Origin of the sequence: Nocardia implantans (genome assembly GCF_035544775.1) — a bacterium.
In the GTDB taxonomy this organism is placed as follows: Bacteria; Actinomycetota; Actinomycetes; order Mycobacteriales; family Mycobacteriaceae; genus Nocardia; species Nocardia implantans.
This window is the reverse complement of record NZ_JAYKYQ010000021.1, coordinates 1-57671: the sequence shown is the minus strand read 5'-3', so window position 1 is coordinate 57671 and position 57671 is coordinate 1. Positions and strand designations below refer to the sequence as shown.

At 66.4% G+C, this 57671-nt stretch carries 50 protein-coding genes and 1 tRNA gene (1 of these 51 running past the window's edge); 24 read left to right on the top strand and 27 right to left on the bottom strand.

Going from position 1 to position 57671, the window contains the following annotated elements; translation table 11 throughout:
- On the top strand, positions 1-1917 hold the 3' portion of the coding sequence (gene fusA, locus U3653_RS32210) for an elongation factor G (RefSeq protein ID WP_195083235.1). Its footprint begins 186 nt before the window's first position; the window shows 1917 of its 2103 coding nt (coding positions 187-2103); its start codon lies off the left edge, out of view; its stop codon occupies positions 1915-1917.
- A 98-nt stretch (positions 1918-2015) separates the two neighbouring features.
- A complete protein-coding gene (gene tuf / locus U3653_RS32205) occupies positions 2016-3206 on the top strand; it encodes an elongation factor Tu (RefSeq protein WP_039801922.1) in 1191 nt (396 codons plus the stop codon).
- Positions 3207-3272: 66 nt separating this feature from the next.
- On the opposite strand, the gene U3653_RS32200 is transcribed toward tuf, so the two are convergent.
- Entirely contained in the window at positions 3273-3926 is a 654-nt protein-coding gene (locus U3653_RS32200; protein WP_195083234.1) for a hypothetical protein, read from the bottom strand.
- A gap of 447 nt (positions 3927-4373) precedes the next feature.
- Here U3653_RS32200 and U3653_RS32195 point away from each other — a divergent pair, with 447 nt between their 5' ends.
- The 4 genes from U3653_RS32195 (at position 4374) to U3653_RS32180 (ending at position 13954) form a co-directional block, all read left to right on the top strand.
- Positions 4374-10463, top strand: coding sequence for a hypothetical protein (locus U3653_RS32195; protein WP_323124718.1), 6090 nt, complete (start codon positions 4374-4376; stop codon positions 10461-10463).
- Positions 10460-12685 carry an MBL fold metallo-hydrolase gene (locus U3653_RS32190; protein ID WP_195083232.1) on the top strand — a complete coding sequence of 742 codons (2226 nt, stop codon included), beginning with the start codon at positions 10460-10462 and terminating at the stop codon, positions 12683-12685. The genes U3653_RS32195 and U3653_RS32190 overlap by 4 nt, the downstream gene beginning before the upstream one ends.
- Positions 12686-12914: 229 nt before the next feature.
- Complete coding sequence (locus tag U3653_RS32185; protein WP_195083271.1) at positions 12915-13448, top strand: putative immunity protein; 534 nt, start codon at positions 12915-12917, stop codon at positions 13446-13448.
- Positions 13445-13954, top strand: a complete 510-nt coding sequence (locus tag U3653_RS32180) for a putative immunity protein (protein ID WP_195083231.1) — start codon at positions 13445-13447, stop codon at positions 13952-13954. Before U3653_RS32185 ends, U3653_RS32180 begins: the two co-directional genes overlap by 4 nt.
- Before the next feature lie 705 nt (positions 13955-14659).
- On the opposite strand, the gene U3653_RS32175 is transcribed toward U3653_RS32180, so the two are convergent.
- From U3653_RS32175 to U3653_RS32165, 3 genes are all read right to left on the bottom strand, one after another.
- Complete coding sequence (locus tag U3653_RS32175; protein WP_195083230.1) at positions 14660-15847, bottom strand: NAD(P)/FAD-dependent oxidoreductase; 1188 nt, start codon at positions 15845-15847, stop codon at positions 14660-14662.
- An 82-nt stretch (positions 15848-15929) separates the two neighbouring features.
- Complete coding sequence (gene sigJ / locus U3653_RS32170) at positions 15930-16871, bottom strand: RNA polymerase sigma factor SigJ (RefSeq protein WP_323124717.1); 942 nt, start codon at positions 16869-16871, stop codon at positions 15930-15932.
- Positions 16872-17071: 200 nt separating this feature from the next.
- Positions 17072-18751 (bottom strand): tannase/feruloyl esterase family alpha/beta hydrolase, encoded by a 1680-nt coding sequence (locus U3653_RS32165; protein WP_323124716.1) that lies wholly within the window; start codon positions 18749-18751, stop codon positions 17072-17074.
- 212 nt (positions 18752-18963) lie between these two features.
- On the opposite strand from U3653_RS32165, the gene U3653_RS33280 reads away from it, so the two are divergent.
- Entirely contained in the window at positions 18964-19401 is a 438-nt protein-coding gene (locus tag U3653_RS33280) for an FCD domain-containing protein (RefSeq protein ID WP_195083228.1), read from the top strand.
- A 346-nt stretch (positions 19402-19747) separates the two neighbouring features.
- Here U3653_RS33280 and U3653_RS32155 read toward each other — a convergent pair whose 3' ends face one another.
- From U3653_RS32155 to U3653_RS32140, 4 genes are all read right to left on the bottom strand, one after another.
- Positions 19748-21109, bottom strand: coding sequence for a HAMP domain-containing sensor histidine kinase (locus U3653_RS32155; protein WP_195083227.1), 1362 nt, complete (start codon positions 21107-21109; stop codon positions 19748-19750).
- Positions 21106-21795: a response regulator transcription factor gene (locus U3653_RS32150; protein ID WP_195083226.1), complete on the bottom strand. Its 690-nt coding sequence runs from the start codon at positions 21793-21795 to the stop codon at positions 21106-21108. Before U3653_RS32150 ends, U3653_RS32155 begins: the two co-directional genes overlap by 4 nt.
- A gap of 24 nt (positions 21796-21819) precedes the next feature.
- Complete coding sequence (locus U3653_RS32145; RefSeq protein ID WP_195083225.1) at positions 21820-22197, bottom strand: hypothetical protein; 378 nt, start codon at positions 22195-22197, stop codon at positions 21820-21822.
- 521 nt (positions 22198-22718) lie between these two features.
- The gene (locus U3653_RS32140; RefSeq protein ID WP_195083224.1) at positions 22719-23306 is read right to left on the bottom strand and encodes a hypothetical protein; all 588 of its coding nucleotides are present in this window, start codon (positions 23304-23306) and stop codon (positions 22719-22721) included.
- Positions 23307-23689: 383 nt separating this feature from the next.
- On the opposite strand from U3653_RS32140, the gene U3653_RS32135 reads away from it, so the two are divergent.
- Both U3653_RS32135 and U3653_RS32130 read left to right on the top strand, forming a co-directional pair.
- Entirely contained in the window at positions 23690-23968 is a 279-nt protein-coding gene (locus U3653_RS32135; protein WP_195083223.1) for a hypothetical protein, read from the top strand.
- A 302-nt stretch (positions 23969-24270) separates the two neighbouring features.
- Entirely contained in the window at positions 24271-24546 is a 276-nt protein-coding gene (locus U3653_RS32130) for a MafI family immunity protein (RefSeq protein ID WP_195083222.1), read from the top strand.
- 325 nt (positions 24547-24871) lie between these two features.
- Here U3653_RS32130 and U3653_RS32125 read toward each other — a convergent pair whose 3' ends face one another.
- From U3653_RS32125 to U3653_RS32100, 6 genes are all read right to left on the bottom strand, one after another.
- Positions 24872-25165, bottom strand: a complete 294-nt coding sequence (locus U3653_RS32125) for a hypothetical protein (protein ID WP_323124714.1) — start codon at positions 25163-25165, stop codon at positions 24872-24874.
- 222 nt (positions 25166-25387) lie between these two features.
- On the bottom strand, positions 25388-25480 hold the full coding sequence (locus U3653_RS32120) for an alpha/beta hydrolase fold domain-containing protein (protein ID WP_195083221.1): 93 nt from the start codon (positions 25478-25480) through the stop codon (positions 25388-25390).
- 109 nt (positions 25481-25589) lie between these two features.
- The gene (locus U3653_RS32115) at positions 25590-26366 is read right to left on the bottom strand and encodes an aldolase (protein ID WP_323124713.1); all 777 of its coding nucleotides are present in this window, start codon (positions 26364-26366) and stop codon (positions 25590-25592) included.
- A gap of 2 nt (positions 26367-26368) precedes the next feature.
- The gene (locus tag U3653_RS32110; RefSeq protein ID WP_323124712.1) at positions 26369-27064 is read right to left on the bottom strand and encodes an alpha/beta fold hydrolase; all 696 of its coding nucleotides are present in this window, start codon (positions 27062-27064) and stop codon (positions 26369-26371) included.
- Position 27065: 1 nt separating this feature from the next.
- Entirely contained in the window at positions 27066-27464 is a 399-nt protein-coding gene (locus U3653_RS32105) for a RidA family protein (RefSeq protein WP_195083218.1), read from the bottom strand.
- A gap of 95 nt (positions 27465-27559) precedes the next feature.
- Positions 27560-28156, bottom strand: coding sequence for a helix-turn-helix domain-containing protein (locus tag U3653_RS32100; protein ID WP_195083217.1), 597 nt, complete (start codon positions 28154-28156; stop codon positions 27560-27562).
- 845 nt (positions 28157-29001) lie between these two features.
- Here U3653_RS32100 and U3653_RS32095 point away from each other — a divergent pair.
- On the top strand, positions 29002-29586 hold the full coding sequence (locus U3653_RS32095) for an NsdA family TPR-like regulatory protein (protein WP_494338312.1): 585 nt from the start codon (positions 29002-29004) through the stop codon (positions 29584-29586).
- A gap of 288 nt (positions 29587-29874) precedes the next feature.
- Complete coding sequence (locus tag U3653_RS32090; RefSeq protein WP_323124710.1) at positions 29875-31560, top strand: aminotransferase class V-fold PLP-dependent enzyme; 1686 nt, start codon at positions 29875-29877, stop codon at positions 31558-31560.
- Between the two features lie 215 nt (positions 31561-31775).
- On the opposite strand, the gene U3653_RS32085 is transcribed toward U3653_RS32090, so the two are convergent.
- Positions 31776-32324, bottom strand: a complete 549-nt coding sequence (locus U3653_RS32085; RefSeq protein ID WP_195083216.1) for a hypothetical protein — start codon at positions 32322-32324, stop codon at positions 31776-31778.
- A gap of 660 nt (positions 32325-32984) precedes the next feature.
- Between U3653_RS32085 and U3653_RS32080 the strand changes: the two genes are divergently transcribed.
- On the top strand, positions 32985-33557 hold the full coding sequence (locus U3653_RS32080; protein WP_195083215.1) for a hypothetical protein: 573 nt from the start codon (positions 32985-32987) through the stop codon (positions 33555-33557).
- Here U3653_RS32080 and U3653_RS33275 read toward each other — a convergent pair.
- From U3653_RS33275 to U3653_RS32070, 3 genes are all read right to left on the bottom strand, one after another.
- Positions 33479-33898 carry a copper resistance CopC family protein gene (locus tag U3653_RS33275; RefSeq protein WP_353963131.1) on the bottom strand — a complete coding sequence of 140 codons (420 nt, stop codon included), beginning with the start codon at positions 33896-33898 and terminating at the stop codon, positions 33479-33481. The genes U3653_RS32080 and U3653_RS33275 overlap by 79 nt on opposite strands.
- 775 nt (positions 33899-34673) lie before the next feature.
- Positions 34674-35093 carry an SRPBCC family protein gene (locus U3653_RS32075; RefSeq protein WP_195083213.1) on the bottom strand — a complete coding sequence of 140 codons (420 nt, stop codon included), beginning with the start codon at positions 35091-35093 and terminating at the stop codon, positions 34674-34676.
- A 13-nt stretch (positions 35094-35106) separates the two neighbouring features.
- The gene (locus tag U3653_RS32070) at positions 35107-35463 is read right to left on the bottom strand and encodes a VOC family protein (RefSeq protein ID WP_195083212.1); all 357 of its coding nucleotides are present in this window, start codon (positions 35461-35463) and stop codon (positions 35107-35109) included.
- A 46-nt stretch (positions 35464-35509) separates the two neighbouring features.
- Between U3653_RS32070 and U3653_RS32065 the strand changes: the two genes are divergently transcribed.
- Together U3653_RS32065 and U3653_RS32060 are read left to right on the top strand one after the other, a co-directional pair.
- Entirely contained in the window at positions 35510-36379 is an 870-nt protein-coding gene (locus tag U3653_RS32065) for a helix-turn-helix transcriptional regulator (protein WP_323124708.1), read from the top strand.
- Positions 36380-36654: 275 nt separating this feature from the next.
- Positions 36655-36822, top strand: a complete 168-nt coding sequence (locus U3653_RS32060; protein WP_195083211.1) for a hypothetical protein — start codon at positions 36655-36657, stop codon at positions 36820-36822.
- A 277-nt stretch (positions 36823-37099) separates the two neighbouring features.
- Here the strand turns inward: U3653_RS32060 and U3653_RS32055 are convergent, their stop codons facing one another.
- Together U3653_RS32055 and U3653_RS32050 are read right to left on the bottom strand one after the other, a co-directional pair.
- Entirely contained in the window at positions 37100-38569 is a 1470-nt protein-coding gene (locus U3653_RS32055) for a hypothetical protein (protein WP_435406611.1), read from the bottom strand.
- A complete protein-coding gene (locus U3653_RS32050) occupies positions 38553-39566 on the bottom strand; it encodes a hypothetical protein (protein WP_195083210.1) in 1014 nt (337 codons plus the stop codon). The genes U3653_RS32055 and U3653_RS32050 overlap by 17 nt, the downstream gene beginning before the upstream one ends.
- Before the next feature lie 668 nt (positions 39567-40234).
- Between U3653_RS32050 and U3653_RS32045 the strand changes: the two genes are divergently transcribed.
- The 4 genes from U3653_RS32045 to U3653_RS32030 are packed head-to-tail and all read left to right on the top strand — an operon-like array spanning position 40235 to position 42655.
- Complete coding sequence (locus U3653_RS32045; protein ID WP_195083209.1) at positions 40235-40573, top strand: WXG100 family type VII secretion target; 339 nt, start codon at positions 40235-40237, stop codon at positions 40571-40573.
- A complete protein-coding gene (locus tag U3653_RS32040; RefSeq protein WP_195083208.1) occupies positions 40573-40875 on the top strand; it encodes a WXG100 family type VII secretion target in 303 nt (100 codons plus the stop codon). Before U3653_RS32045 ends, U3653_RS32040 begins: the two co-directional genes overlap by 1 nt.
- 5 nt (positions 40876-40880) lie before the next feature.
- The gene (locus U3653_RS32035; RefSeq protein ID WP_195083207.1) at positions 40881-42302 is read left to right on the top strand and encodes a hypothetical protein; all 1422 of its coding nucleotides are present in this window, start codon (positions 40881-40883) and stop codon (positions 42300-42302) included.
- Positions 42302-42655, top strand: coding sequence for a DUF6086 family protein (locus U3653_RS32030; protein ID WP_195083206.1), 354 nt, complete (start codon positions 42302-42304; stop codon positions 42653-42655). Before U3653_RS32035 ends, U3653_RS32030 begins: the two co-directional genes overlap by 1 nt.
- Positions 42656-43548: 893 nt before the next feature.
- Here the strand turns inward: U3653_RS32030 and U3653_RS32025 are convergent.
- The 4 genes from U3653_RS32025 to U3653_RS32010 all read right to left on the bottom strand — a co-directional run bounded on the left by U3653_RS32025 (position 43549) and on the right by U3653_RS32010 (position 47322).
- A tRNA-Arg gene (locus U3653_RS32025) sits at positions 43549-43624 on the bottom strand.
- Between the two features lie 95 nt (positions 43625-43719).
- Entirely contained in the window at positions 43720-44553 is an 834-nt protein-coding gene (locus U3653_RS32020) for a DUF1542 domain-containing protein (protein WP_195083266.1), read from the bottom strand.
- 76 nt (positions 44554-44629) lie between these two features.
- Positions 44630-46099 (bottom strand): flavin-containing monooxygenase, encoded by a 1470-nt coding sequence (locus tag U3653_RS32015; RefSeq protein WP_195083205.1) that lies wholly within the window; start codon positions 46097-46099, stop codon positions 44630-44632.
- A gap of 80 nt (positions 46100-46179) precedes the next feature.
- Positions 46180-47322 carry an acyl-CoA dehydrogenase family protein gene (locus U3653_RS32010; RefSeq protein ID WP_195083204.1) on the bottom strand — a complete coding sequence of 381 codons (1143 nt, stop codon included), beginning with the start codon at positions 47320-47322 and terminating at the stop codon, positions 46180-46182.
- A gap of 510 nt (positions 47323-47832) precedes the next feature.
- Here U3653_RS32010 and U3653_RS32005 point away from each other — a divergent pair.
- The 3 genes from U3653_RS32005 (at position 47833) to U3653_RS31995 (ending at position 51369) form a co-directional block, all read left to right on the top strand.
- On the top strand, positions 47833-48225 hold the full coding sequence (locus U3653_RS32005; RefSeq protein WP_195083203.1) for an ArsR/SmtB family transcription factor: 393 nt from the start codon (positions 47833-47835) through the stop codon (positions 48223-48225).
- Positions 48222-49235: a cation diffusion facilitator family transporter gene (locus U3653_RS32000; protein WP_195083202.1), complete on the top strand. Its 1014-nt coding sequence runs from the start codon at positions 48222-48224 to the stop codon at positions 49233-49235. The genes U3653_RS32005 and U3653_RS32000 overlap by 4 nt, the downstream gene beginning before the upstream one ends.
- A gap of 496 nt (positions 49236-49731) precedes the next feature.
- Entirely contained in the window at positions 49732-51369 is a 1638-nt protein-coding gene (locus U3653_RS31995; RefSeq protein ID WP_195083201.1) for a long-chain fatty acid--CoA ligase, read from the top strand.
- 15 nt (positions 51370-51384) lie between these two features.
- Here U3653_RS31995 and U3653_RS31990 read toward each other — a convergent pair whose 3' ends face one another.
- The 3 genes from U3653_RS31990 to U3653_RS31980 all read right to left on the bottom strand — a co-directional run bounded on the left by U3653_RS31990 (position 51385) and on the right by U3653_RS31980 (position 53577).
- Positions 51385-51933, bottom strand: coding sequence for an HD domain-containing protein (locus tag U3653_RS31990; protein WP_195083200.1), 549 nt, complete (start codon positions 51931-51933; stop codon positions 51385-51387).
- A 124-nt stretch (positions 51934-52057) separates the two neighbouring features.
- Entirely contained in the window at positions 52058-52450 is a 393-nt protein-coding gene (locus U3653_RS31985) for an SCO5389 family protein (RefSeq protein WP_195083199.1), read from the bottom strand.
- A 62-nt stretch (positions 52451-52512) separates the two neighbouring features.
- The gene (locus U3653_RS31980) at positions 52513-53577 is read right to left on the bottom strand and encodes a nitronate monooxygenase (protein WP_195083198.1); all 1065 of its coding nucleotides are present in this window, start codon (positions 53575-53577) and stop codon (positions 52513-52515) included.
- Between the two features lie 196 nt (positions 53578-53773).
- On the opposite strand from U3653_RS31980, the gene U3653_RS31975 reads away from it, so the two are divergent.
- The 3 genes from U3653_RS31975 to U3653_RS31965 form a co-directional block, all read left to right on the top strand.
- Positions 53774-54649, top strand: a complete 876-nt coding sequence (locus tag U3653_RS31975; RefSeq protein ID WP_195083197.1) for a M23 family metallopeptidase — start codon at positions 53774-53776, stop codon at positions 54647-54649.
- A 142-nt stretch (positions 54650-54791) separates the two neighbouring features.
- Entirely contained in the window at positions 54792-55775 is a 984-nt protein-coding gene (locus U3653_RS31970) for a LuxR C-terminal-related transcriptional regulator (protein WP_195083196.1), read from the top strand.
- Positions 55776-56067: 292 nt separating this feature from the next.
- Positions 56068-57671 (top strand): amino acid adenylation domain-containing protein (locus U3653_RS31965; RefSeq protein ID WP_195083195.1); only part of this gene is annotated, 1604 nt, incomplete at its 3' end.

Below are 57671 nucleotides of genomic sequence, written 5' to 3'. Positions count from 1 at the left end.
ATCACCATCACCTCCGCGGCTACCACGTGCTTCTGGAAAGACAACCAGATCAACATCATCGACACCCCCGGGCACGTCGACTTCACCGTGGAGGTGGAGCGGTCGCTGCGCGTGCTCGACGGCGCCGTCGCGGTGTTCGACGGCAAGGAGGGCGTCGAGCCGCAGTCCGAGCAGGTGTGGCGTCAGGCGGACAAGTACGACGTGCCGCGGATCTGCTTCGTCAACAAGATGGACAAGCTCGGTGCCGACTTCTACTTCACCGTGCAGACCATCAAGGACCGCCTCGGCGCGAAGCCGCTGGTCATCCAGCTGCCGATCGGCGCTGAGGACACCTTCGAAGGCATCGTCGACCTGGTCGAGAACAACGCCAAGGTCTGGCGTGGCGAGACCAAGCTCGGTGAGCAGTACGAGGTCGTCGAGATCCCGGACGACCTGAAGGAGCAGGCCGAGCAGTACCGCCAGGAACTGCTGGAGACCGTCGCCGAGTCGGACGAGGCGCTGCTGGAGAAGTTCTTCGGCGGCGAAGAGCTGACCGTCGAAGAGATCAAGGGCGCCATCCGCAAGCTGACGGTGACCTCCGAGCTCTACCCGGTGCTGTGCGGCTCCGCGTTCAAGAACAAGGGCGTGCAGCCCATGCTCGACGCGGTCATCGACTACCTGCCCTCGCCGCTGGACGTGGAGGCCACCACCGGCCACGTGCCCGGCAAGGAAGAGGAACTGCTCACCCGCAAGCCGAGCGCCGACGAGCCGTTCGCGGCCCTGGCGTTCAAGATCGCGGTGCACCCGTTCTTCGGCAAGCTGACCTATGTCCGCGTGTACTCCGGCAAGGTCGACTCCGGCGCCCAGGTCATCAACTCGACCAAGGGCAAGAAGGAGCGTCTGGGCAAGCTGTTCCAGATGCACTCCAACAAGGAGAACCCGGTCGGCGCGGCTTCGGCCGGTCACATCTACGCGGTCATCGGCCTCAAGGACACCACCACCGGTGACACCCTGTGCGATCCGCAGAACCAGATCGTGCTCGAGTCCATGACCTTCCCGGACCCGGTCATCGAGGTCTCCATCGAGCCGAAGACCAAGTCCGACCAGGAGAAGCTGGGCACCGCGATCCAGCGCCTCTCCGAAGAGGACCCGACCTTCTCGGTCAAGCTGGACGCCGAGACCGGCCAGACCGTCATCGGCGGTATGGGCGAGCTGCACCTCGACATCTTGGTCGACCGCATGAAGCGCGAGTTCAAGGTCGAGGCGAACGTCGGTAAGCCGCAGGTGGCCTACCGCGAGACGATCACCAAGAAGGTCGAGAAGCTCGAGTTCACGCACAAGAAGCAGACCGGTGGTTCCGGCCAGTTCGCGAAGGTGATCATCGCGCTGGAGCCGTTCGTCGGCGAGGACGGCGCGCACTACGAGTTCGAGAACAAGGTCACCGGTGGCCGCGTGCCGAAGGAGTACATCCCTTCGGTGGATGCGGGCGCCCAGGACGCCATGCAGTACGGTGTGCTCGCCGGCTACCCGCTGGTGAACCTGAAGGTCACGCTGCTCGACGGCGCCTACCACGACGTCGACTCGTCGGAAATGGCGTTCAAGATCGCGGGCGCGCAAGCGCTCAAGGAAGCGGCCCGCAAGGCCGGTCCGGTGATCCTCGAGCCGATGATGGCGGTCGAGGTCACGACGCCCGAGGACTACATGGGCGACGTGATCGGCGACCTGAACTCCCGCCGTGGTCAGATCCAGGCCATGGAGGAACGCAGTGGTGCCCGTGTCGTCAAGGCGCTGGTTCCGCTCTCGGAGATGTTCGGTTACATCGGTGACCTGCGGTCGAAGACCCAGGGCCGGGCGAACTACTCCATGGTGTTCGACTCGTACGCGGAGGTTCCGGCCAACGTGTCGAAGGAGATCATCGCCAAGGCGACCGGCGAGTAATGACTCCCGGGCGTTTGTAAACCCTTTCCCCGTTGACCGCGGGGATGACCCCGCACTGCTGCAATTGCACGCACCAACAAGTCCAGGAGGACAAAACAGTGGCGAAGGCGAAGTTCGAGCGGACGAAGCCGCACGTCAACATCGGCACCATCGGTCACGTCGACCACGGCAAGACCACGCTGACCGCAGCGATCACCAAGGTGCTGGCTGACAAGTACCCGGATCTGAACGCGGCGTTCGCGTTCGATCAGATCGACAAGGCGCCGGAGGAGAAGGCTCGTGGTATCACGATCAACATCTCCCACGTCGAGTACCAGACGGAGAAGCGCCACTACGCGCACGTCGACGCGCCGGGTCACGCCGACTACATCAAGAACATGATCACCGGTGCGGCGCAGATGGACGGCGCCATCCTCGTGGTCGCCGCCACCGACGGCCCGATGCCCCAGACCCGTGAGCACGTGCTGCTCGCCCGTCAGGTCGGCGTGCCCTACATCCTGGTCGCGCTGAACAAGGCCGACATGGTCGACGACGAGGAGATCCTCGAGCTCGTCGAGATGGAGGTCCGCGAGCTGCTGGCCTCGCAGGAGTTCGACGAGGACGCGCCGGTCGTGCGGGTCTCCGGTCTGAAGGCGCTCGAGGGCGACCCGAAGTGGACCGAGTCGGTGCTCGAGCTGATGAACGCGGTCGACGAGTCGATCCCGGACCCGGTTCGCGAGACCGACAAGCCGTTCCTGATGCCGATCGAGGACGTGTTCACCATCACCGGTCGTGGCACCGTCGTCACCGGTCGTGTCGAGCGCGGCGTGATCAACGTCAACGAGGAAGTCGAGATCACCGGCATCCGTCCGGAGACCACCAAGACCACGGTCACCGGTATCGAGATGTTCCGCAAGCTGCTCGACCAGGGCCAGGCCGGTGACAACGTCGGTCTGCTGATCCGTGGTATCAAGCGTGAGGACGTGGAGCGCGGCCAGGTCGTCGTGAAGCCGGGCACCACCACCCCGCACACCGAGTTCGAGGGCCAGGCGTACATCCTGTCGAAGGACGAGGGCGGCCGCCACACCCCGTTCTTCAACAACTACCGTCCGCAGTTCTACTTCCGTACGACTGACGTGACGGGCGTTGTGACCCTGCCCGAGGGCACCGAGATGGTCATGCCCGGTGACAACACCGAGATGTCCGTCAAGCTGATCCAGCCGGTCGCCATGGACGAGGGTCTGCGCTTCGCGATCCGCGAGGGTGGCCGCACCGTCGGCGCCGGTCGCGTCACGAAGATCATCAAGTGATTCGCTGAATCGCCGCTCACGGCGCCGCTCCTCCGGGAGCGGCGCCGTTCGCGTTTCGGGGGGTGTTCAGCAGGAATAGGCGTGGCCAACGGTCGGTTCACGTTCCGCTTCCGGGAGTTCGCGTAGGCAGCCGAGGGGGACGACGCCCTCGCTGCTCAGCTGCACGCCAGTGCCCTGGACGGGGTTCACGCAGGTGAGGCCGGTCGTGGCGAGCCGGCAGGAGTAGTCGCCGAAGGTGATGGTGCTGTCGTATGGCAGCACCCGGCCCTCACCGTTGACGAAAAGCCCTGGGTCGCCGCGGAATTGGCCCACTGTCAACCGGTCTCCGGAGTACGTCACATAGCCGCCGAACCATTGGCCGTAGCCCTCGCCCGGCGCCGGCATCGGTTCCTTCAGCTCCACCATGCAGTCGAACCCGTCGAAACCGAGTTCGATGCCGGTGATACAGCTGATCTTGTGGGTCGGACTGACGAACGCGATATCAGCTTTCAGATCTGTTGCCGGGCCACCCTCGGGCGCGGTGGAGTGATAGGGCGCGAGATCGGTCGATGATCCCTGCTTCACCCAGGCGATTCGATCCTGCAATCGACTCTCCGCCGCCGCTGCCGACGTGCTCGGTTGGGACGATTGCGCACCCGCCACCGGCTGCGGCTTTCCCTCGGTGGAGTGCGAGCACGCACTCGCGACCAGCATTACGCCCACCAGGATCAACCACCGCATACCGACACAGTAACTGTTGCGGCGCAACCGAAACGATGAGGCGAAGACAGCCGCACCAATTTTTCCTTTGCGACATGAAACGCCGGACAGTCGCCCTACGATTATGCGAGATGGGTTGGCGCAGAGCGTAACTCGGCCCGGCCGAGCTGGACGCGACGCGCGCCTCAGCGCGGGAACGTCAACGCTACAGTGAACTAAGGGGGCGTCTTGAGCGACTGCACTGCATCCGATAGCGAGGATCAGGTTTTCGGGGGCGACGTCGGGCTTACCGAGGACGAGTGCCGGAGCCTACGGCGAGCCCGGATCGCGAAGTCGGCAGCCAGTGCGGTCCGCCGGGCCGACCTCACCGCAGAGGTCCCGAAGCTGACTCGCCGCGAGATGAACTTCCTTCACAAATGCCTCAAGATTCGCGCCGGGGCGCCGCTGACCGCCGTGACCGTTGCTGTTTTGTCCAACCTCGCCGGCGCCGACGACGACCGGGCTGCGGGGATTCTCCACACCTGCTTCCACGGAGCGATCCGGGCGACCGCGCCGACCAGCGACCTGACCGAACGCCAGCTCGCCGCGATTCTCAGCGCGGACCCGGACGAGCTGACACAGGTACTCGGATCGCTGCAGGACAGCTGGCTATACCCAGACGCGCTCGACATAGACGACTTCGGATCGACGCAAGTGGCGCGGATAGCGGCCTGGTCATCGATGGCGGTAACCGGGCACGATGGGGCTACGGCCGCCCTTGCCTGGCTGCTCGCTGACCCGCCTACATTTTGGGACGAGGTGCAGATCGAAGCCGCTCAGCAGGTGTGGCAAAAGGTTCGCGAGCGGTATCCGCTGTTGCCGGAAGCGCCGGCGTCGTTGGCCACGCTTGTCGACGTCCTATCCGACCTGGACGATCTAGCGGCTTTCGATGCCGGCGCCGACGAAACGGACACACCGGAGGAAACCGGGGCGCTCGGGACGGCTACGGCAATCGCGTTCGAGTCCATAGTGGCTGGACTGGCCGAGCGACTCTCGGCCGACGCGACCCGGGAACTTCGTACCGGGAAAGAGCCAGCTGTGCTGGCAGAACTGACCGCTGCATGTGAGGGGCTGGAGCAGGAGCGGCAAGCGCTCGTGAGCAGTGTCCTGCCTGCCTTGGCTCGTACGGTCGCGGACGGCGTTCCGGCTGAGAGTTCCGACATCGTCCGTGTCGCGGGATTTTCCGTGAGTCTGTCCGGGCTGTTGACTGCTGCGGCGGCCGTCGACGGCGGCGAGCCGGTCACAAGCCTGGAGACCGCGCGCGCGGCCTTGCGGCGGGCAGAGAACGCCGCGGCCGAGGTGGACGCCGCCGCCGCGCGAATCGAGCGGGTTCGGCGCCTCACGACGTTGACGGGGCCGTTGTTCCTTGCCGACCACATCGCGCGGGTTCGAACTCTGGCCGGCGACGTGACCAGCGACAGCGATGCGGAGACTGTCGGCGCCCTCCTGGCGCTGCTCGAGCTGATCGAGCTCGCGGGCCGTGACCCTCAGCGAGCCGTCGAACTCGTCGGGACGGTCACCGCCACGGTGCCTGCTGCGATTCCGCTGCTCATGTTCGTCAACGACCCGGGCACATTCGCCATCGGCGACATGGCCGAGCCGAGGTCTGCCGACGCTTCGCCCGATGTCCTGGACATGGAGCAAGCACAGGACGGTCCGGCGGAGACCGCGGATGACAAGCGTGTGGGTTCAGCCGACGTTGACGCGCCCCAGCCCGTCTCCGACGCCGAGATGGCCCCGGTCGGCGGCGACACCGCGACCGACGAGACCGCGGACGCCGCTGTCGCCGACCAGCGGGAAGCGATGCCGGCCGCTGAGCAGTCTGCCCCTCAGCAGCCTGAGCTGGAGCTCGACGACGTTGTCGCACAGTTGAATTTCACCGTCCCGGTGCCGCGTTCGACGCACCGCCCGCCGCAGGCCCGCACGGCCCCCGCCCCCGCTGCCGCCTCGGACACTTCGGATGGGCACAACCCGGTCGCGCTGTACAGCGAGCTCTTGCGCTCCGGTGAGCTGTCGCTGGCGTACTGGCTCGAGACCGCGGAGGATGCCGGCACGTCGATCCGAGCCGCGCACCGGCTCGCGGCGCTGGCCGACGCGATGAAGACCTCCGCCGGGTCGAACGCCGCCGCGTTCGCGTCTACCATCGCCGACCTCGAACCCAGTGACCTGAAAGACCATCCTGGTACGCAGATGCTCGTATACGGCGCGTCCGTGCGCGCGGGCCTGCTGTCCCCGATCGCTGGCGCATCCGATCCGCTGCGCGACGCCACCACCAGCATCGTCCGCTCCGGCGGCGCCGTCGGCGAGCTGACCGAAATGCTGCAAGCCGCCATCTATGCGGGGGTATACCTGACTCCGCGCAACGCCAATGCCGTCATCGAAGCGGCCGAAGCCTCGTCCGAGCACGAAGCGCTCGCCTTGGAGGCAGCGACCAAGCTGAAGAACGCGCCGAATCGCACGATCAAGTACGGCCCCGCTACCGGTCTGTGGCAGACCTGGATGGCACCCGAAGGCGGGTATCTCGGCGAACCCCTCAGCATGGTCGCGTCCAGGTCGATGTCGCCGGACGACTTGCAATTCGTCCGAGCTCGTGTGGCGGAGCTGCGCACGCCTCGTAGTCTCGAGCAGGCCTTGGACAGGTCCGTGTCGCACGCACGCGGCAGCAAGCGAATCGGGAAGCGGATCGAGGCCAGGTCACGGGCCAAGCTGCTGGAGTGGACCGGCGATGTCACCGAGCTGCTCGCCCGCTGGGTGATCGCAACGGAGAACTTGTCGCCGTCCGGGGGGACGTGGATGACCGATCCGATCGCGGAGTTGCGGACGAAGGTGGCCGCGGTCCGTGCGCAGGCGCTGGCCGAGCTGGATCAGCTGCGTGACAGTGGGGACGAGGCCCGTGACGCCGCGACCGATGCCGGCCTGAAACTGCTGAACAACGCGCTGGACCTGCTCATGGGCACCGAGTCGGTCGCCGGGCAGGAGATCCCGTCGGACCGCGTCCTCGGCGGGCTGTTGACGCTCGCCCCGAATGTGGAGCTCGACCCGGCATTCACGCCACGCCGTACGCCCGAGGTGGCGGACGTCGTGACCGCGTTCGACGCATTGCGCGCCGGAGACGTCGGCTGGATCGCGGCATTCGACGCGCGCGCCGCGCGGCACGACCAGGTAGGTACCCAGCTACTCATCGAAACGTTGCGGCCACGCAATCCCCAGCTCGCGCAGCGGCTGTCGGCGGCGCGGGACGAGGCCATCGAAGCCTCCATCGCCCAAGTCGACAAGAACGCGGACACGCTCGCGGCTCGTATCGATTCCGACCGGCTGTTCGGTCGGTTGCGCGTCGAGGACTGGACCGACCTCACCACCCGCGCACGCGCCTACCAGCGCAGACACCGCGGCACTCGAAGTGACTTCGACGTCATGCTCGCCGGCCTCGACAAGATCGAACTCGATCGGACCACGATTGTGGAGTCGTCCATCGCCGCCGCTCGAAACGCGCTCGACCCCACCGGGATGCCTGCCGACGCCCTCGAACGGATCCAGCGGTGTATCGATAAAGGTGACTTGACCACCGCGGCGGAATACGAGGTCACGATCCGTTCCGGCGGTCAACTTCCTGGACCGCGGGCGGCCATCGATCACCTGTCACTGTTTCTCGAGGCGTTCCCGGACACCTTCGCCAACGCCCGTCGCAGTCTCGGCGCGGGCGTGCACCCCATGCTCACCCAGCTTGGCAGCGTGCTGGAGGCGGGCAAATCGACCGGCGACCTCCCTGCCGGTCCGCTCGCCGACGCGCTGGCCTCCGCCACGATCGAGCTCGGGCAGGTCGGCCGTGGAACGACGGCCGCGTCCAGGATCGAGCAGTGGACACTTCTTGCGCAGGCCCGGTCGTTCGACGCTCGAATCAGCAACGTGAAGTCGATCCTCGAACAGGTCGGGTTCGTGTTCGACAAGTCGACCACTCCGCCCGCACGGCGTGGGCACTCCGGCGGCCGCGGTTCGTGGCTGGACTTGCACGGCGTACGGGCCACCTCCGGCAAAGCCCTGCTGCCTGCGTTCGGGTCGGGGATGAGTCCGTCGGGTGACTCGTTGCGGCTGCTGGGCATTTGGCGCGGTCCGACCCCGCGCGAACTCGTAGAGATGCTGCGGGAGGAGCCGAGCGATCGTTCCATCGTCGTGCTGTACTTCGGCACGCTCGATTCCGGTGCGCGCCGCGAGCTGGCGGGTCTGTTCCGTAGCGACCGGCGGCTGCCGACAACGATCGTGATCGATGACGCCGCGTTCGCGTATCTGTCGTGCCAGCCGGAACCGAGTCGTGAGATCACCATGGCGGCGCTTCTGCCGTTCACAGCGTCCTCGCCGTTCACACCGGACGTGCCCGGAGCGAGTATTCGTCAAGAGATGTTCTACGGTCGCAACGACGAACGCGCCAAGATCATCGACATGATGGGCCCGTGCATCGTGTACGGCGGCAGGCAACTCGGCAAGTCGGCGTTGCTGCTGGAAGCGGCTCGCCAGTTCGACGACAAGCACAACCGGCACGCGATCTACGAGTCGATCTTCAAGATCGGGAGAGCGGTGTCGGTCGACGCGGTGTGGACGACGCTGTGGCCACTGCTGGCCGCCCGAGACATCGTGCCGCAGGATATTCCGGGTGGCGATGTCGCCGGGGCGCTCACAGGGCATGTCACAAAGTGGATCTCGGCTCGCCCAGGACGGCAGCTGCTGCTTTTGCTGGACGAGTCCGACAAATTCCTCGACGGCGATGCCGAGGCGGTCAACGGGATGTTCACCCACGTGACCCATTTCAAGGAGCTGATGGAGCGGACCGGGCGCGCGGTGAAGGTGGTTTTCGCCGGTCTGCACCAAACCGCCCGGTTCGATCGCCTCGCGAACCATCCGCTGGCACACTTCGGCGAGCCGGTCTGTGTCGGTCCACTGGCTCCTCAGGCCGCCTACGATCTGCTGACTCGTCCGTTGCATGCGCTCGGGTATCACTTCGACGACCGCGACCATGCCGCGCGCGTCCTCGCGCTCGCGAACAACCAACCCGCCCTCATCCAACTGTTCGCCGCGCAATTGCTGCGCAATCTGCAGGCCGCGCCGATGCCCGCGGGCGCGCCACCGCAGACCGTGCACGCCGATGATGTCGAACGGGTGTGGGCCGATGCGGGGCTGCGGACGTCGTTCCGCAAGCGCTTCGATTGGACTCTCGACTTGGACCCCCGGTACAAGATCATCGCTTACAGCGTCGCGCTCCACGCTCACGCTGGAGGCATCGACGCGACGATGACGCCGAGCGAGCTGCGCGCCGAGTGCGAGACCTGGTGGCCGACCGGATTTTCCGCCGAAGACGTCCGCACCGGCGAGTTCCGGGCTCTGCTGGACGAGTGCGTCGATCTCGGTGTGCTGTCCTACACGAACCGCGGGTACCGACTGCGGACGCCGAATGTGCTCGACCTCCTCGGTGCCAAAGAGGAGGTCGAGGCAGTCCTCGATCAAGCCGAGTCGATCGAACTGCCGGAAAGCTTCGACGGAAGCATGATGCGGCCGGTGTTCGTGGAGGGCCCGACGCGTGGGCCGTTGACGTCGCAACAGATCGCCGACCTGCTCGCACCCCGCAGTCAGGTCCGCCAGGTCATCGGCTCGCATGCCCTGACGATCGAACGGTGTTTGAGGGCACTGCAGGACGAGAACGAGCATGCGGTGTCAGGGCACCGGAAGAGCGTGATGCGGGACGCGACCCCGGCGACACTGGCCGATGTGTGCCAGCGGGGGACGTTCAAGGCTGCCGGTCGACACGTCATCGTGATCGTGAACTTGAAGAACGTCACTCCTGAGGTCGCGTCGGCGACGTGGACACGGGCGCGGGAGCTGATCGCGAAACACTCCGGTGGCACTCTCGGAATCGTGCTCGTGTCCTGGCCCGCGCAGGCGCCCATGTGGCCGGTCGCGGCGCGGGAGTCGGACACCTCCTCCGGGCTGACCGAGCTACGCCGTTACGACCGGACCGATCTGCGGCTGTGGCTGACCGAGACGACCTTGCCGTTCCAGGACGACGCGGCTCGCGACGAGTTGCTCGCGGTAACCGGAGGCTGGCCGATACTGCTGAACAAGATCGCCGAGGACTTGACCGAGCACGAATCCGGACTGCGTTCCGACCCGCTGCGCGAGATCCGAGCTCACCTGATGGATGTCGAGCGTTGCCGGGAGCTGGTCGAGGCGTCCGGGGTCCGCAGTGATGCCACGCTCGGCCAGGCATGGGACTTCCTCGTGCGGAATGTCGCGGACGAGCACGCCGACCTCGACACGCTCGCGGACTACCTCGCACTTCACGGCGACAGCGGCGAAGAAGCCTCGGAGGCACTCACCCCGACCGCGGTGGCCGCCGCCGGGTACACCGGCGGCGTGGCTGACGTGCTCGAGGTGCTGCGTGTCCTCGGTCTCGTTGTCGGGCTGCCCGACGATAGACAGTTCAAGCTCGAGCCTGTCATGGTCGCCGCGACCAAGCGTGTGCACGGATGAGCCGGACCGCGCCGCAGCTGCTCGAGGCGATGATCTTCGACGCGGCTCGAGCGGCCTTGAAGTCGCAGCTCTATGCCGAACAACAGATCGACCCGCAGGCGTTCTCGCGGGTGAATCGGGCCGGCCTGCTCGACCTCATTGCGAGAGTGCCGACCTTGCGGGCCGAGCTTGCGCACACCTACCGCGACGAGCTGGACGGCACCCACCCGCAATTGGTGGCTTTGCTGAGCGACAACGCGGCGGACAGCGCCGCGGCGGCGCAGGTGCTGCGTAATCCTCGTGCGGTCCGGACGCCTCGCGGCCGGTCCAAGGCATCCGCGAAGACCACAGACGACGGTGGGCAGCACGCAGTCGACAACGGGCGCGGACCGATCGCGCTCGATCCTGCTGCGGCGCGGCGGCTGCGGGAAAGATTCGAGCGGCGCCTGAGCGAGACCCGTGCGGCCCGAGACCAGGCGAGGGTGCAGCGCGACTACGCCCGTGGGGAAGCCGACCGCTTACGTCTCGATCTCGCAGTGGCCGAGGAAGATCGGGACGAGGCGCTGGCTGTCATCGAGGCGCTGCGAGCCGAGCTGGCTGCCGCGCGTGCCCATGCGGCGGAGCTGGCCACGGATGTGCTGGCCGCGGCAACGGTGTTGAAGGCCGCGATCCTCCCGGCGCCGGTCGGACTCTCGGTTGTCGACGACATCGACATCGACCCGCGTGAGCGTGCGGCCGCAGCGGCTGCCGTGGATGCCCGGACGGTGACGCCGGCCGACTCGCGGATCGCCGCGGCGCTCGAGCAGACTGGTGTGACGCAGGCTTCGCTGCTGTCGGTCCTGAACGCTCTGCTCGAGCCGCCGGCACCGGTTGAACCGGTGTGGGTAGGTGAGCCGCGCGAGATCGCTCTGACGCCGCTGGGCGGCGGCACCGACATCGGCGGCTCTTGCATGCTGGTGAGCGTCGGTGACATCCGGATCCTCATCGACGCCGGGATGCGCCCCAAAAAGCGCATCGACCACGCTGGGCCGGAACATATCGCCGTGGCACTGGCCGGGTCGCTCGACGCGATCGTGATCACGCACGCGCACAACGACCACGCCGGTTACGTGCCGGCGTTGATCGCGGAATACCCGAATGTGCCGGTTATCTGCACCCCTGAGACCGCGGCGATCCTGCCGACGATGTGGAACGACTCGGTGCGGGTGTTCGAGCGATCCCGCGGCGCCTATGTCGAGGATGACGCACCGCTGGCGGAGCCGCCGTATGGGCAGGCGCAGGTCGTGGCCGCGCAGCGCCGCATCCGTGAGGTTCGATGTGGCCGGATCGTTGAGGTCGCTGACGGTGTCACGATCACGCTATTCCCGGCAGGCCACATCCTCGGCGCTGCCGGCGTGGTCGTGTCTGCCGGCCCGAACCGGGTCACCGTTACCGGGGACGTGTCCGATTTGGCGCAGATGAGTGTGCCCGGCCTGGTGGTGCCCGATGCGGCACGCGGGTCGGACTTGCTGGTGATCGAGTCGACATACTGCGGGCATCACAGTTCGAATCGCGACGCCGAAGTGGAAAAGTTCGTGCGCATCGTGGCCGAGACCGTCGGCGACTCGGCGGCGAACGGCGGGCGGGTGCTGGTGCCGGCCTTCGCGCTCGGGAGGGCCCAGGAAGTCGCGCTGACGCTGCGCGACCGCCTGCCGGACGTACCGGTTCTCATCGACGGGATGGCCAAGGACATCGCGAAAATCTACGAGGAGCAGACCGCCGGGGCCGTACGGCCGCTGAAGATTTATGGCGATCAAGTGTCCGCGGTGCGGGCCGGAGAACGGCAGCAACTGCTGCGCACCTTCCGGCGTGGAGTCATAGTGACTACGTCGGGAATGTTGACAGCCGGTCCTGCGGTCACGTGGGCACGGTCGATCCTGCCGGACCCGGAGGCGGCCCTACTGATCGCCGGCTATCAGGACGAGGAGTCCCCCGGATTCGAGCTCCTCGAGCTAGCCGAGGCGAAGAGGCAGGCCACGTTCGTGCTCGACCGTGACGAGCTCACGGTGAACGCGCGGGTCGCGAAGTTCGGGCTGTCGGCGCACGCCGATCGGCGCGGCCTGTCGTCGATCATCACCGAGATCGGCGCTCGTGACGTGATGCTGGTGCACGGGGTTGCGTCCAAGCAACGGGACTTCGCGGACAACCTGACCCGTCGTGGAGTCTCGGTAGCTCCTACCCGGCATTGGCGGCTTTCTGGCTGACAAGTCCGAGAGGAGTGTTCCGGGATCGTCTCGAGTGTGGGGGATGCTCGTCCCGACTGCCCGGTCATTCCGCGGCGGCTGCGACCACTTTGAGGGTTTTCGCTCGCATTCACCGGATATGCGACCACAACGTTCAACCGAATGTTCAAAGTTACGATCAGGGGGTGTGAATGTTCAGTCAGAGCCTCCCCTCCGGCGTAAGCCTCGTATTCCGGACTTCGCGTTGACGATGGATGAGATCAGGGCAGTAACGGCTTTTGCCGTGACCTCGGCGGAGCAGGTACTGCCGCTGTTCGAGGCGAGTCACCCCGATGACAGCAGGCCCCGCGACGCGCTCGCCGCCGCGGCTGCGTTCGTCCGCGGAGACCGCCGCTCTCGCGCTCAGCGTGTGACGGCGACTGCCGCTCACCGTGCTGGGAGAGAAGCGGCGGGGCCCGTACCGTTTCACGCCGCGATGGCCGCGGGTGATGCCGCCGCGTCGGCCTACCTGCATCCGCTGGCAGATGCCGCTCAGGTCAACCACATCCTGAGGGCATCTGCGCACGCCATCCGGGTGTTCGAGCTGCGCTCCGGCGACGAACACGATGGCGACCCGGTGGAGTGCGTCGTTGGCCTCGCGACGCCACTGTTGATCGACGTCCTGCGCCGCTATCCGAGGATCGGCGCGGGCACGAACCGGGTCAGCCGGCTCGTGCACGAACTCGACAACCGTCTGCGGGACCAGCCGTGCACCCCGCCGATGCGACAGTCGGAGGGGCGATGATCCTGCCGAAGGTCCGAGATCCCCGGATGATGACGATTCGTCGAGGTGGCTTGCTGACCGATGCCGACCATCAGTTGCTCGCGCTGTGGGCCGCAGCGTGCGCCGAGCATGTTCTCGGCTATTTCGAGCACGAACAGCCCGACGATCCACGCCCACGGGACGCCATCGCCGCAGCCAGAGCGTGGGCGCGAGGCGACATGCCGATGATGCGTGCCCGCGCGGCGGGCGGACACGCGATGGGCGCCGCCCGCCCACTGACCGGCGAGGCCCGATTCGCCGCCTACGCCGCCGGACAAGCCGCATGCGTCGGACATGTCGCCGAACACGACCTCGGCGCCGCCGCATACGCGATCAAAGCCGTTCGAAGCGCTCACCCCGACAATCCCCAGGCGGGCCGGATCGAGCGCGACTGGCAGCGCGCCCAGCTTCCAGACTCCATCCGCAGCCTCGTCATCGAAGACCAGACCCGGCGCGACAGCATCTGCTGGTCGGTCTTCTCCGACTGAGTCTCGCGGCAACTGCGCCTCGTGCGGGGATTGGCCTTACCTCGATTTCGAAGCCGAAGGTTCAGCCGGAAATCGGGAAGCTGGCGCGGAAGACGCCCTGCGGGTCGCGGGCCTGCTCGAGCTTGTGCAGCCGATCCAAGGTGCCGGTGTCGAAAACGTCTGCGGAACTGTGGCCGGGGGGCAGGACGGTGTACGTTTGCGGCCGCTGACACGCGCGCCCAGGTCGGCGACGATGCGCTTCTGAGTGGCGAGTACCGCGGCAACGGTGTCCGGGTCGGAGCCGACGGCCTGTAGAGACAGTCGCGTAGGACTGCTCCAGCCGCGACGTCCCCGGACCGCACACCGAGCCGAGCCCCGATTTCACCGGCGCATCACCGAGTTGATCGAGCGCGCGATCAACGGCGTCGAGCTACCCGACTACCCAGGGTGCCGGACTCCAGGGCGGACTGCCGGTCACCTCGTCGGCCGAATCGCAGGCACATAACGTCGACGGAGACGCTGGGTAGGCCATCGCAGACTACGTCCGGTCATGCCGCCTACCGCGAGGATCTGTACCGGTCGGCATAGCCATCGGAAGATCTACGGGCGGTGCGACTTCCGTCAGACGGCGGTGTATGCCCGGAACGGGCCATCCCACCATCGTCGTATCCAGGTCCGCCCCGGCCTCCTTCGGCCGGGGCGGACCTGTGCCGATTTCACCCGCGCTCAGACGGTCGCGACCGGAGCCTCCGCACCTGTCGCGACGATCCGGCGACGTCGGCTCGGCGCAAGCAGGGTCGGGTGCCTCACGGACCAAGCCGCGCCCGAGCAGATCAGCTCCTTGATGCGCGCGGCCTTGCGACCCACGTCGACCTTGGCGGTCGGCTGATCCTCCTTGGTCACCTTCTGCACGATGGCATCGCGGCGGCCGAGACTGATGCACTGGCTGTTGTAGCCGATGGGGGCATCGGGAACCGCACGTCCGGTCAGCCGAGCGGCAATGGCGTCGGCGCCGAGCCAGGCCATCGGGGAGGCGGTGGCGCAGCCCATGCGCAACGTCTTGCCGCCCACTCCCGCGGCGTGCGCGGCGTCGCCGACGGCGTAGACATCCGGATGTGAGACCGAGCGCTGGGTAGCGTCGACCACGATCCGTCCGGCCTCGGAAACGGTGAGCGTGCTGGCGGCCGCGATCGGGTGGACGGCGAAGCCCGCTGTCCAGACGGTCAGCTGAGCGGGGATCTCCGCTCCCGATCGGGTGGTCACGCCATCTTCGGTGACCCTGACGACGTCCGTGTGCTCGTGGACGGTGATGCCCAACCGTTCGAACGCGTCGCGCAGGTGGCTCTGCGCCTTCTCGTCGAGCCAGTCGCCGACGCCACCGCGCGCGGCCATCGCGACCTTCAGATCCGGGCGCGCCTCGGCGATCTCGGTGGCGGCCTCGATACTGGTCAGGCCACCACCCACGATCAGCACGGTCTCGCCCGTTCGCAGTTGGCTCAGGCGTTCCCGCAGCCGAAGCGCGGCCTGCTTGCTCGCCACATGGTGAGCGTGCTCGACCACGCCGGGCACGCCGTAATCGGCGACGGTGCTGCCGAGGGCGTAGACGAGTGTGTCGTAGGCGAGGGTCTCGGCCCCTTGATCGCCGACCAGTGCGACGGTCTTGCGGTCCACGTCGAGCGAATCCACCCATGCGATGCGCACCTCGACGCCGGTGCCGGCGAACATCTTGCGCAGTGGACGAACCGGCAGGTCCTGCCCGGCTGCGAGTTGGTGCAGACGCACCCGTTCGACGAAGTCGGGATCGGCGTTCACCAGGGTGATCTGGACGTCGTCGCGGCGCAGTCGCTTGGCCAGGCGGCCGGCGGTGGTGGCTCCGGCGTACCCGGCTCCGAGGACGACGATGCGGTGCTTCATGATGTTGCCTCCTGTCTCGGTGGGTTCGGAACTTGAACCGGACAGCCGCACGAATGCTGACAGGAGCAGACTGTGATGTGGGTCACCACAAATCGGGCAGGGGCGCTCCCGGTGCGTAGGTGGCCCACTGGCGATTGGCGAACGCCAGCTTGTCGGGGTTGACGTGGGCGTGCATGGCGGCGATGCCGTCGGCGGTCACCTCCAGCACCACGACGCCGACGATGCGATCCTCGGCAACCAGGACCAGCGCGGGCCTGCCATTGACGATCGCGGCGTAGGGCGTGGGCTTGCCGCCGAGCTTGTCCCACTTGGCGCCCGTAGGTTTGATGGCCAGCCGCACGAACATCGCGATGCGCTCGGCGCCGACGAGCGGCCGGTTCAAGGTGGCGAAGAAGGTTCCGCCGTCACCGATGATCGTGGCGTCATCGGTGAGTAACCGCACCAGTTCGTCGGTCCGGCCGCTGACCGCGGCGGCCAGGAATTCCTCCACGATCCGGCGGGCGGCGGCCTCGTCCACCTCGATGCGCGCCCGTTCCACGGCCAGGTGCTGTTTGGCGCGGCGATAGACCTGCTGGCAATTGGATTCGGTGATGTCGAGCAGGTCGGCGATCTCGTGGTGCGCGTAGCCGAAGGCCTCGCGGAGTACATACACCACGCGTTCCTTGGCGGTGAGCCGTTCCATGAGCGTGAGCATCGCGATCGACACCGATTCACGCTGTTCGACGGTGTCGGCCGGGCCCAGCATCGGGTCGCCGGCCAGCAGCGGCTCCGGCAGCCATTGCCCCACATAGGTCTCCCGGCGCGCGCGGGCCGAGGTGAGCTGGTTGAGACAGAGATTGGTGAGCACCTTGGTCAGCCACGCCTCAGGCGACTCGACGTATGCACGGTCGGCGGCCTGCCAGCGCAGATAGGTCTCCTGCACCACGTCCTCGGCGTCGCTGGCCGAGCCCAGCAAGCGGTAGGCGATCGCTACCAGGCGACCCCTGGAGCTTTCGAACAGATCGGCCTCGCGCGTGAGCAACATGTTGGCCATCGTCAGCCATGTGCACCGTGTGTGTCCAGCGGTAACGGTTCCCCGGCCTGGCTGTTCGGGGGCTCCGCGCCCGTGGCGGCCACTACCGGAAATTCGTACTCTCCGACATTCGTGACCTCACCGCTGTAGTACGCCAGCCGGAGCATCTCCACGGCCAGCCAGTTGCCGCGCCGTGCCGGAAGCCGGGGTGATCACGGTTTGTGTCGGGTGCACGTGAGTTGTTCACCGTCGCTGGTGCACCATTGCTGATAGCCGCTGCGGAAGGAACCGGCCCACTGGTAGTGATCGTCGGTCGGTGCCGGAGTGTGGGGTGTGTAATTGCCTGCCGCTTCGGTGTCCCCGGTGCCGCTGTAAGCGATCTGCTGCGGGTAGGGGTAGACCGGGCGGCTGTATTCGACTGTGTGGGCAGTCGGTGCTTCTACCGCGCCGGTCATCGCGTTGGTGCCCGCGCCGTCACCGGAGTATTTCTCCGCGATGACGGCTTCGGGTCCGGTGCCTCGTTCGGTCCATTTCAGTAGGGGTGTCAGGAGGTCGAAGTTGACCGGTCCGTAGCCGCCGCCGCAGTGGAACATCCCGGGGAACATGTAGAGCCGGTAGGAGTCATCGGCCATCGGTTGCCCGACAGTGTCGATAACGGCCTGACGATAGGCGATGGACCCTTGCGGGGGGATGAAGCCGTCGGACCAGCCGTGCCAGTGGATGAGTTTGCCGCCCCGGCTGAAGAACGGGCGTAGGTCGGGGTCGGTCGCGTCGTAGATACCGCCGACGGAGTCGACGTAGTTCTTCAGGTTGTCGGCGGTGAATACCGAGGCGTCGACCGGGTAGGAAGGATCGGGTTCCCACGCGCCGACCCAGCGCAGGAATCCGGCGCCGATCTTGTACATGAAGGTCGCTTCACGTCCCTTGCCCTCGGGTGGGACGATCAGGCCGATCCACTGTGGTTCGGAGCCGATGGGTTCGCCGCCGGGGTAGAGGTGGGTGCCGTCGGGAGCTACCACGCCGGTGTAGATCTTGCGGACGACATCGACCTGTTCAGCGGTCAGGCAATCGGAATTGTCTCGTCCGGCAGGACAGCTGAGGCTTGCGGGATCGAAGGTGCAAGTGCGGGGGTCTTGGATGGTGCCGTCGTTCAAGCCGGGATCGGCGCAAGCTTTGATCACCGCGGTGTGCAGCGTGTCGATCTTCGACGCCGGCAGAATGACCGAGCCGTCGGCGCGGAAATCGACGGTGGACAAATATGCTTCTTGGAAGCCGTTCAATGCCGTCTGGTTGAAAGCCGGGGCACCAGCGAGGATTCCGTCGAAGTCCCCGGGGAAGCGCTGGGCTTCCATGAGCGCCTGGCGGCCACCGTCGGAGCAGCCGTCGTAGTAGTTGTAGCGCGGCGCACTGCCGTAGAACGCGGCGATGATCGCCTTGGCGGCCAGGGAGAACACGTGCTCCGAGCGGTATCCGAAGTCGACCTTCAGTTGCGGATCGGTCGCCCATACTTCGGCGCCGCCGGTGTCGGTGTGGCCTTGGTTGTCGGTACCGATGGCCAGGGTTCCGTCGGTGACCGGTGCGCAGCCCGTGCTCGCGGGCGGTCCTCCGCCGAGATCGACCATGCCGCAGTAGCCTCCGCAGCCTTGCTGGAGGTAGCGGCCGCGGTAGGTGGTGGTGGGCAGGCGTAGTTCGAATTGGATCTGGGGATTCACGAAGCCGGTGACATCGCAGTACTCGTACTGGTTCTGATCGCTTTCGGCAACGACCGTGGCCGACTTGATCGACGCATGGGCGTCTTCGCCGAGCTGGCCGAAGTCGCGACCTGTCAGGTCGGCGCAGGCCAGTTTCGGCGCGACCACGGGTAGCTGTGCGTCGTCGGTCAACCGTTGCACCGCCGGCAACGAGGGGGCGGCCGGACTGGAATCACCACTGTCGGAGCTCGAACAGCTGACGGCCATCAGTACCGCGACCGCCGGAATGAGTGTTCGGACGGTCGCCTGTCGTAGTCGCCGGAGGGCCTGCACGTGCCTGCCTTTCTGAAGGGGCGAACCGGACCGCCGGTTCTTGGTGATGCCGGAGTCCGCTGAGTTGGTCATGACCCGAAGTGGTCGGGAAGTCGGGGATCTCGGAAGAAAGCCCAGATGAGCTGACCGGCATTGATCGAGGCGGCAATCTCACCGACCAGTCCGACAGGCCGGGTGTGACCGCCGCAGGTCGGGTCCCCGCGGAGTGCGCGAGCGGCCATCGACGAGTTGATCGCCGAGGGGATTGCGAACCGGGCCGCTCGCGTACGGGTGGTGAACTGCACGGCGTACTGGCCGAGGTCGCGGCTCGGCATGAGATCGTAGCTCTGATCGGTCGCCTCGGCACTCAGGTGGTGCGGTATCAGCTTCGACTCTCCCTCCGGTCGGGACGGCCGCAAATCTCGCTCGAGGAAAATCCAGCGATCATCGATGCAGTAACCGCCCATCAACAGGCAGGCGCCGAGCAGGCCATGCGCGGCCACCTCGGCAGCGTGATCACCGGCCATATCGACCGATGACGCGGGTCATCGCTTATTCGGGATCCGACACACTCTCTCACCTGTCCATACGATTGTCAACAATTTTGCAGACAGAACCTCGCGTTGGGTGCGGAGGTGATCTATCCCGCACGCTGCTGAAGCGCCGTTCGCACTACCGACTGATGCGACTGGCCGGTCCAAGGTGCCGGTGTCGAAACCTCTGACACACTTCGGGTCGGCTTTCGTTGTCGACCGGCCCGCTGGCCAGCGCCTAGTGGCCTGATCGGCGGCGACCGAACGGAGCCGGTCACCGCTCCAGGAAAGCTCGATGCCGGCCACGGCGTAGCCCTCTGCGCCGAAGGCAAGCCAGAAACTGTAACCTGTGTCAGAAATCGCGTGGTGTGTCTCGCAAGGTGACCCACAGGCGGGTGCCGCCGAGCGGGCTGTCGGTGAGTTGCGCCGTGCCGCCGTGCAATCCGGCCTGCTGGGCGACCAGGGCGAGGCCGAGGCCGCTGCCCGAGGCGGTGGTGTCACCGCGGGTGAAGCGGTCGAAGAGGCGCTCGCGGTCACGTTCGGGGATGCCGGTGCCATTGTCGTCGACGGTGAGTTCGATGCGGTCGCCGTCGCGGCGGGCGTTGATATCGACGCGGATGGCGTGGCCGTGGCGGACGGAGTTGGTGACGGCATTCTCGAGGATGCTGCGCAAGCCCGCGGCGAGGCCGCGGATGCGCAGGGGTTCGGTGACGGTGGAGTCCACGGTGATGTCGGGGTGGGTGCGGTGGGCGTCCTCGACGATCTGGTCGATGAGGTCGTCGAGATCGACGTCATCGAAATCGTCGGCTGTGGCAAGTTGACCCAGGGCCAGGCGTTCCAAGGCCATCAAGGTGTCCTCGACGGAGCGTTGGGTGGTGAGGATGTCGTCGAGGATCTCGTGACGGTCGGCTTCAGGGAGGTCCATGGTGCGCAGGACTTGCAGATCGGTGCGCATGGAGGTGAGCGGGGTACGCAACTCGTGGGCCGAGGTGGCGGCGAAGTCGCGTGCGGCGGCCAGCGCGTCGGCGGTATGGTGGCGTTCCTCCGCGATGCGGTCGAGCATGCGGTTCATGGCCGCGGTGAGTTCGGCGGTCTCGGTGGTGCCGTGGGCGGGCGGAACGTCGAGGGACAGCCGAGTTCCCACATTGGCGGTGGCAGTGGTCAGTTTGCGGAGCGGGAGGACCGCGCGGTGGGCGAAGAACCAGCCTAGTCCCGCCGCGATGGCGATCGCCGCCGCGCCGACCGCGAGGATGCGGTTGCGCTGATCGGCGACGGTCTGAGCGAGGGTCTGCTGGGGGACGCTCGCGGCGACCAGGACGGTGCTGCCGGGGGCCACCTGGGTGGGGACGTCCCAGGTGAGGTGGGAGTCCGGGCCGGCGTCGTCGGCGCGCTGGGTCAGGAAGAGGTAGCGGCCGATCGAGGGGCGTGCGCCGGACGATCCTGGTGTCGAATTCGTGTCGCGTGTAGGGGGATTCGGCGCTTCCGAGATCATCGGAGGCGGTGGGGGAATCGAATCCAGAAGCGGTAGGGGGGAATTCGGTTCGGTGGGAGTGACGGCGGTGATGCGCAGCGAGCGCACGGCCTTGTCCACCTGCTGTTCGGCGCCCGAGGGGGCAAGGGCGAAGAAGGTCGCGCACATGGCGGCGGCGACGAGAGTGGCGGCGGTGGCGCTGGCCAAGGCCACCCGGGTGCACAGTGACACAGGACGTTTCATCGTTCCACCCGCAGGACGAAGCCGATGCCGCGAACGGTGTGGATGAGGCGGGGGCCACCGGTGGCTTCCAACTTGCGGCGGAGGTAGGCCACGAAGACGTCCACGACCTTGGTTTGGGTTCGAAAGTCGTAGCCCCAGACGCGATCCAGAAGCTGAGTGCGGCTCAGGACCTGGCCGGGGGCGTCGGCGAGGGCGGCCAGCAGGTCGAACTCGCGTTTGGTGAGATCCAAGGGCCGGTCGTCGAGGTAGGCGCGGCGGGCGGCGGGCAGGATGGTCAGCGGGCCGACGACGGTGCGGCCGGGGTCGGCGGTCGGCGCGGGGACGCGGCGCAGCAGGGCGCGCAGGCGGGCGGCGAGCTCGCCCAGGTCGAAGGGTTTGGTGAGGTAGTCGTCGGCGCCCGCCTCGAGCGCGCCGATCCGGTCGACGACCTCTGAACGCGCGCTGAGTACGCAGATGGGGATGTCGTTGCCGAGGGCGCGCAGGGCTGTGACGACCTGAACCCCGTCCAGGCGAGGCATGTTCAGATCCAGGACCATGGCCGCTGGGGTGTCGGCGGCGATGGCGGCCAGCGCGGTAGCCCCGTCCACGGCGGTGTCCACCTCGAAGCCCGACAGCCGCAGCCCGCGTGCCACCGAGGTGAGCACGCGGGCGTCGTCGTCGACCACCAGTACTCGACTGCTCGTCACGATTCGACGATAGCGACGAACGGATCAGCGACGGGAGCAGATGATGACGTGGTGGCCCGCGCCGTCGACGTCGTCGCGCTCGACGTGGATCTGGCCGGGGTCCTCACCGGGGGCGGCCTCGCACGGGCCGCCGTCGCCGGGCTCGCCGTCGCCGGGGGTGACGATGACCACGCGGCGTCCGTCGGGGCCGTTGAACTCGCCTCGGCCGTCGGGGCCGATCACGATCCGCTGTCCCTCGGGGCCGATCACGAAACGCTGCCCGTCGGGGCCCACCTCGATCTGCGGGCGCGCGGGCGGGCCCGGAGCGGGTTCGGCGCCGGCCACGGCGGGCAGCGCCAGCGCCATGACGGCGGCGCTGCCCGCGAGGGCGGTGGTGAGGCGGCGAACGGTGAACAACGACATGGGCACAACTCCTTCGCTCGGGGGACGATGATTCGTCCGATCTGTCGAACGCCGTCGACGTTATGAGCGCAGTGCTGGGGGACCGTTCGGTTACGGTTAGGAAATCGATAGAAACACTCAGGCGCTTCCGGCGAGCCGCCCGGTGATGCGCCGCGCGATGTCCTCGGCGGTGAAGCCGAAGATCCCGCGTCGACACATCCAGTCCGGCCGCGCGCAGCTGCGACGACATCGCCGAAGCGGCGCCGCCGTGCGGGCCGCCGCCCTCGACGATTCGCAGGCGAACATGGACGAGCAGCCGACTGTTGCTGACCGCGTCCATTCCGCGTATGGACGCGCCGCACGCTGCCGAACTGCGTTCGAGTCGGAAGGACCCGGGCACGTCGCGATCACGTAACAGCTCGAAAGTGCGCTTTCACCCACAAGGAAGCGAGTTCGGTCGCCGCTGGAACGATCACCTCGCTGCGCGACAGCGGAGCACGCGCCGCCTGGCCGGCCCGCGGCGGCGCGTGCGACGACGGCTGTCAGAAGCCGTTGCTTTGCCCCCCGCCCGCGTAGAAGCCGTGCGCGCCGCCCTCGGCGGAGCAGCCCATCTGCAACGAGTAGGTGGCGAAACAATTGGTGCCGCCCCACGTTATGGTCGGCGGATTGAACGGCGCGCCCACCAATGCCGGGTTGCCGCCGGGCAGCGTGTGCTTGTTGCCCCCCGACCAGTCGGGGTGCGCGGGCATGCCCGAGTGGTCGACCACGATCGCAGGCACGTATGGCCACGGAATACCCTGGCCGCGGGCCCCATTGAACGACACCCACATCACCGCCTGGGGCGGTGCGACATCACATCCGGCCGATCCGTCGGGGCCGATGGAGCAGTTGAGCCCGTTGGCGTTGAAATACACGCTGTCGCCGACGACATACGGCGACGGGTCGACGACCTCGGCGGTGGCCGGCGCGGCCCCCAACGCGACCGCGGCGGCTGCGGCGCAACCGGCTGTCGCGGTAAGGGTCAGCAGTCGAATTCGTTCGAACACAGAAGTCTCCTTCGAATAGACAAGCGATGTTTCCATCCGGAACAGTTGCCGCAGGCTCTCATCCAGCCGTATGAGCGCGAACATCGTCGAGGTGATGGCGAATCATCGCTAGGTCAGCCGTTACGAATATCGCTGACGCAGTTGATGTTCATTCGACGTCCAGCGCTGCGGTAGAGAGTCGGCGGCTCGCTCATCCTGACTGACTTGGTTGGTTTTGTCAGTTCCCACGAGCGGTAAACCGACGTGAGGCAGTCGGTGGGATCGCGCGTTGGCACCGTGGCCCTGGTCCGGGTGAATCGCCACCGTGCCGTAGCGGTATTCACAGTCCACGGGACTGTGGAAGGGAGGGCCGCCGCCATGCCTGATCGACAGAGCAAAGGCGGGGAACCGGCGCTGTCGCCCCCAACGAGAATCGAGGTGCTCGTGGGTCTTGCGTCCGGCGTGGCACGCCGGACTATCCTGGGCCGGTGGGTGACGGGGATGAGCTGGTCGAATCGACGGGAATTGATCCGTGGGCCGCTTATCTGCCGGGTCAGGAATTGGTGCCTGCCTACTTGGTGTCTCGGTTCGCCGCGCAGTACTGCGCGATCGTCGATGTGCTGGTCGAGGCACAGGACACCAGTCTGACCGGGATGTCGTTCGATGAGATCGCTACCCGATTGCAGGCGTGGGTGAGTGAGCGTGCCGGACAGGAGGTGGCCGATCGGCTGTTGCACGAGGATTCTTCGCGCTCGATGCGCGTTTGACCAGCCTGGTTCGGTGGGGGGTGCTCACTCGGTGGCAGGAGCCGGCGCGCCGCCCTCGCTGCGGTGGAACCGCAAGCCGTCCAGCGCGCTCGATCGGCTCCCGGGCTCTGGGGAAGTCCTGCCGATGTTCCCCGTGGCAGTCGCCTGGATGTTGGGCGGCGGTTGTAGTCAGGAACGACGCAAACAGTGATCCGATCAAATAGGCTGAAAGAGCGATGAATTCGGACAGGGCGGCACGAGAAGCGCGAAAGTGTCAGCGAGACCCGCAAGCTGTTGAAGCTCGTAACCGTCGGCTCAACAAGATGAGCAAGGACTCACGAGACCTTTTGGAGAGCGTCGCCGACCGCCTGCCTTCTGACCTGGTCGACAGCTACCGGACCTATAGCGACGTGGGTGAGTGGGCGATGCTCGTCGACGTGCTGTGCGCCATTCTCGTCAAGCGCCGGATCCCGGTCACTGAAGCGGAACGCGATGCCGTGGCGAACGTGCTCGGCCAGTTCGATCTCCCAGTGGAGGGATATCGCTACCTCAACGATCCCCAAGGCGTGCTGTCTGAGCTCAACGTGGTGACCGCGTAAATTCGTGATCCCATCGGGGCCAAGCGGCCGAGTCGTCCTCGGCGGCGACGCTTTGAGCCAGTTACTGAAAAGCAAGACATCCTGATTGGGTGTAAACCAAGCCCAGGGCGGGCAGTCCGAAGCCCCTACCCGATGATCTCTAGCCGACCGGTGTATCGCCCGCGAGCCGCCACTGCCCGGCGGCCTCCAACGCACCTCGGTCGGTAGCATGGTCGCTGATTCTCAGGATCGCAACGTTGTCCGGTAGGTGTCGCGGAACGCTTCGCGCACCACGGCCGCGTCCGGTGCGCGCCGGCCCTCTATCCCCGCGACTACTTCAGACACGTCAGTAGTTCGACGGGACCAGACGCGCCGAGGTCACCGCAGCCAGGGCCACATCCGCCGCTTCCTCCGGCTTGTCGGCCGCGACCAGGGCCAGGCCGAGGTCCACGTTCGCCGACGCGATCCGGCGCGGCCGGACGGTCGGGGAGCGCAACAGGTCCGCCACGACGTGCTGTGCGTAGGACTCCGCCGCCGGATCACCGAGCAAGGACAATGTGGTAGCCACGTAGGCGTCCGACTTGGCCGGGTCGTATCGGAAATGGTGCTCCGGCCGGTCGGGCGTGCTCAGGCCGGACACCAGCCGTGCGACTCTGCGCAGCGCTCCGTATGTGCCCTTGTCGTCCCCGAGCCCGTGCCGAATTTGGTCTCCGACGGGTAGCCTCTGCGAAGGTTGACCGCAGACAAGGCCCACATCACAGCCGCGACCGGTACCGACGGGACCATGACCGCACAGGCGGCGGCGCGATCGCCGCCGGCGCTGTCGCCGCTGCATCTCGGGTATCGGCGAGCCGTGGTCAGGTCAGGCAATCCATTTCGTCGCCGCGGCAACGCCATCAAAGGCTGCTGGAAACGGGTGTTCGGGAGCCAGCCGGTTGTAGGCGGCGGTGAGCATTACACCCTCCGTCGACACGACGACACCGCTGGCCCCCGAACTGATCAGTCCTAGCAGCAACCTCTTCACGTGCGGGAAGTCCGCCAAGTTCGGTCCACGGGCTGCGGTCTCAGCTTGCGCGAAGTGTATCGGGATCGGTACGCAACACACGATCCGCGAACGAGCGATATGTGGCCTGGATGACACTCGGCTGCAACAAGAAATCCTTCGCTTCCAGGGCCAAGTGCTCAGGGATCGGTCTGATCTCGCCGATGGCTTCGGCGCGCACCTGCATTTTCGCGGCGTGCTCGAGCATCAACGCGAGGACGGTCGCCTCCTCGATCGTGCGGCCCGTGGTAAGCATCCCGTGATGAGCCAGCAGGATCGCCCGCTTGTCGCCCAAGCCCTCGGAAATCAACTCACCTTCGTGATCGGCGACCGGAACGCCTGGCCAATCGGGGAGGAAGGCCACGTCTTGATAGAGCGGTGTTGCGTCCATATGCGAGATCACCAGAGGACGGCCGATCATCGACAGCGCGGAGATATAGGGTGGATGGGTGTGAATTATGCAGTTCACGTCCGGACGTGCACGGTACACCCAGTAATGAAACCGGGTGGCGGGATTGGGTTGTGCCGAACCCTCGAGAGTGTTGAGGTCGTCATCGACGCGAATGACGTCGTTGACCGTCATGGCATCGAAGGCCGGGCTCCACGGCACCGTCCAGAAGCTTCCGTTGTCCGCTCGGCTGGTCACTTGCCCCGCCAACGCGAAGCAGTGCTGCTCGGCGGCCAGTATTCGACATGTCAGCGCTGTCAGTTCGCGGGCCGACCATGCCAAGCCGCTGAGCTGATCAGCCAATTGGGGCCGAATCGCCGTCGTCAGGTCTCGGGGCTCGGTGGATGTCACGATCATCTCCTGTCGGTCACAAAGTCGTGTCGGGTCCCGACCTCTCGGCAGTGTTGTAAAAGCAACTCAGCGGTCTCTGCCGGGTGGGTCAACGGCGCCAGATGCGCCAAGTCGGCGCGTTCGACGGTCCAACCCGCGTCGTCGAGTTCGGTCGCGAGCACATCGAAGAAGTGGCCCGCGGCAAGCTGGATGAACGCGGTCTCGACCGATTCGGGCACACCGGGCGCCGTTTCGGTGTGCGTGGCCAACGGCCACGGGCGAAGTTTGGACTCGATCCAGGCCGCCATTTCCGGATCGCTGATGCCAAAGGCTGTGAGAGGCAGTGGTAGTACGTAACCATCTTCGGTGGCCATGGCCTCAAAAGCTGCCCTGAGATCGGGGAGTATATCGAAGGCGCACTGTTCGCCGCGAGGTACATAGGCGTCCAGGTAGATGATCTTGGCGATCGCGCCGGGACGGTCGACCGTGGCGGCCGTCGCCGGCATTCCGGCATAGCTGTGGGCGACCAGGATGGCACCTGTTTCGATCTCGCCCGAGTCGATCATGCCGGTCAACTCGCCCCTGTGGGTATTCATACCTCCACTCGAGCTGAAGTCCGGCGCGAGGACAGGATGCCCGTTCTCAGCCAGCCGGGACGCCACCTCCGACCATGCCCAACTACCCAACCACGACCCATGGAGCAGAACTATTTGTGTCATGTCAGATGACCGCCACAACTTCGATTTCGACGAGGAAGCCGTCCGCGTAGAGGGACTCCACGCCGACCGCGGTACTGGCGGGCGGCGCTGGATGACCTGTGCGAGCTTCCACGAGGTGCCCGATCAGAGCTTCGGCTTGATCGGTGGTGTAGCCGGGGAGAAAGATGGTTTCCTTCACGATCTTGTCGCGGGAGGTGCCCCCGGCCTCCAGGACTCTGTCGATGTTCTCGTACGCCTTGCGGAACTGCTCGGCCAGATCATCGCCGACGACATTGCCCTCCGCGTCCCAGGCTACTTGCCCCGCTGTGTAGACCAACCCGACGTCGGGGAGCTTCACGCCGTGCGATATCACGCCGGTGAGAGCGGGCAGTTCTGGTGGATTGAGAGGGATTATGGCCATCGGAGCTTCTCGTTTCGAAGGGAAGGGCAGCTGTAGACTCGACGCTCCGATTATCCTATAGATCGAACGTGGTCGTCAACACATCGAATGTTCGGTCATATCTGTCCGGTTCGTGTGGTTACGATGAGCGCCCGCGCCGGCTTCCCGTCGAGCGCCGCTAGGCGATGCCCGCGCCGCTCGCCAATGAACAGAGAGTCACCACAGTCGAGAATGACCGGAGCAGTGCCGATCAGGTCCAGTTCGAGACGGCCCTCGAGCACGAACAAGAACTCTTCCCCCGCGTGACGAGACCAATCGCTCATCGTCGAATCCGCGCTGAACTCCACCACCAGGGGTACGAAGGTCCTTCCCCGATCCCGCGTTGCGAGAAAGACTTCGATCCCTGTGGCCGCCGAGAAAGCTACAGGACGCGCACCGCTACGTACGACACGGTCGGCCGGCTCCGCGGGACCCGGCAGCACATCGGACAGCTCGACCCCGTAGTACCCGAGGAGCGGAAGTAGCCGTCCCAGGCTGACATCCGTGCGCCCCTGCTCGAGCAGAGAGAGAAAAGAGGCCGAGATTCCGGTCACCTCGCTGACCGCAGCCAGCGAGACCTTGCGGGCATCGCGCAGCGCGCGCAGTTTCTGCCCCAGGCCCGCAGTCCAAGCAGGCGAGGACTGACCGGTCTGAGATGACTTCGCACGAGACATGCATCCAGTTTATGGAACGCGGATCCCCCCATATGGTCGTAGCAGCCCCTGTCGTGTCCGACGAAATACTGCCTCTCCGGCTTCTTCAGCCAAAGCGGATGGACGGACCGAGGTTCGGCCGACGTCGGCAGTCGGACGGTCCGGATGTGCTCGTCGTAGTCGTCGAGCTTCAGTGAATCCGACATCTTGATCTGTCACCGTCCAGGCCAATGCCGGTTACGGCGAGATAGACTTCCGCACCAGAGAGTGCTCCTCACTTACGAAATTCTGTCTTCAGCAAACAGGATTATCGCAGTTCGGGGCCCCCTTCTTCGTTTCCGGCACACTGCCACCAATTTCGGTGAATCCGTGAGGTCAATGGAACGGTGATGTGGTCCCCGCTGGCTGACGGTGCCAGCGAACTCACGGGGCAGCGAGACCGCTGCTCGGCTTCCTGCATGCTGTAGATCACTTGGTCCACCGGGCGAAGTGCATTCGCAGGTTCGCGACCTCAGGAGTCGAACCTGCGACATCTCACCTGGGGTTGCGTCCTGCGGCGGCATCGCGTGGGAGCATGCTGACCCGAAAAACGTCCTGACCTGCGGAAATCGTTGTCCCAGGTTCGTGCCCTCGGCAGGACACGCAGAACATGGGCAACTGTAAAACGCCTGGTCATAGCGGGTGCGTATTTGATCTGACGATTTGCGGTGCGTCCGCCCGGATCGGTTTACCGTTCCCATGTTCGTCGTGCCCACGGCGGGCACATCGAACGTGGGAACGTGGACGACCTGCGGTTTTCGCATGGTCGGCTGGTGATCGAAGTCGACTACCAACTGACGGCAGGCTTCTGATTCGAGTCGGCCGCGATCCGGCACGGACAGGCCGAACTTGTAGAAACTCTGCTCCCGGACTGTCCCTCCGAACTCAAACCCCGCCTCCACGCTATCCGAGCCTCGCTGGCGCGGGTGATCGGCTGGCAGGCATACGACTCCGGCGACACGCGCGCAGCAGCCGACCACTACGAAGTCGCACGCACAGCGGCCGACGCCGCCGCCGACCCGGCGCTGACCGCTCTCGTGCTGTGCAACGCCTCCCTCGCTGCGACCCGCGGCGGAGACCCAGGACTCGGAGTCGACCACGCCGCAGCCGCCCACTGGTGGGCCACCCAATCCCGAGACCGACTGCTGACCGTCTACGCCCTGCACATGGCCGCCGAGGCCCAAGCCGAACGAGGCGACGCCCGCCAATGCCGCAGCACATTGGATGAAGCCAACGACCTCATCGACAGCGCAGACTCGACTCCGCCGGCCACCGCCTGGCCCGACGACAAGATCGACTACACCCGGCTGCTCCGTGAACAGGGAAACAGCCTCGGCGAGATCCCGAGCAAGACCGGTATCCCGAAGACATCACTGCACCGCTACCTCACACCGACGCCCGAACCGGAGTGACCCGGGCGGCTACCTGGCCAAACCGGGCTTCGTGTACCGGGTGACACGATCGTTAACAGCACCCGGATTGCCAGCACATCAGCGGAGCTGGACCGTCAGTGGTCTCTGTTCGGCTGGAAGCCACCCATACGGATACCGCTACCCCGCAGGTAACAGATACCGCTACCCCCAGGTCCTCGACCGCAACTCCATTGGATGTTCCGGCGGAGCCCCCTACCAGATCCCCAAGCTGCCAGCTCGACGACTGGGCCGCCGCTGACATGCAGCGAAGAACCGACTGAAGCATTCATGGCGCCCGGCGCGGCACATTTCTCATTCCGGCAGTGGTCTCGCCGCTTGATTCGTCCGAGCGACACGCTTTGCCGCCGCATCGGCACTGATCGGTGTGCCGACATCTACCCTTTGCCTGTGGCGAGCACCCCTCCAGAGCTGCATACCCACTGGGATATGGGCGCATCCAGCGCCCCAGGCGCGCAGCCCCTCGACGATGCGCCGCCTCGGCATATGACCGCGGCGGAGTTTCGGGAACACGGCCGCGCGGTGGTGGATTGGGTGGCCGACTACTGGGAGCGGGTGGAGTCGCTGCCGGTGTTGTCGACGCTGCCGCCCGGTGCGGTGCGTGCGCAACTGCCTTCGTCGCCACCGGAATTGGGCGAGCCGTTTCCCGACCTGCTCGATGATATGGATCGCGTCATCGTGCCCGGGCTGACTCATTGGCAGCATCCTGGTTTCTTCGCCTACTTCCCGACGGGCGCGTCGGGTCCGGCGGCGCTGGCCGATCTGCTGGCCTCGGGATTGGGTGTGCAGGGGATGCTCTGGCAGACCAGCCCGGCCTGTACCGAGTTGGAACAGCATGTCCTCGATTGGCTCGCCGGGCTGATCGGCCTGCCCGAACGCTTCACCTTCGCCGGCACCGGCGGCGGGGTCGTTCAGGACAGTGCCTCCACCGCGATGCTGGTCACGATGCTCGCGGCGTTGCACCGGGCCTCCGGCGGGCAGGTGGCACGCGACGGTATCGACCGTGGCCGCTACGTCGTCTACACCTCCACCGAGGCCAACTGCGGCTTCGAGAAGACCGCGCGCATCACCGGTATCGGCGCCTCGGCGGTGCGCTTCATCCAGACCCGCGCCGACCTGTCAATGGACCCGCAGGCACTTCGTGCCGCGATGGAACACGACGCGCGAGCGGGGTTCACTCCCGTGCTGGTGATGGCGACGGTGGGTACTACCTCTACCGGTGCGATCGATCCGGTGGAACTCATCGGCCCGGTCTGTCGCGAGTACGGCGCCTGGCTGCATGTGGACGCGGCGTATGCGGGCGTCGCGGCGATCTGCCCCGAGTTGCGGTGGATCCATGCCGGCGTGGCCGAGTTCGCCGATTCGTATGCGACCAATCCGCACAAATGGCTGCTCACGGCCTTGGACTTCGACGCCTGCTACGTCGCCGATCGCGGAGCTCTGACCGGGGCGCTGTCGGTGCTGCCGGAATACCTGCGCAACGGCGCCAGCGAATCGGGTGTGGTAGTGGACTACCGGGATTGGCAGGTGCCGCTGGGGCGTCGGTTCCGGGCGTTGAAGCTGTGGGCGGTGATCCGCTGGTACGGCGCGGCCGGGTTGCGGGAGCATATTCGGCACAGTGTGGCACTGGCCCAGCAGTTCGCCTCCTGGGTCGGAGCGGATGAGCGCTTCGAAGTGCTGGCTCCGCATCCGCTGTCGCTGATCTGTTTCCGGTTGCGCGGCGACGATTCGGCGAATCGGGAACTGCTCGATGCGGTCAACGCGACCGGACGGGTGTTGCTGTCGCACACCAAGGTTCGTGGCGCATTCGCACTTCGGCTGGCCATCGGCGGCACTGCCACCCGGCGCGAGCATGTCGCCGCGGCGTGGGCGCTGCTAGCCGAACACGCGAACATCGCACGACACAGCCTCGGACGCGGTCACCACACCGAGGCGGTGTCGCCCGAGACCGGGTGATCAGGCCACCGCCGCCTACAGAGCCCGGCGGTCTCGAATTCGGCCCGATTGCCAACCCGGTTCGAGCGTCGCCGAGGAGTCGTTGCGTGAGACGCAGCGGTAAACAGACGCGCAGCCAACCATCCAGCACCGTCAAAACTTGGTGCAGCGGAGCGGGACACTGCGTGGCGTGTGCCGCCGAAGCACCCTTCGGCGACGTTCGCACCTATCTTGGTTCAGTCGACGGTGAACGTGCCGGTGAGCTTTGCTTCGGTGACGCCGGGGCAGGACTGCGCGGTGCTCACGGTGTTGTCGTCGGAGGCGGTATGTCCCGCGTAGGTGCCCGATGTGATCACGATCGGGAACAAGGCCGGACCCGAGCCCTTGGATTTGCTCTGATTGCCCGCGGCTGCGCTGCTGATCGTGCTGGTGCTGCCATCGGACCAGGTGATGGTCCCGGTGCCCTGGTGGACGCTGACTTTCCCATCACACGAGGCGACTTCGAAGCCCTGCTCGTCCATGCTCACCGGGTACGGCTTCCCCTCGTCGACGGCAGACCCCATACAGTCGGTGAAGCGGGTGGTGGCCGTCCACTCGATCCTCGACGGTATCGCGCCCAACCCCGAGCCGGCCCAGTGCACGGTGCCCTGCTCGGTGCAGGTGATGACGGCGGCCGCGGTTGCGCTACTGGGCGGCGCTGCGACGCCCGGAGCGGCGAACGCGACCACCCCGAGCGACACGCTTGCGAGAACAACAACTCCGGCCAGACGATATCGAGCGAACATGCGTCTCCTTGATCGTTCCTGCTTGCCTGATGTCCGGACCAGACATTAACCGGCTACCGACCTCGGATCTGGTTCCCCACGCCCTGCGGCGTTGCGCAGACGCCCTGCGCACCGCACGCGCGCACTCGACCGCCGACCAGGCGAAACTCGCAGTCCGGCCGCACCCGCGTACGACACGAGCGGCAGAGGCGAGCAACACTCGCTATACCTCTCTCCGCGCTCGGCCGATCGTGGCCGGTCTGGCGCAGCCGCGGCGCCGGACTCCGGTCCCTGCACGGAGCCTTGGCCACCGCTGTGGGCGGGCGTCTGGTGTTGCATCTGTTCGCGGCACGGGCGGTGTTCATTCGCGAGTTGATCGTCCAAGGCAATCACGAGGGTCCTGGATGCTGTCCGCCCCGTGGGCAGCGTCCGAGGCACCTGCGGGGCGAAGACAGCTGAGCAGGTCCCCCAGGCGCGCGATCCTCAACTGTCCTTATGAAACCACCTTCTCGGTTACTCGACTGGTGGGAATGTCGCGATCGACGATCCACTAGTACGACCGTCGACGCGCCCGACGTCTCGTCGCCATCGGTTGCGCGCCAGTCATAGACACTGTTGCACTTGCGGGTGCCGGCAGAGTTCACCCGCAACGAGTGAAAGGCCACACCTACTACCCCCGGGTTGCTCTCGACAAGGGAGTTCCAGGCATTCATCGACGCGATCGGTGCCCAGTGCAGGGCAGGCATGGAAGCGGTCGCAGCCGGTCACGACGCGCCACCGGCATACCAACTGCCCGGTTACCTCACCCGAGCGCAACTCGATCAAATTCCCAGCCCGGTCCTGCAAGTCCTCGACACATACAGCAGGCGTCCTACCGAAGACCAGCTCGCCGACAATGTGGCAACTGTCGCACCGGCTGCCGAACGGTGCGCGGACGGCGGCATGAGCCCGACGGACTTCACCAACCTCGTCGATCAACAGATAGAAGAGAATCTCTCGCGATTCCACCAGGCGATGGACGTGCTGGTCACGAACCTCGAGGTCCTGGGTCAACAGCACCAGGACTGGCGGGAGGTCATCATGCAAGTGTTTTCCGCGGTGTCCGATTTCGAGACCGGGCTCTGGCAACAGGCGACCACCTACCTCTACAAACTCGGCCAAGACCCGCGGAATCTCTATCGCGGCGTTGCATCCACCTTCGGAGGCTTCGAACAGCAGGTAGGGAACTTCTTCGCGAACCTCGAGGATGGATAGACGACCCCTCCGAAGCGGCCGGAGGGCACTGGGAGAAAGTCTTCGGCAATGGCGGGGCGGGGGAAAAAAGATCGCCTGATCCCGCAACGGTCAGGCGGCCCGCTGGCTACGACCCGACGCCTAGCCACGTCGGCGGATGACCCGGAATGCGACGGTGAAGGCGCCGCAGGACCGCGGCCGTCGAGATCGACCGAGACATCACGGTTGTTCACCTTCGGTTCACTGCGCTCCCAACGCTGCCCGTCAGGCCGGGTGACAGTGAGTGCGGCGAAGCTCGGCTGAATCGGTTCGCTGAAAGTGAGCTTCACCTGCGGAGGTGCGGTCTCTAGACAACCGTGCACCTTTACGCTCACCGGTGATCGTGCCGCCGACTGGCGATCAGAAACGTCGCCAGCGCAGCCCCCACAATGGCCAGCCGCTCCCGGCCAGTGGCTGGAACACCGCCGGTATGGATTCTGCGGTGGTCCTAGTGGCCCCTGGACCGACCGCCGTCGAACCGCCAGATCGCGCGGGTCATCGAACTCGTTCTCTCATGGATGAAGTCGGATAGGTGCGCGGGCACAGCCTGCGAGTCGGCGCGGCCACCGATGCCTGCGACCGCGCCAGATCGTGTGGCAACAACCGCACGCACATCCGGTCACCAGCACATACAAGCTGGTGTCGACGATCGGGCAGCGATGTCTTACGTCGACCTTCTGGCAGGAACTGGCTGGTCAAGATGTTGATGCCATGAGTCGTGCCTCGCGTAGCTGTTTGTGGGGCGTTGTTGGTACTTCCGCTTACACCGTATGGAGGCGCTCGTACGCCGGGATTTGTCGTCCCTGTCGGGTCAGGCCGGGCGATTTGCCGGTGACCGGATTTTCGAAGAGCGCTGACACGATTGCTTGGGCGTCGGGTGCATAGCCCTCGAGGCGCACCGAGGCACCGCTTGATGAGGAACGCTCCGGTGTTCTCGGTGACGACCCAGGGAGAAACGGTGTTGTAACCCTCCGGTGCTGCACTGGGTTGTTCGAGCGTCTCGGTCCTTTCGTTGTCGATAGCAGAGAAGATAGACCCCGTAGCGGTCGGAAGCTGACCCGAATTTCCGCCTGCACGTCTCGGTCGGTGGCGACGCCGCTATCGCTGGTCTGCGGTTGCTGCCGTCTCCAGTGCCCGATGTATGACGGTTGATCCCTGGTCGACGAATTCGGCAATCGGTGTGGCGAGCGCCTCTGGCAGGACGTCGGTGTGCCAGATGAACAGGGTTTTGCCGTTCTCAGCGGGCAGGGCCTGCATCGAGGCGTGGTGATGGGCGGGGTGAAGATGCCCGCCGACGACCGAGTAGGCGACTCGCCTGCTCGCCGGATCGAGGTCGACGAGTCGTTCGGCGACGATGGTGCCGTCGGCGAACGTGACTATTCGAGTGTCGGCGTCGAGGCGAGTATCGATGACGAAGCCCGGGGCGAGACGCTCATGCACCGCGCCGAAATCGGCGAGCACATCCCAGACCTGCTCCGGGGTGGCGTCGACGACGAATTCTTTGTGAATGGATGCCATGGAATCCTCCTGATCAGGCCGCAGCGAGGCAGAGCAAATGGCCTTCGGGATCGGCGAGAACCGTCCACTGTCCCTGCCCCGGCTGGAAATCGGGTATCGTCGCGCCCAACGTGCGCAGCCGCTCGGTCTCGGCCGGTACATCGGCGACCGTGAAGTCGAGGTGGGCGTGCTTACCGGAATCGGGCCAGCCGGGACCCTGGTATCCCTCGACTCGTTGGAATGCGAGCTGGATCGGGCCCTCACCGAGGTAGGCCGAATCATCGTCGACATGAGTGATCTTCCAGCCAGTGACCTCGCGATAGAACTCCGCCATTACCTTCGGTGCGGCACAGTCGATGATGATCGCGGCCAGGCTCGCGTGGACGGTCATATCTCGTTATCTCCCTGGTGTAGTCGGTGTTGCCGTCTCAGCATCCGTGCCCGAACCCGCGCAGGTCTTGAAGATTTTTGCGGGCAGTTTCTTGTCGTACTCCGGGCGTACGGTCCCGTGGGTGCTGTCCGCCACGACCCTCGCCGCCCGGCCGGAGTTCACCATCACCACCGTGAACTGCCGCTCCGACCACACCCACTTCTCGGCTCCGGAAGCCCGCGACGACCATCGGCTCGTGCTCGTGCGCCGAGGCCGGTTCCGGCGACAAGCCGACGGCGAACTCGCCGACCTGGACCGCACCGTCGGCTACATCGGCGCACCGGGTGAAGAGGAAGCTTTCTCCCACCCCGCCGGCGGTGACGTCTGCACCGCGGTAACCATCGAGCCCGGCCTTCTGGAAGGAGCGGTAAGCCCGCGCGCGATCTACGTCGATGCGCGTATCGAACTCGCGCACCGCCGCATGCTGACCGCTGCCGCGGGCGGCGATATCGACTACGCGGTGACCGAGGAATTGGTCCGGCTCGTCGCACTCGCCGCCGAACAGCCGATCCCACGGCCGCGGCCCGCCGACCGAATGCTGGTCACCGCGGCCCGCGACGCGATCATCGACGGGGCACCGGAGTCGGCCGGGCTGCGCCCCCTGGCCGCATTGCTGAAGGTCTCGCCGTATCGGCTGAGCCGCGTGTTCTCCCAGCACATGGGAGTGTCGCTGACCCGCTACCGCAACCGGATACGAGTCGGGCAGGCTCTCGACCGGATCACCGACGGAGAAACCGGCCTCGCCGACCTCGCCGCACACCTCGGCTTCGCCGACCAGGCACACCTGACCCGCACCGTCCGCGAACACCTGGGCCACACCCCCACCGCCCTGCACGGGCTTCTCCGAACGGATGTGCGATCTCGGCGACGACGGTGAACACGCCGCCGGTCACGAGACCCTGTGCGACCTGTACATCGGGGCGGTGCGACTGGGGGTCGATCCGGTGAAGCTATTCGAATCCTTCGACGTCTCGGAACGCTAGGCGAGCGGCCAAGTCCCACAAGGGCAAACACCGAAAGCGTGGTAGACACAGGAAGCAGTAGCCGATAGGGAGGCGGACCGGATAGCTCGTAACTACCCGGTCCGCCAACCACCAAGTGTCCCACCCTCGCGAGTTGTTGAACGACCCCCATCGAACAAAGGAACCCGACATGAAAATCCGGGTAACCACCGCCGCCATACTCGCGATCCTCGCCACACTCGGCGTCCTCCTGCTTCTCGACAACTGGCACCCCATCCGCGCCGCCGGCTATCTCGCGGTCTGGTCGATCACCGCCGCACTGCTGATCTGCCACGACCGGCGCCGCAACCATGCCTAGGACAGGGCCGCGGCGCCCGATGATCGGCCTCCGCGTGACGGAGGAGGAAATCACCGCGCTCGACGAGCAGGCGGTCGACGAAGGGCTGGTGACGAAGACCGGCGACCCGAACCGATCCGCATCATGGTCGAATACGCGCGCCAGCACATGCCGGCGGGATGGCGCCCGGAGGGTGGGGAGTACCGCGACTGAGATGACGAAGCCCCCGCGAACTCGCGGGGGCTTCGTTGCGTCTAGAGGTGGATAGGTTGCCGTGTCGGCTGTGGCCTTCCTCTCGTTAGTCGAGGAAATAGGCGTCGAGTTTCTCGTCGGAATCGAGGATCTCGTCCGAAGCCACGCCGAGTTCCGTCGCTAGTTCGACCGATCCGGTGAGCGCGACTTGCACGTCGGGTGAGAAGGCTCGTTCGAGCAGCCCGAGATAGTCCGACATGCTCTGGTCCAGCTTTTCCAGTGTGGCCTGGTATTCCGCGGCGAGTTGTTCGTCGAGTGTGCGTTGCTGGTCGAGGTAGCGCTGAATCAGCGCCGCCTCTCGCTTCGTCAACAACGATGCGGCGGCCTTGTACAGCACAGTGCCGACCGTGGTGCCGATGACGGCGCCGAGGACCGGGATGGGGATGGTCGCCTGGCCGACGCAAGAGGCCAGCGCGCGTACTGCGGCCTCCAAGGCGATGAGTTCGGAGTTCTCGATGAACTCGAGTTCGTCGATCTGGCCTCGGCGCAGCTTGTTCGCTTGTTCTGCGATGCTGAAGGATGTGGTGACGATCGAGCTGGCGACGGCTGCGGAGGTCGCCGTGAAATTGGTGAGCGCGTAGATGCTCAGTCCTCGGACGCCGCCCTTGCCGAAACCCGAGCCGGTCTCGCCTGCGAGGTCGATCCAGTCGCGCTCGCTGAATTCACTGAGCCGCTTGCCTTCCCGACGCTTGGCGACCACGGCCAGTACGAATGCGGTCGCGCCCGCGGTCGCGGCGGCCGTGAGTGCGGCTGTGCCTCCTTCTCGCAGTGTCGGACGGCTGTGCTGGTAGGCATCGTCGCGCAGGGACCGGTTCGTGGCGTGGAGCGAGCCCTTTTCGGCCGCCATGGTCGAGGTGTAGGCATCGCGCTGCACTTCGTTGTACTCGAGCGTCGAGGGCTCGAGCGAATCGAAGCCGACCGATCTGGTTTGGAAGAAGGCCTGGACCCGCTGCCAGTCTCTGAGGGAAGGTCCGTCGCCGCTGCGTGACAGTAGCTTGCTCGCTTCCTCGGGCGACAAGGCATGTAGCCGCTGGATCACCTCGAAGTGATCACGGGGGATCTGGTATTTCCCACCGTTGCGCACGTATTCGGGATACTTCTGGAGGTGCTCGGCGATCGCGCCCAGTGAGAAGCGGCCACCTGCTGCGACGAATTTCTGCTGGATCTGGACACTTCCGCGCATCAGGTCGACGGGCCCGTTGTCGTTGACCCACTGGTAGACGGCCTCGTGGCCGAGGATCTGGTTTCGGGCGTTGCCGATCCCGACCTCGGCGATCTCGGCGATGAAGCCGTGCATGCCATGCTGTCCGCCGCGGTTGGCGGCGACCACCTCGAGGTCGATCTTCTTGACGGCTTCATCGACGCTGGTGAGCGCGTCCCGAAGGTGCTCGTCTTGCTGGCTGAGCGCGCTCAGAAGGTTGTCTATGCGGAGCTGGTTGAGATAGCTCACCCAGGAGGCAACGGCCTGCTCTTGGGCGCCCGTGACGAACTCGGCAGCGTCACGCACTATCGGCATCCTGTTCGATGCGCATGCTCAGCATGCTCGCGCACGACTTCGTGTTGTTCACCAACGTGGCGAGTGTCGACCGCTCGGTAGGGGCGAGCGCGTGGAAATCGGCGCGGAAGTGCACCAAGGCTTCGCTGTAACTCTTCACCAGCCCTTCGCGCAGCGAGGTCGTCCGCTGGAGGAGGTCCTCGATCTGAGCGTCCATGCCTTCGACGAGGGCGGTGTTGCGCTTTATCGCAGTCAGCGCTGCGTGCTTCGCCTCTCGATTCTCGAACTTCTTCTTCGCGAACAGGGCGATCGACGCGAGCAGGGTTGCGCCCGCGATTGTCCAGCCGATCGGGCCGGCAAGCGCGAGCAGTGTGGTGCCTGCCGCAGTGCCGCCGCCACCAGCGGCCAGCGCGCCGCCACCGAGCCACGCCAGTGCTGCCTGGCTGGCCGCCGCCCCGGAAAGGGTCGAGATCGCGGTGCCGGTCGACGCTGTCCCGAAGGTGGTGGCGACCCACATCGCCGCCGACGGAGCCAGGCCCGCTACCGCGGTGCCCGCCGCGAACCCGGCGCCGGCGCCTGCAGCCGACAACCGCGCCGCTTCCAGCTCTTTCTGAGCGAAATCCTCCGCGCTCGAGAACCGTTTCCGATGTACCTCGATCTCGTCGAAGTCGGTATCGAATGATTTCGGGATGTTGGCGATGCTGTTCACCAACTGCTCGACCAGCTCGATCAGGTCGGTCGAACGTTCGCGCTGACGCAACAGAGACAGGCCCCTGTCGGCCATCGCCGTGAAGACGCGGTTGTATTCCGCTACGGCCACTTCGTAGGGGTCCGGCCCTTTCGCAGTCAGCTTCTCGACCCTGCCTCTGGCAGCGTCCTTGACGTTGCCGACCTGCCCGGCGAACTGTGATGAAGCGGTCCGCGCCGCCTTGCCGATACCGTCGACGGTCCTGCCGATGCCCTCCTTGGCGTTGCCTACATTGAGCTTGGCATTGCCTACGTCGAGCTGTTCTACCATCGCACCCCTCCAACACCATTGCGGCTCAACAACGTTACGGAGATTATCGACCACATGTGACTGATTGGACGGTTTGCACACTCCGATCCGCCCAGGGCGGCGGCCCCTCGGGTTGACTCACCGAGTGCCTTTGCCGACCCGCTCTCCGGCTCTCGCCCTCGTAGGGCCGGGCCCCGCCGGGCTGCCCCTACGATCGAATCGAGATACCCACCGCCGCAACAACAGAACCCCAACCCACAATCCCGCCACGATCCCAGCGACCCCACCACCAGCAAGCCCGAACCTCTGAGCTGTCGATACTTTCAGCAGCGAACCGAGCCACAGCCACCGTCGTGCAGGCTCTGTGCTCCGGAGACAGGGCAGAGGATCGCGGAGACGAGGGTGTGCAGTGCCGACGCTCGCGTCTAGCGAGAAGCTGGACTGCGCTCCTGGGAGGCCGTCTCGAGCGTTCTGCTGACCAGGAAACTTCGCGTAGGAGGATAAGCCATGACGGCGGTCGAGAATGTGTTCAGACGGGCTCGTTATCCAAGCCGTTCGGCACATGGCTGCACGCGAGTTGCCTATCCGCGCGACCACGAGGTCCAACTGACTGCCGGCAGGGTTGATGCCATTGCGTTTGGGATCGGTCGTGGCTAAGGTCTTCCTGATGTCTGGAGGAGGGGGGTCGTGTGTCAACCGAGCAGGGTTCGCCCGGAACAGATTTCGCGATTGTTCCGGACGAGGTGACCGATGCGGGCGTCTACGTCGAGCAAGTCGCTAGTTCTCTGATGAACGGGTTGAATTCGCTCGACCGCGAGGTTTCGAGCGTCCTCGACAATTGGAAGGGGTCGGCAGCAGACGCATTCGGTGAAGGCTGGACGGTAGCCAAGGAGGGCGCTGCCACCGTACTGGATGCGCTCGCGGCCATGGGCGGACTTCTTGGCGTAGCAAGCAAGACCATTGCTGGCAGCGATATTTCCAATGCAACGAGTTTTAATTCGCTAGACCTACCGGAGCTGAATATGTGATGGCCGACGACTTCCGGGACTTCACGTTCGATATCGATGAGTTGGACCAGCTCGTGACCCGCGCCCTTGGATTCATTGGGTTCCTTACCGAAAGTCTCGACGGACTCAACCACCGAATCGCCACCATCCAACAAAACTGGCGGGGAGCCGCTGCCACCGCCCAGGAGGAAGCCTACCGAGAATGGGCAACCGGGGCTGCCGCAATGGTTGAAGGAATCACTGAGATGTACACCGCCGCCGTCACTGCCCGTGACGCCTACAGCGCGGCAGCGGAAATAAATTTGAGAATGAGTGGCGGCTGAACTCAGTGGGCTCAATTTCCCCACAGTCCTATGAGAGCGCGGCCAAGGAATGCTACGACCTGTCGGAGAAATTCCAAACCGTCTACAACGCGATGCAACGTGTCCTTTTGGAAACCAGCGCGATGGCCGGTGGCTACCAGGCGGTCAAGACGTGGTCGAAAGCCTATGATGACCGCGCCGGCGCAGTGACGCTGGTGGCGACCAGCTTCGCGCGGGCATTGCAGCACTTCGGGGACGTTTTGACTGCGGCTGGCTACAACTGGAAGTACGCGGAGTACAAAGCCAACCGCGACCCCAACAAGGGCGCCCCACCATCGTTGCCCAGCGGTTTCCCCTCGGAACTACCTTACGGCCCCGGCATAGTTAACGGTGTCGCGTCATCGGGGACTTACAGCCGCGGACTCGAGACGGACTGGACCGAACTGCAGGACAAGGTCACTGCGCTTGTCTCTGGCGGCGAAGTCCCTGACGGGGACACCGACAAGCTGGCGCGCGCCGCAACCGCATGGAAGACCTTCGCTCATTCAGACCCCGTGTACACCGGTAAGGGACGACTGTTAGTGGTCGCCTCCGGGCTTGAGCGTGGCTACGGATCCAACGTCCCGAAAGACATCCCGAACCTCGTAGGCCACCTTCGCACGCTCGCTGACAGCGTCGGCGACATCGAAGCCGCTGCCCGCGACATCGCAGCCGCAGTCGACGCCCACAAGGTTGCTTTGACCACGATGCGCTCGGACATGAACACTCAGTTCACCATGGTGGTTGTCGTCACCGCCATTCAGATCGGGCGTTCGATGGTGCAGGTCAAAGAGCCACCAACAAAGCAAAAGACACCGAATGGGCAAAAAACACCCACCGATCGCCAAGAAGAGATCGATTTCCTGAACCAGGCTGCCGGAGCTTTGGCTGGTCCTGCCAACACATTCCTCACCGCGCTCGGCGGCTTCGCCTTTTCCGTGGCTGCTCTGACGACGGGCGGGCTGCCCACTATTGTCGGACTACCGATACTCCTCACTACATCGGACCCAAAAAAGGATGTCACGTTCACTGATCCACGCCGACCACACCTGGGGAGCGACGGAAAATATCATGTGAAGGACGGGGATCGAGAAGTGCAGATCGACAATCCGAATGATACGTCCAAGACAATCACCGATATTGATGAAGTCGATAATGGAGTCCTATGGGAGGAGAAGTCGGCCACGGATGCCGCCGATGTTGACAAATGGATTGCGAAACAGGTGGAAAAGAAGTTGGGGTCCTACATCGAGGCTCGACAGTATATCGATGGCTATGAGCAGGCTCCCATCGGACTCCGGTTCACGACCCCTGGCGCCGATCCCAATTTCCAGGCGCAGGTAGAGGCTGCAGTGGAGAAGATGCGTATCAAAAATCCTGGCGTCCAGATTCTAGTAGAGTGGGCATGATGAGCTACGCATTCGAGGTTGGTGACCAGACAGTATGGAGTCCGTCGTTGCGGGTAGGCGACCTGTTCGTACGCATGTATACCGACACTTGCTCGGTGTTGGGTACTGCAACCGGCTTGACAGCGATCGCCAGCGATATGTACGAGATAGATATCGAAGTCTTCGAACGCGCGACGTTGACAGTCTTCGATGAGTACTCCTCGTCCCAGAATGCCACTTTCAAGGCAATGCTGGGCGCAACGCTGGGCCCAGCGGTTAATATCCTCAACTACTGCCAGCGTCCACTGACCCCTAGGTCCAATGAAGAAAGCGCTTTTATCTCCTGGGCAAATGGCCTCAGTATGCCCAGATAGTGCTGGTCGCACAGATCGCCCGCGCGTTGCGGAAAAGTTGCTGGGCGTGCCACTGTGGTGCGAGCTTCTCAATGAGCACCTCGCCGAATGGGAGTCGATGCTCGGCCCTCTAGATGAGGACCCGACATCACTTCGGGAAGCGCTGCTCTTGCTGCCGATCGTGCGGCACAGCGTGAGGTGGAGCGGCGGTCACGATCCATCGACGACTGATCAAGCCCTGCCGGTTTCCTCTTGCAGGCCGGAGGAAGCAGGCGCCGTCTATCGAATCGATAGTTCCAGATATGCCAGTACCGTATCCTCACCTCGCGGATCGTCATCTTTCGATAGTGGTTCTCGGCCAACACTTCTGACTCTCACCGGTAGCTAGGGCATGCAGTGGCGAAGCAGTAGATGCGCCTATCTCGTTGCCGCACTTCGAGAGCCGGTACCCGGATTCTGAACCAGGCTGCACTTCGGGGCGCTACCTCGCTGCCGATCAACTGGTTGAGGTCGCCGAAGATATCGGCGAACACCGCGACGCGCACGGTCCGGGGCAGTCAGAACACCGCTCTGGAGGCCCTGCGCGAACAGGCCGCCCGACGACCACCGAACGAGCCCGACCTGATCGAAGACCTACCCCGACTCGCGCTGCAACTCACCAACGCCCCCGACGCCCTGCAACGCGACCTGTACGAGGCGTTCGGTCTCGAGATCGTCTACGACCACGACACCAAACGTGCCACCATCCACGCCACACTGACCACGGAAACACTCCCCGCCGCCGCACAAGCCACCGCCGCGCTGACCGCTATCGCACCCCCGGAACCCGCCGCCGAACCGCCGCCAGCATCAAACCAAACCAGCACACGGCCCGTCGCAGGTAGGGCAACAACTGAAAAAGTTGCCCATGATGTTGGTGCCCTCGGCAGGATTCGAACCTGCGACACCCGCTTTAGGAGAGCGGTGCTCTATCCCCTGAGCTACGAAGGCTGGGTGGGTGGGTTTGTGGCCCGCCCGGGACGTTCGCAGTCTACCGGGTATCTGGCTCGGAGTCCGCATCGCTGTCGGGAGGGCTGGTGGAGGGGTCAGAAGCCTCCGTCGAAGCCGCCTGCGTCGAAGCCGCCGCCTGCGTCGTAGCCGCCGTCGTAGCCGCCTCCGCCGTCGTAACCGCCTCCGGCGTCGTTGCCGCCGGAGTAGTCGCCTCCGTCGTACCCACCGGAGTAATCCCCACCCTGGTCATACCCGCCGCCGTCCGCGGCCAGTCCGTCTTGGAAGCCCTCGCCGTAACCGCTCTCGAAGCCGTGGGCGTCGTAGCCGACTCCGGACATTCCGGAGAACAGGGAGGTGAACAGGAGGGCGGAGCCGATGCCCCAGGCGCCCGCGACCATCGCGGGCTTCCACCAGGGCTCGGAGTACCACCCGGCGGGTACCGGGCGTCCGGCCACTCGGCCGCCGGGGTAGTAGTTCGGGGTCGAGGCCGAGGGGTCGGGGGCGGCTGCGATCTGCCTGCCCTCGTACTCGACTACGCGTTTCTCGGTCACCTGCCCGGCGGTGTCTTGGCCGTCGAGGCCGGGGATCGCGGGGCCGGGGTCCATGTGCATCGCGGTGCGTGCGGCCCTGATGTAGTAGAGCCCTTCCAACGCGGTCTGTTTCGCCAGCCGGGCCTGGGTGGGCGTGCGGGCCTGATCGAGTTGCGCGCCGGCCGCGAGATGTCGTTCGGAGGCGTCGGCTAGTGCCTGCGTGGCGGCGTCGTTGCTGCCGGAGAGGCTGTAGACCTGGCCGCCCAGCCGTTCGTTCACTTGCCTGGCGTCGGCGAGCGCGTCGGCCAGCTCGGTGGCTCTACGCTGTTCGCCCTGTTGTGACTGCCATATCAGGAGGACGATCAGCGCGCCGAGGACAAGGGCGATAAGCAGCCACAACATGGGCACCTCTTCCGCGGGATCTCGGACAATGCCAGTTTACTGTCGGCTTGCTGAGGTCTCGCTGAGTGTGCGGTCACGGCTTCGCGGGCGCCTGCGCCTCGTCGTAGTCGGCGGGGTCGAAAGTCCTGGTCTTCCAGCGGTAGAGCACGGTGGCCCCGGGCCAGTTGTTGGTGATGCGGCCTGAGGCGTTGCGGTACCAGCTGGAGCAGAAGTTCCACGGTGTGTCCTTCAACCGCTTCTGCAACCAGGCGTCCCAGCGCTGCTCCGCGGCCGGGCGGGCGGCGAGGTAGCGGCCGGGGCGATCGGCCAGGTATTGCACGACCTGGCGGATGTAGCGGGCCTGGGACTCGAGCATGTAGATGATGGAGCCGGCGCCGACGTTGGTGTTCGGGCCGTACATCATGAACAGGTTGGGGAACTGGGGCACCGAGAGACCGAGGTAGGCGCGCGCGCCTTCGTCGCCCCAGACATCGGCCAGCTTGCGCCCGCCGAGGCCGTAGATGTTGATCGGCGCCAGGAACTCGGTGCCCTTGAAGCCGGTGCCGAAGATGATGACGTCCACTTCGTGCTCGACGCCGTCGGCGGTGCGGACGCCGGTCGGCGTGATCGCCTCGATGGCGGTGGTCTCCACGGTGACGTTCGGCTGCGCCAGCGCGGGAAAATATTCGTTGGAGAACAGTCCGCGCTTGCACCCGGCCGCGTAGTCAGGGGTCAGCTTCGCGCGCAGTTCCGGGTCGGGGACCTGCTTTTCCCGGTGCCGGTCGGCCAACGCGATCACGGGAGTCTTGATCGACGGGATGTCGGTCAGGCCGAGGGCGAGCAATTCGAAGATCGACCAGATGGCGAAGCGCTCGGCGAGCCGGCTGGGCGGGAAGTATTTGAACAGCGCATGGTGTACAGCGCTGTACTCGACGTCGGCCTTCGGCAGCACCCAGGCGGCGGAGCGCTGGAACAGCGTGAGGTGGCCCGCGGTCGGCTGGATGCGCGGGATGTACTGGATCGCGCTGGCCCCGGTGCCGATGCAGGCGATGCGCTTGCCGGTCAGGTCGACGTCGTGGTCCCATTCGGCGGAGTGGAAGGCGGGGCCGGTGAAGGTGTCGATGCCGGGAATGTTCGGCAGCGCTGGGCGCGACAGCTGGCCGACGGCGGGGACGAGGATGTCGGCGGTCAGTTGCGCCCCGTCGGCGGTGCGGACGGTCCACTGGCCGGTGCGCTCGTCGAACTCCGCGTCGGTCACTTCGGTGCCGAAGCGGATGAAGCGCCGTAGGCCGTGCCGGTCGGCGACGCCACGCATGTAGTCGTGGATGTCGCGCTGTTCGGAGAAACGCCGCGGCCAATCGGATTTCGGCTCGTAGGACCAGGAGTACAGCGGGGAAGGCACGTCGCAGGCCGCGCCGGGATAGGTGTTCTCGCGCCAGACGCCGCCGAGGTCGGTGGCGCGCTCCAGGATAGTGAAGTTGTCCAGCCCGGCCCGCCGCAGCTCCAGCGCGATGCCGAGCCCACCGAATCCGGCCCCGATGATGATGATGGACGGCGTCGTCATCTTCTCAGGGTACGAGCCGGTATCCGCAGGTCCGAAGACATCCGCGGTCATTCAATCGGCATTTACGGCCACCTGTGGCATCAGTTCCCGGCGAGCTGGCGCGCGATGACCAGACGCTGAATCTGGTTGGTGCCCTCGAAGATCTGCATCACTTTGGCTTCGCGCATGTAGCGCTCGACCGGGAAGTCCTGGGTGTAGCCGTAGCCGCCGAAGACTTGGACCGCGTCGGTGGTGACCTTCATGGCGGCGTCGGTGGCGACGAGCTTGGCCACGCTGGCCTGGCGCGAGTACGGCAGGCCCGCGTCGCGGCGGCGGGCGGCGTCGAGGTAGGTGGCGCGAGCGGAATCCACCGCGGCGGCCATGTCGGCGAGGACGAAGCCGAGCCCCTGATGGTCGATGATGTGGCGGCCGAACGCCTCGCGCTCCTTGGCGTAGGCGACGGCCTCGTCGAGGGCGCGCTGCGCCAGTCCGGTGGCGACCGCGGCGATGCCGAGGCGGCCGGAGTCCAAGGCGCTGAAGGCGATCGAGAGTCCCTGTCCCTCGGCGCCGACGCGACGTTCGGCGGGCAGGAACGCGTCGTCGTAGGCGGCGGTGGTGGTGGGCACGGCGCGCAGGCCCATCTTCTCCTCCGGTTTGCCGAAGCTGAGCCCTTCGGTGTCGCGGGGGACCAGGAAGCAGGAGATGCCGCGGGAACCTTCGCCGGTGCGGGCGAACAGGGTGTAGAAGTCGGCGCGACCACCGTTGGTGATCCAGGCTTTGGCGCCGGTGATCCGGTAGCCGTCCGCCACCGGGGTGGCGCGGCAGCGCAACGCGGCCGCGTCGGACCCGGCGTGCGGCTCGGACAGGCTGTAGGCGCCGATGGTCTCGCCGGAGAGCATGTCGGCCAGCCAGCGTTGCTTCTGCTCCTCGGTGCCGAAGGTGAACAGCGGATGGCACGACAGGCTGTGCACGCTGACGGCGACCGCGACGGCGGCCCAGCGGGCGGCCAGTTCCTCGAGCACCTGGAGATACACCTCGTAGGGCTGCGCGCCGCCGCCGTATTCCTCGGGATAAGGCAGGCTGAGCAGCCCGGCCGCGCCCAGCGCGGGGAAGACGCCGTCGGGGAAGATCCCGGTCTTCTCGCACTCGGCCACGCGCGGTTCGAGCACCTTGTCGGCGATGTCGCGGGTCAGTTCCAGCAGGTCCCTGGCCTCGGGGGTGGGCAGCATTCGGTCCACTGGCATGTCGTCTACTCCACGGTCGCTCGGTGCGTCTCTCGTGATTCACAGTAACGGGGTAGTGGTCGGGCGCCCGACGGCTCGTTCATGTCGGCGGGTGGCCGTCGAACGGGTCGCGGCCGGGCCGCACGGCTCGGGCCGGATCGCGCCGGATACCACGGATCGGTGCGGAATGTTCCGATCGGAGCGCGGTGCAGCGCCGGAACGGCCGTACTGCACGTGCAGCTGTGCGCGCAGGTGCGCGTGAACGTCGCTGCGACGCTGAGGCATTCACACTGGTCACCGCCACCCCTCCGGACGTATGCCCACATGGCGGGAACGTCGTGCCGATCGGTTTGTCTCATTCAGGTGATATCAGTCCGCTCGCCTGGCGCACCGACGCGACCGTCGACTAAGACAGAAGACCTGTTCGGGTTTCGGGGTCGACCGGTGTGTCGGCGGCAACGCAGGGGGTGCCGCCGCCACATCGGCCCGGAGCGCTGGTAACGGTGCCCCGTCCTGCTCTAGTATCTGCGTATGAATGCAGATAACCAGGAACTGCGTCCGCGTCTCGCGGAGGATCAGGTCGGACTGGTTGTCGAGGTGTTCCGGATGCTCGCCGATCCCACTCGGGTGCAAGTGCTCTGGGCGCTGGTCGACCGCGAACTGTCGGTGAACGACTTGGCCGGCCAGGTCGGCAAGCCGGCGCCTTCGGTGTCGCAGCATCTGGCCAAACTGCGCATGGCGCGGTTGGTGAACACCCGCCGAGCGGGGACGACGATCTTCTATCGCTTGGAGAACGAGCACGTCCGCCAGTTGGTGGTGGACGCGGTGTACAACGCCGAGCACGCGGGGCCCGGTGTTCCCGCGCATCATCGTGGGGCCGGCGCGCTGCGCGAAGTCCCCGGCCGAGACGAGGCGAGCGCATGACCCATCGGCACCACCACCACGACGGACATCACCGGCATCGTTCCGGTCCGTTCGGCGTTCTGCGGGAGATCTTCGTCCCGCACAGCCATGACGCCGCCGACAGCATGGACGACGCGCTGGAATCCAGCGCGATCGGCATCAGGGCGGTGGAGATCAGCCTGGTCGTGCTCGGGTGCACCGCGGTGCTGCAACTGGTGATCGTCGCCGCGTCCGGCTCGGTGGCCCTTGCCGCCGACACCGTGCACAACTTCGGCGACGCGCTGACGGCGGTCCCGCTGTGGATCGCGTTCGCGCTCGGCCGCAAGGCCGCGACCCGTCGCTACACCTACGGCTTCGGCCGCGCGGAGGACCTGGCCGGTCTCTTCGTCGTCGCGATGATCGCCTTGTCGGCGTTGATCGCCGGATACGAGGCGGTGCGCAGGCTGCTCGATCCGCAGCCGCTCGAGCATCTTGGCTGGGTTGCCGCGGCCGGGTTGGTCGGGTTCATCGGCAACGAGACGGTCGCGCTGTACCGGATCCGCGTCGGCCGGCGGATCGGCTCGGCGGCGCTGGTCGCCGACGGCCTGCACGCGCGCACCGACGGGTTCACCTCGCTGGCCGTGCTGTTCGGCGCGGGCGGAGTGGCACTCGGCTTCCCGCTCGCCGACCCGATCGTCGGGCTGCTCATCACCGTCGCGATCCTCGCCGTGCTGCGAACCGCGGCACGCGACGTGCTGCGTCGTCTGATGGACGCCGTCGAGCCGGGGATGGTCACCGCGGCCGAGCGGGCGCTGGCCGCCGAGCCGGGCGTGCAGAGCGTGCGCAGCCTGCGGATGCGCTGGATCGGTCACCGGTTGCACGCCGATGTGGAACTCGACGTGGCCCCGACGATCACGCTGGCGCAAGCCCATCGCGTCGCGCACGAGGCCCAGCACGCCCTGACCCATGTGGTGCCCGAGCTGGACACGGCGGTGGTGCACGCCTACCCGGCGCACACCGAAGTGGTGGTCGACGGGACCGTTCGGACCTGAGATCGGAGCGCCGAGCTGACCAGCGGAAACTGATGGCGTATGCCCTCGGATGGATGCGCGGGTCTTGGCTCGCCACCGCTGCCCGAGGCGGCCTACCGTTGGGTAGCATCCCCCGTGTGATGTGGCTCATGGTCGATGCGTGCTGAACCATGCCGCCGCGTGTCCCGACTTTCCCTGACCTGCCCGACCTGGTTCTCCGCGGTCACGACGCGGAAGATCGCGACCGCGCCTCGATCGGCCCTGAGGCGCATCCGGCCGCTGTCGGCTTCGTCCGCGAGAACGCCGAGCGCGAATTGCAGCGCCGCATCGCTGCGCAGCCGGCCCTCCGGGCCCGTGGGCGAGCCGTTGTCCAGCGGGCGCCGGGCCACGCGCGCGTTCTGTCTCCCGAAGTGACCCGCGGGGTGGGGTTGCCGCACGGGAGCGCATCGAAGCCCCGAAGGTGGCCGCAACCGACTTGGCTTTCTGACGGGAAGTCACCGAAGAAAAAGGAGTTCCGATGTTGAGCACTATGCAGGACGAGCCGTTGTCGTTGGCCACGTTGCTGCGCTACGCATCGACGTTCGCCGGGGATTCCACCGTGTCCACGTGGACCGGCACCGGCGTGCGCACCATGACCTATCGCGAGGTCGGCGCCGAATCGGCGCGGTTGGCGAACGCGCTGCGCGGGCTCGGCATCGGGGTCGGCGACCGGGTCGGCACGTTCATGTGGAACAACAACGAGCACTTGGTTGCCTACATCGCGGTGCCCGCGATGGGCGCGGTGCTGCACGCGCTGAACATCCGGTTGTTCCCCGACCAGGTCGTGTACGTGGCCAATCACGCCGAAGACCAGGTGGTGCTGGTGGACGGCACGCTGGTGCCGCTGTTCGGCCAGATCCTGCCGCACCTGACGACCGTCCGCCACGTCATCGTGGTCAACGGCGACGCGGCCACGCTCACCGCGCCGGAGGGTGTGCAGGTGCACGCCTACACCGAGTTGCTCGGCGGGCAGCCGGACACCTACGACTTCCCGGTGATCGACGAGCGCTCCGCCGCGGCGATGTGCTACACCTCCGGCACCACGGGCGACCCGAAGGGCGTGGTGTACTCGCACCGCTCGAATTGGCTGCACGCCATGCAGGTCGCCGCGAACAACGGGATGGGCCTGTTCGAAACCGACAACATCCTGGCCATCGTCCCGCTGTTCCACGCGAACGCCTGGGGCCTGCCGTACGCGGCGCTGATGTCCGGCGCGAATCTGCTGATGCCGGACCGGTTCCTGCAGCCGGGGCCGCTGCTGGAGATGATGGCCGCGCAGCAGCCGTCCTTCGCCGCCGCGGTGCCGACCATCTGGGGCGGGGTGCTGGCGGCGCTGGCGGCGAATCCGCAGGACATCACGCATCTGCGCGCGGTGGTGGTCGGCGGCTCCGCGGTCCCGCCGTCGATGATGCGCACCTTCGAGGACTCCCACGGCGTGCGGGTGCTGCACGCGTGGGGCATGACCGAGACCTCGCCGCTGGGCAGCGTGGCGCATCCGCCCGCCACGGCGGTCACCGACGAGCAGAAGTGGGCCTACCGGGTGACCCAGGGCCGCTTTCCCGCCGGCGTGCAAGCGCGTCTGGTCGGCGACGACGGCGTGGTGCCCAACGACGGTGAGTCGCTGGGTGAGCTGGAAGTGCGCGGTCCGTGGATCACCGGCTCGTACTATTCGCCGGACGGCGCTGCGGTCGATCCGGAGAAGTTCCACGACGGCTGGCTGCGCACCGGCGATGTCGGCAAGATCAGCCCGGACGGCTATCTCACCCTGGTGGACCGGTCCAAGGACGTGATCAAGTCCGGTGGCGAGTGGATCTCGTCGGTGGATCTGGAGAACGCCGTGATCGGGCACCCCGCCGTCGCCGAGGCGGCGGTGATCGGCGTGCCGGACCAGAAGTGGGACGAGCGCCCGCTGGTGGCGGTGGTGCTGGCCGAGGGAGCCGAGGCCAAGCCGGAGGAGTTGCGCGACTTTCTCGCCGACAAGTTCGCCAAATGGCAGCTGCCGGAACGCTGGACCTTCATCGCCGAGGTGCCGAAGACCAGCGTGGGCAAGTTCGACAAGAAGCGGCTGCGCAGCCAGTACGCCGACGGTGAGCTGGACGTCAGCACGCTCGCCTGATATCGCTGCCCCGCGTCACCACTTCAGCATCGGCAGTGGTGACGCGGGGTGGCTGCGCAGCCGCCGGCCGGCGAGGGTCACGAGCCTGCGGTGGAAGCCGTGGTCGGGATAGCGTTTCGCCAGCTCGCGGTAGGCCCGGCGGGAGACGCCGAACCGGCCGAACAAACCGAGTTCGACGTCGATCGCGTCGGCGCGCCGGAAGATCTCGACCGGATCGTGCGGCCGGCCCGCCGGGCGGAGCTTGTGATGCTGGTCGATCATCGCCACCACCAGTGCGGTCAGGTCGTCGCGGTCGATGCTCGCCAGCCAGGCGCGCGCCTGATCGCAGGAGGGGGCGAGGTAGTCGAAGGTGCCCGCCGACCAGATGCCGATGTCGTGCAGAACGGCCGCGGTCAGGAATTCCTCGCGGGTGCTCGGCGGAGTTCGCCGGTCGTCGGCCATGAGGTCGCACAGCGCCAGAACGCGCAGCACGTGATTGGTGTAGGCGGCGCGGTCCGCCCCGAGCTGTTCGCGCCACGGCGCGAGCCGGACCTCGACCTCATCGCGAAGATCGTTGCTGCTCATGGCGGTTCACCCTACGCGCAGACCGCCGCGGCGGGCGGCGGCGACGCGCGGGCGCGGCGCCGGACACACGAGAACACCCGGCGCGGGCGAAACTGTTTGCCGCGCCGGGTGTTCGGTTCGTGGATCAGCAGTTGCGCAGTTCCGGGCTCTGGTTGAGCAGCTGGGCCCTGGTGCCGATGAACGTGGTGTAGGTATCGCCGCCGACCGCGGAGAGCGGGAACGCGGCGACCCGGTGGCAGTTCTGGAAGGCGAGCTTCACGCCGAAGTGCCGTTCCAGTCCGCCGCGAATCGCGTCGGAAGCCATGGCGCGCAGCAGTTGTCCACGCGCCGTCTCGTCGGGCGGCGCGATCGTGTTGTCGGCGAATTCGGCCGTGCCGGAGCGCAGTTCACCGGCGACGCGGCTGACCACCTCCCAGGCGTATGGCAGCGAATTGCGCACGACCTCGACGAAGTCGGCGTCGTCGACCTCGCCGCGTTCGGCGCGTTCGAGTAGTGCGGTGGGGACATCAAGGGACATGGCGCTCTCCTCCAGTGCTGGACGTCGATGCGATGCCACTGAAGTCTAAACGAAAGTCGTTGTCAATAATGCTGGATTCGGCGTGAAAGAGCTTTTTCCAGTGCGGCTTTCGTGTCGGCGGCCAGGGTCGCGACCAATTCGCCCGCGGGTAGCTCCGGTGCCAGCTCGTGGGTTTGACCCGCCCAGAGGTTGACCTCGTCGGGGTTGCCCGCGGCCCGTGCTGCGGCGCGCAGCGGGGCGGTGGCGTAGTGGATCTCCGGGTATCCGGTCGGCGCTGTTGCGGTGTGGCGCACCAGGAATCGATTGCGCAACCCGCGTGCCCTGCGCCCGGTGAACGCGCGGGTGAGCATCGTCGGAGTGTCGGCGGTCAGCGCGGCGCGGTGCACCTGGCTGGTGCCCGCCTCGGGGCAGCGCAGGAACGCCGTGCCCAGTTGCGCGGCCGCGGCGCCCGCCGCCAGCGCGGCGGCGATGCCCGCGCCCGTCGCGAGGCCGCCGGAGGCCACCAGCGGCCGATCGGTGGCGGCGGCGAGCAATTGCAGCAGCGCCAGCAGGCCGAGCGGGTCGGTGGCGTCGTCGGCGCGACGATCCGTGAACGTCGCCCGGTGGCCGCCCGCCTCCGCACCCTGGGCGATGAGCACGTCGGCGCCCGCCTCGACCGCGATGCGCGCCTCGGCCACCGAGGTGACGGTGACCCAGACTTCGGAGCCGGCGGCGTGCAGCCGTCCGATGTCCGCTGGGCTCGGGCAGCCGAAGGTGAACGACACGGCTGCGACCGGATCGGCGACGAGCAGGTCGAGTTTGGCGTCCCAGTCGTCGGTGTCGAAGCGCGGATCGCCGAGGTCGTGTTCGGCGCCGAGTTCGTTCAAGTAGTCCGCGAGGTCGGCGGCCGGAGTCGGCGGTCCTGGCACGAAGAGGTTCACGCCGAACGGCTTGCCGGTGGCCGCGCGGGTCGCCGCGATCCGCGCCGCGGTGTCGGCGGCGCTGAGATATCCGGCGGCGAGCTGGGCGAAACCGCCCGCCTCGGTCACCGCGGCGGTCAGCTCGGGGGTGGAGGGGCCGCCCGCCATCGGGGCGAGCGCGATCGGAACGTCCAACTCGTCGATGATCACGGTCCGATTGTCGCGCATGCGCTCATTTGGACATGTGACCCAGGCCTCACCAGCGTTTTTCCGCCGGAAGGTTGCGGAATGGTCACGACGCGGTAGAGTTCCCGTCACAACGGATGCCAAACCGTTATTTGCCCGGCTTCATCGGAACGTTATCGAACCGGTTCGGCTCGGGCCCCGGCATCCCGGACCCTGTTGTACGACCGAGGACTCAGCTTTGTCGCAGCACCGTGTAGGCCCCAGTTCCATTACCGTCCAGAGCCTCCTCGGCGACGGCGGCGAAACGGGCCGTCCGACGCGGCACCGCGCCGAACCGTCCGCCACCGAGCGAGTCAAGGCCGCCGCCACCGCCGCGGTCGCCGCAGGCGCCCTGATCGGCGCCGCCAGCCAGGTCGCTCCCGCGCTCGCCTACGCGTCGCCGCTGCTCCCCGGTTCGCACGATACCGACGAGGAAGCGCAGTCCGCGCCCGCCACGGTGAAGGGCACGAGCATCCTCCCGGTCGCCGAGGCGAAGGCCGCCGCCGAGCCGGTGGCGCTGCCCGCGCCGGAGCCCGCCGCGGTGGCGGGCCAGATCGCCGCCCCGGTCGCCGCGCCGTTCGGCATTCCCAATCTTCCTCCGGAACTCGCCGCCCCCCTGGCGCAGGCCGAGCAGGCCCTCAAAGGCGTGCAGCAGCAGGTCGCCCCGGCGCCCGCGGTGCGCCCGGTGGCCGGTGAGATCAGCTCCGGCTTCGGAAGCCGTTGGGGCGCCATGCATTACGGCCTCGACTTCGCCGACGCGCTGGGCGCGCCGATCCACTCGGTCAGCAACGGCACCGTCATCGAGGCCGGTCCCGCCTCCGGCTTCGGTCTGTGGGTGCGCGTGCTGCAGGACGACGGCACCACCGCGGTCTACGGCCACGTGAACGAGATGTTCGTGCACGCGGGCCAGCGGGTGAACGCGGGCGACGTGATCGCCACCGTGGGCAACCGGGGGCAGTCCACCGGTCCGCACCTGCACCTGGAGATCTGGGACCAGTCGGGCACCAAGATCGACCCGATGCCCTACCTCGCCGCCAAGGGCGTGCCCTTGGAGTGGGGCCCGTCCGCGCACTGATTCTCCTGTCCGGCTTGCTATTCCGATCAGCGCATGGTTGCGCGCCGCGTAGCCTCCCGCGTCCCGGTGACGTGGGAGGCGGTTCGCGCGCGGGTCTCGCGGAGCTGACCCATGGGCACCGGTCGGTCGCTAGGCTCGGGCCGTGATCGAGCTGGGCGACATCTTCGAGCCTGGGTCACCGCACGGCCGCGCGTACGCCGTGCTGGTGCACCATCCGCGGTCGAGTCTCGCCGATATCGCGCAGTACCTGGGCGTTTCGGAAGACCTGGCCGCGGAATCGCTGGATGTGTTGTGTGAACTGCACGCCGCGATCCGCATCGAGTCGCCCGAGGGCGAACCGCTGTGGGACGCGCACGCGCCGGAATCGCTGTCCGAAGCCGAGGCACGGCGAAGGCAGCAGGAGATCAACCAGATGCACGCTGCCGCAGCACGATTGAGCGAGACGTTCCGCTCGGTGCGCCGCTCGCCGCGCGGCAACGGCGCGGTGGTGCCGGTGTACGAGCGGCTGGAAATGCTGGCGGATTTCGAAGAGATGCAGACCGGCGCGCGCAGCTGCGTCAAGCTGGTCGAGCGCGGGCCCTATCTCAGCGATCCCGAGCGCGAGCGCCAGCTGTTCGAACTCAAACGGACCAGGCTCGCCGAAGGCATCCGCTACCAGACCTTGTACCAGGACACCGTCTATCAGGACCCGGAGCGCCTGCGCCACGCGCTGTCCACCAACGCGGGCGGCGCGCAGGCCAGAACCCTGCCTGAGCCGCCGTTCAAACTGATCATCAGCGACGACGAACGGGCCAGCCTGGTGCTGCACGCCGACGACCGCAGGCCCGACCCGATGGGTTTGCGCATCACCGGATCGCCCACGCTCGAGTTGCTGATCAAGACCTTCGACGTGCTGTGGACGATGGCCGCGCCCATCTCGGTGAATCCGACCGCGGAGGCGCTGGACGAACGCGATCGCGCGATCCTGACCCTGATGGGACTCGGCGCGACCGACGACACCATCGCCCGGCGGCTCGGGATGTCCCGGCGCACGGTGGTCCGCCGGACCGCACGGCTGCTGGAGCGGCTCGGGGCGAGTACGAGATTCCAGGCGGGGGTGCAGGCCACGCGGCGCGGATGGCTGTGAGCAAGCTCACCGATCGGGGTGGTCCTGCAACACGACGGCGTCCGTACCGATATAACGGCAGGAATCAGGCAAGACACCGATTCCAGGGGGGCGGATGGTGTGCGACGAGAGGACAGCACACAACCAGGGGGCGCGGGGCCGTAGCGACGGCACCCGCGGCAATCCAATACAGCGCGCGGGTTCAGTGGTCAGCCCCTTATATGATTGCTCGGTCCGCGCTGGCCCCGGTTAACAAGCCCTGAGCAGGGTAGAGCCCGGGTCCTGGCTCGATGCGAGAGGTGAATGCACTCGAATGGAAACCGCCCGTCGCTCTGCTCGCAGTAGCCGTCGCCGCAGGTCGGGCAGTCCGCTCTTCGCGCAGCTGCTCACCGCCGCCGTCGAGTCCGCCGCCACCGAAGTCGCGATCCGGTTCAACCCGACGGGGGACCCGGCCGACGATCGCGAGCTCACCTACGCCGAACTGGACGCGGCGTCCTCGCGGCTGGCCAGGGAGCTGATCGAGCGCGGTGTCGGGCCCGGCGACGTGGTCGCCATCGGAATCTCGCGCAGCGTGGAGTCGGTGCTCGCCGTCTGGGCGATCGCCAAGACCGGCGCGGCCTACGTGCCGGTGGATCCGACCTACCCCACCGACCGCATCAACCACATCGTCGCCGACTCCGGCGCCACCGTGGGCCTGACCACCTCGGCGCACCGCCCCGTGCTCGGCACGGGCGTGTACTGGATCGAGCTGGACGACCCGGTGCAGGCCGCGCGCATCGCCGCGCGCCCGGAACATCCCATCTCCTACACCGACCGGGTGCGCCCGCTGGACGAGCGGCATCCGGCCTATGTCATCTACACCTCCGGGTCCACGGGCAAGCCGAAGGGCGTCGTGGTCACCCACAGCGGCCTGGCCGGGCTGGTCGCGGCGGAGCGCGAGCACTACGGCGTGACGGAGGACTCCCGCGTCCTGCACGTCTGCTCGCCGAACTTCGACGTCTCGGTGCTGGAACTGCTGCTGGCCTTCTCCTCCGGCGCGACGCTGGTGATCGCGCCGCCGACGGTGTTCGGCGGTTTCGAGCTGGCGGATCTGCTGCGCCGCGAGCACGTCACGCACATGCTCATCACGCCTGGCGCGCTGGAATCGGTGGACCCGGACGGACTGGACGACCTGCAGGCCGTGGTCGTGGCCGGTGACAAGTTCGGCCCCGAGCTGGTCGGACGCTGGGCGGCCGAGCGCGAGTTCTACAACGGCTACGGCCCCACCGAGGCGACGATCCTGGCCACCAGCACGCCGCCGATGACGCCGGGCGAACCCATCACGATCGGCACGGCCATCCCGGGAGTCGGCGCGTTCGTGCTGGACTCGCGGTTGCGTCCGGTGCCGGCCGGGGTGGTCGGCGAGCTGTATCTGTCCGGTCCCGCGCTGGCGCAGGGCTACCTCAACCGTCCGGGCCTGACCGCGGAGCGATTCGTCGCCAGCCCGTTCGGCGCCGACAGCGGCAACCCGGGCGCGCGCCTGTATCGCACCGGCGACCTGGTACGACGCACCGAGACCGGGGGCAACGACGGCGGTGTCATCGAATATCTGGGCCGCTCGGACTTCCAGGTGAAGATCCGCGGTTTCCGCATCGAATTGGGCGAGATCGACAACGCCCTCACCAGCCATCCCGACATCGACTTCGCGGCCACCCTGGGCAAGACGCTGCCGTCGGGCGCGACCGCCCTGGTGGCCTACGTGCTGCCGCGACCCGGCGCCGACGTGGACACCGATGCGCTCGCGGAACACCTCGCCGAGTCGTTGCCCGCGTACATGATTCCGGCGTCGATCATGGTGTTGGATGAGATTCCGTTGACGCCGGTGGGGAAGTTGGATCGGGCGGCGTTGCCGGAGCCGGTGTTCGCGGTGCGGGAGTT

Bases quoted from the DNA above. Each gene is read 5' to 3' on its own strand.
- U3653_RS32100 (WP_195083217.1), bottom strand. From the start codon at position 28,156: ATGTCTCGTGCGAAGTCATCTCAGACCGGTCAGTCCTCGCCTGCTTGG.
- U3653_RS32015 (WP_195083205.1), bottom strand. From the start codon at position 46,099: ATGACGACGCCGTCCATCATCATCATCGGGGCCGGATTCGGTGGGCTC.
- U3653_RS32130 (WP_195083222.1), top strand. From the start codon at position 24,271: ATGAGCAAGGACTCACGAGACCTTTTGGAGAGCGTCGCCGACCGCCTG.
- U3653_RS32185 (WP_195083271.1), top strand. From the start codon at position 12,915: ATGGATGAGATCAGGGCAGTAACGGCTTTTGCCGTGACCTCGGCGGAG.
- U3653_RS32010 (WP_195083204.1), bottom strand. From the start codon at position 47,322: ATGCCAGTGGACCGAATGCTGCCCACCCCCGAGGCCAGGGACCTGCTG.
- U3653_RS32040 (WP_195083208.1), top strand. From the start codon at position 40,573: ATGGCCGACGACTTCCGGGACTTCACGTTCGATATCGATGAGTTGGAC.
- U3653_RS31985 (WP_195083199.1), bottom strand. From the start codon at position 52,450: ATGTCCCTTGATGTCCCCACCGCACTACTCGAACGCGCCGAACGCGGC.
- U3653_RS32140 (WP_195083224.1), bottom strand. From the start codon at position 23,306: ATGTTCGCGCTCATACGGCTGGATGAGAGCCTGCGGCAACTGTTCCGG.
- U3653_RS32090 (WP_323124710.1), top strand. From the start codon at position 29,875: ATGGCGCCCGGCGCGGCACATTTCTCATTCCGGCAGTGGTCTCGCCGC.
- U3653_RS32075 (WP_195083213.1), bottom strand. From the start codon at position 35,093: ATGGCATCCATTCACAAAGAATTCGTCGTCGACGCCACCCCGGAGCAG.
- U3653_RS32070 (WP_195083212.1), bottom strand. From the start codon at position 35,463: ATGACCGTCCACGCGAGCCTGGCCGCGATCATCATCGACTGTGCCGCA.
- U3653_RS32055 (WP_435406611.1), bottom strand. From the start codon at position 38,569: ATGCCGATAGTGCGTGACGCTGCCGAGTTCGTCACGGGCGCCCAAGAG.
- U3653_RS32085 (WP_195083216.1), bottom strand. From the start codon at position 32,324: ATGTTCGCTCGATATCGTCTGGCCGGAGTTGTTGTTCTCGCAAGCGTG.
- U3653_RS32175 (WP_195083230.1), bottom strand. From the start codon at position 15,847: ATGAAGCACCGCATCGTCGTCCTCGGAGCCGGGTACGCCGGAGCCACC.
- U3653_RS32030 (WP_195083206.1), top strand. From the start codon at position 42,302: ATGAGCTACGCATTCGAGGTTGGTGACCAGACAGTATGGAGTCCGTCG.
- sigJ (WP_323124717.1), bottom strand. From the start codon at position 16,871: ATGTTGCTCACGCGCGAGGCCGATCTGTTCGAAAGCTCCAGGGGTCGC.
- U3653_RS31990 (WP_195083200.1), bottom strand. From the start codon at position 51,933: ATGAGCAGCAACGATCTTCGCGATGAGGTCGAGGTCCGGCTCGCGCCG.
- U3653_RS32005 (WP_195083203.1), top strand. From the start codon at position 47,833: ATGAATGCAGATAACCAGGAACTGCGTCCGCGTCTCGCGGAGGATCAG.
- U3653_RS32120 (WP_195083221.1), bottom strand. From the start codon at position 25,480: ATGCTCACCGCCGCCTACAACCGGCTGGCTCCCGAACACCCGTTTCCA.
- U3653_RS32190 (WP_195083232.1), top strand. From the start codon at position 10,460: ATGAGCCGGACCGCGCCGCAGCTGCTCGAGGCGATGATCTTCGACGCG.
- U3653_RS31980 (WP_195083198.1), bottom strand. From the start codon at position 53,577: ATGCGCGACAATCGGACCGTGATCATCGACGAGTTGGACGTTCCGATC.
- U3653_RS32155 (WP_195083227.1), bottom strand. From the start codon at position 21,109: ATGAAACGTCCTGTGTCACTGTGCACCCGGGTGGCCTTGGCCAGCGCC.
- U3653_RS32200 (WP_195083234.1), bottom strand. From the start codon at position 3,926: ATGCGGTGGTTGATCCTGGTGGGCGTAATGCTGGTCGCGAGTGCGTGC.
- U3653_RS32110 (WP_323124712.1), bottom strand. From the start codon at position 27,064: ATGACACAAATAGTTCTGCTCCATGGGTCGTGGTTGGGTAGTTGGGCA.
- U3653_RS32180 (WP_195083231.1), top strand. From the start codon at position 13,445: ATGATCCTGCCGAAGGTCCGAGATCCCCGGATGATGACGATTCGTCGA.
- U3653_RS32105 (WP_195083218.1), bottom strand. From the start codon at position 27,464: ATGGCCATAATCCCTCTCAATCCACCAGAACTGCCCGCTCTCACCGGC.
- U3653_RS32060 (WP_195083211.1), top strand. From the start codon at position 36,655: ATGAAAATCCGGGTAACCACCGCCGCCATACTCGCGATCCTCGCCACA.
- U3653_RS32145 (WP_195083225.1), bottom strand. From the start codon at position 22,197: ATGTCGTTGTTCACCGTTCGCCGCCTCACCACCGCCCTCGCGGGCAGC.
- U3653_RS32050 (WP_195083210.1), bottom strand. From the start codon at position 39,566: ATGGTAGAACAGCTCGACGTAGGCAATGCCAAGCTCAATGTAGGCAAC.
- U3653_RS31995 (WP_195083201.1), top strand. From the start codon at position 49,732: ATGTTGAGCACTATGCAGGACGAGCCGTTGTCGTTGGCCACGTTGCTG.
- U3653_RS32000 (WP_195083202.1), top strand. From the start codon at position 48,222: ATGACCCATCGGCACCACCACCACGACGGACATCACCGGCATCGTTCC.